This window comes from Rhodopseudomonas sp. AAP120, from assembly GCF_001295845.1.
In the GTDB taxonomy this organism is placed as follows: domain Bacteria; phylum Pseudomonadota; class Alphaproteobacteria; order Rhizobiales; family Xanthobacteraceae; genus Rhodopseudomonas.
Map to the genome: position 1 here is coordinate 1 of NZ_LJIC01000114.1, position 42,780 is coordinate 42,780.

The window sequence follows — 42,780 nt, forward strand, 5'->3', positions numbered from 1 at the left end:
AACGGCTCATAATTCCGAGTTATGTTGCAATGAATTAATTGAACTGTGAATAAACGCGCGTTCAGATTGTATAGATCAAAATTCCTGTCGGCTAGCCCCTTCAAGCCCTACCTTCCTCTCAACCTCTCCAGCATATCCCCCGTCGCAAACCCGTCCGCCGGTGCTCCGATAGAGGCTTGGTAATTCCGTAGCGCCTCGCGCGTCATGCTGCCGAACTGGCCATCTGGCGTGCCGCGGTAGAAGCCGCGTTGGGCCAATAGCTGTTGCAATTCGAGGCGTTCGCTGCGGGACAGGACGCGTTCGTGGCGCGGCCAGGGTTGGACGAAGGGTTGGCCGCCGCGCAGGCGGTCGGCGAAATGGCCGATCGCCAGTGCGTAGGCTTCGGCGGGGTTGTACTTCATGATGGTGCGGAAGTTGTTCAGCATCAGGAAGCCGGGGCCTTCGGAGCCGGCGGGCGCCAGCACATAGGCCTTGTCGCTGCTGCGCGGGAAGCCCTGGCCGTTCGGCCGCCGCACGCCCATCTGCTCCCATTGGGCCAGCGTCAGCATCTGCTTGCGGTCGGCCTTCATGTAGTCGAAGCCCTGCGGCATCACCACCTCGTAGCCCCAGGTCTGGCCGCTCTGCCAGCCGTCCTTCTTGAGGTTGTTGGCGGTCGAGGCGATCAAATCGGCGGGGTTGTCGACGACGTCGCGGCGGCCGTCGCCGTCGGCGTCGACGGCGAAGCGCTTGAATGCGGTCGGCATGAACTGGGTCGGGCCGAACGCGCCGGCCCAGGAGCCCTTGAGTTGCTCGGGGCGCAAATCGCCGCGATGCAGGATCTCCAGCGCGGTGAGGAATTCGTCCTTGAAGTACGCCTGGCGGCGGCCGACGCAGGCCAGCGTCGCGGTCGAGTTCAGCACGTAGCGGTCGCCCATCTGGGTCGAGTAGTTGCTTTCGATGCCCCAGATCGATGCGATGATATAGCGGTCGACGCCGTAGGCGCGCTCGGCGTCGTCGAACTGCGGCTTGTACTGCGCCAGGATCTCGCGGCCGCGGGCGAGCCGGTTGTCGTTCACCAGGATGTCGAGATAGTCCCAGATCGCCTTGGTGAATTCCGGCTGCGAATCCATCAGGTCCATCAGCCGCAGATCGGGCGACAGGTTCGCGGTGAAGCGTTCGAAGCTGTCGCGCGAGATGCCGCGGCGCGCGGCGTCCGGCCAGAACGCAGCGACGCAGTTGTCGAAATTGGCTGCGGCTTCGCGGATCGCCTGCGCGGTCATCAGCGGATGGCCCGAAGCGCCGTCCTCGCCGCTCCAGGCCGGCGCGGCGTTGTTGCCGGGTAGTGCGGCGACCGGCTCCTGCTGGGCCGTGACGGTGGCGCGGCGCGGCGCGGCCGGCGCAGCGCTGGTGGACGGCCGCGAACCGGAGAAGAAGTTGAACATGTCGAGCGGGCTCTGCGCCGAGGCCTCGCCTGACAGCAGCACGCCGCCGAGCAGTGCGATTGCCGCCGTGCGCGTCAGCCTGTTGCCTCGTTGTGTCATGCCGTCGATCCCGTCTGCTCGCAAAAGCCCCCGCGCCAAGGAGGCCCCGATGCGGTTTCGATCAGCTTAACAAAGCGTTTTTTTGTCCGCCGCGATCTTCATCATCCTTGAACGGTGGCGAACCTTGACGGTCGGGCATGTCGTGGAGGAAATGGACGGACCCGCTCGGACACAGGCGCAACTACAATGCTCGGCATTCACGATTTCTGGCTGTTCGTCGCGTCGGGGCTGCTACTCAATGTCACGCCGGGGCCGGACACCGCCTTCATCGTCGGGCGCGGCCTGCAGTTCGGCTGGCGTGGCGGCGCCGCGGCTGCGCTCGGTGTCAGCGCGGGCTGCCTGGTGCATGTCGGTGCGGCGGCGATCGGATTGTCCGCGCTGCTGATGGCTTCGACGGTGGCGTTCGCCGCCGTCAAACTGATCGGCGCCGCCTATCTGATCTGGCTCGGCATCGGCATGCTACTGACGCGGGAGACCGGCTTTGCGGCGGCTGCGGACGATGCGCCGGCGCTGCGGCCCGTGCAGGTGTTTCGCCAGGGCGCGCTGACCAACGCGTTGAATCCGAAAGTGGCGCTGTTCTTCCTCGCCTTCCTGCCGCAATTCGTCGACGCCGACGCGCCCCACAAGGCGCTGGCGTTTCTGGTGCTGGGGCTGATCTTCGTCGCCAACGGCACGCTGTATTGTCTGGCGCTTGCGGCGTTCGCGGCGCGGGCCGCGGATCGGCTGCGTCGCTCCGGCAGAGTGATGCTGTGGATCAACCGCGGCCTCGGGGCGCTGTTCGTGGCGCTCGGTCTGCGCGTCGCGCTGCTGCAGGCACGCTGATCAGCCGAACAGCCGCACCAGCGTTTCGGCCGCAAGGTAACCCCCGAGGCCGATGATCGAGACCAGGAACCAGCGCCGGAACAGGTCGGGATGCATCCGCGTCCGCACCGCCTGACCGGCGAACATCCCGGCGAAGGCGGCGACCAGCGCGATTGCGCCGGGCAGGGCGGTTGCGACCGAGAGCAGTCCGGCGTCGGTGAGGTTGAACGCCAGCGCCAGCGTCGCGGTGGTGAAGAACACCCCGAGCGCCTGCACCAGTTCGTCCTTCTCGAGGCCGATCGCTTGCATGAACGGCATCGACGGGATCACCTGCACGCCGGTCGCCGCCGAGACGATGCCGGTGACGAGGCCGACCGGGCCGCCGAGCCATTTCTCGTACGCCGGCGAGACCTGAAAGCGCGCCCGGCTCAGCCCGAAGATGCCGTAGACCACCAGCAGCACGCCGAGCACCAGCGTGCCGTAGCGCGCATAGGGGCCCGTCATCAGGCCGGAGCCGAGCCGGATGCCGATCACGGTGCCGAGCATCAGGGGCCAGAGCCGGCGCAGGATGTCGCGCAGATAGGGGCCGGCGAAGGTCTGCCAAATGTTGGTGATGATCGCAGGCACGATCACGATGGCGAGCGCCTGCGCCGGCGGCATCGCCACCGCGAGCAGACCGATCGAGACCGTCGGCAGGCCGAGGCCGATCACGCCTTTGACGAAGCCCGCAAAGGCGAACACGGCGGCGATGAGCAGGAGAAACGGATCGGGCATGGGGCAGCTAAAGCCGATCCGATCCGGCCGCACAACGTCCGCAGGCGCAAGGCGCGGCTGCGACGCGCGGCGTCAGCCGTTCAGGATCTTCAGCGCGGCTTCGTGGACGCGCTTGTCGCCGGCGGCGACGATGCGGCCGCCGCTCTGCGCCGGCTTGCCGTCCCAGGTGGTGACGATGCCGCCGGCGCCGGTGACGATCGGGATCAGCGCCGCGATGTCGTAGGGCTTCAGCTCGGTCTCGATCACCAGGTCGAGCTGGCCGGCCGCCAGCATGCAATAGGCGTAGCAGTCGCCGCCGAACCGGGTCAGCCGCGCTTCGGCCTGAACTTTTTCGAAGATCGCGCGGTCGGCCTCGTTCATCAGCAGCGGCGACGTGGTGAACAGCGTGGCTTCCTTCAAAGCAGTGCAGCGCCGCACGCTCAGCCGGCGCTCGCCCGGAGGGCCTTTGTACGACGCCGAACCGTTGTCGCCGGAGAAGCGCTCGCCGATGAACGGCTGGTGCATCATGCCGAACACCGGCGTGCCCTTGTGCAGCAGCGCGATCAGCGTGCCCCACACCGGAAATCCGGCAATGAAGGATTTGGTGCCGTCGATCGGATCGAGCACCCAGACGTAGTCGGCGTCTTCGCGTTCGTTGCCGAACTCCTCGCCGATGATGCCGTGCTGGGGGAAGCTTGCCTTGATCAGGCGGCGCATCACGGCTTCGCCAGCGCGGTCGGCCTCGGTCACCGGATCGAAGTCGCGGCCGGGCTGCTTATTGTCGATCGTCAGCGAGGTGCGGAAGAACGGCAGGATGGTGTCGCCCGACGACGTCGCAAGGCGTCCGATGAAGGCGGCGAAGTCGATCACGGTCACGGGGGATCCTTGTCAGTCCGGGGTTACAACTGCACGACCCTAGGCTTGCCTGAAGCCAAGCCCGTCCGCCTCACTTATTCTACGGAACGGTACGGGGTCCAGTAGGTGAACCATCCACCGAAGCCGGCATTCACATTTTTCGGATGCTTGTTGCGTTAAGTTCGCTTTTTGTCGCAGGCAGCGTCGTGGCAACAGCGGGAACCCACGCAATCATGTCGCAGCCGGACTGAGACAATCGATTTCATCTCATTGATTTACCTCAAATAAGTGTCTGCCCCGGGCGCGTGTCGACGGTATCCTGACATGCGTTTTTTGCATGGAAAAACGCTCGAAAACACTTGCGCTTTGTGCGTCGCGGCCGCATATTGTTGCGGTGCGGTAGCGCCTCGCGCTATCGCTGCCCTCCTTGGGCGTTTCCTCCCTAGACTTGGGCCGCTTGCCTTCGCAAGCGGCCCTTTTTTCTATCATCAGCTGTTTACGGTGCGATGTCGGACGAAAACCGGCACCGGATTCGAGCAGGGGCGTCGGTCTATTCGGCAGCGGCCTGGAAAGGCCCGAGGTCGCTGAGCGGGATCGAGGCGAGCGCATCGGCCAGCACGGTGAAATCCTCCGCGACGGTACGGAACCGCTCACTGCGCTGGCGCAGCCGTTCGTCCATGTAGATCGCGCGGTTGAGTTCGACCTGGACGGTGTGCAGCCCGCTCGACGGGTTGCCGTAATGTTCGGTGATGAAGCCGCCGGCGTAGGGCTTGTTGCGGCCGACCGTATAGCCGCGCGCCGCCATCGTTTCCTCGACCACGCTCGGAATCAGCGCGGCGCAGCTGGTGCCGTAGCGGTCGCCGATCACCACATCGGGACGCCGAGGTTCGTCGCGGGCGATCCCGACCGACGGCATCGAATGGCAATCGACCAGAATCACGGTTCCCCAGCTCTGGTGCGCCTTATTGATCAGCCGCCGCAGCGCGCGGTGATAGGGCTTGTACAGCGTCTCGATACGAGCGAGCGCGTCGTCCACGGCGATCCGCTCGCGATAGATCTCCTGGCCGTCGCCGACCACGCGCGGAATGGTGCCGAGGCCGCCGGCGACCCGCATCGAGCGGGTGTTGGCGAAGCTCGGCAGCCGGCCGACGAACATGCGCGGGTCGAGCTCGTAGGGTTCGCGATTGACGTCGATATAAGAGCGGGGGAAATGCGCACGCACGACGGGAAACCCGCGGTGCGAGAGATGGTCGATCAACTCGTCCATGAACGAGTCTTCGGACCGCTGCAGCGCCTCGAGGTCGATGCGCGACGCGTTGAGAAACCCATCGGGGTACACCGAGCCCGAATGCGGCGAATTGAAAATGATCGGCGCGCGCCAGTTTTCGGGCTCGGCGATCTCGAACGGGGGCGAGAACTCACCGTCGAATTCGGTCATCATCGTCCGCCCGTCAAATGGTCGCCCGCCAAATCCGTCGGCCTCCAAGCTTATGCCGCCGATGTCGTGGAAATCGACATTGTGGGAAATCGGGGTGAGCTGCCAAGCAAAATCATTCCAGATTGCACGCCAACGATCGTCCCGGTCGAAAGTGCCTCGATTTGTTGATTCGCGGCGTGATCCAGCGCAGGATTGTTCGCCTGAGAATGCCCCGGGGACAGAATTTCACCCGAAATTTACCAAACGCCGGTCTAAGTGAATCAACATTTTCCCGACCGGATGCGAAGTCCAGCAATGATGCACAAGATCCTCCTCGCCGAAGACGACAACGACATGCGCCGGTTCCTGGTCAAGGCGTTGGAAAACGCCGGGTTCCAGGTTTCCTCCTTCGACAATGGCATGTCGGCCTACCAGCGGCTGCGCGAGGAGCCGTTCGAAATGCTGCTGACCGACATCGTGATGCCGGAGATGGACGGAATCGAGCTGGCGCGCCGCGCTTCGGAACTCGATCCGGACATCAAGATCATGTTCATCACCGGTTTTGCGGCGGTGGCGCTGAATTCCGATTCGGAAGCCCCGAAGAACGCCAAGGTGCTGTCGAAGCCCGTGCACCTCCGCGAACTGGTCAGCGAAGTGAACAAGATGCTGGCCGCCTGAGATTGCCGTCGAAATCCTGCTTTGGTGTCCTTGCCTGACTGGCCCGGAGCCGATATAGGGACGCCACCCGTGAAGACGATCTGAGGGCGCGTAGCTCAGCGGGAGAGCACCTCGTTGACATCGAGGGGGTCACAGGTTCGATCCCTGTCGCGCCCACCATCCCCAGATCCACGTTCAATCCCGAACCTACATTCCTCTCGGGCAATCCCGCGTTTGTTCGGTGCACTGGCGTTCCGTCGGAACGAAGCGTCCTGCGACGAATTGGCTCAGCATCGCCATTCGACGCATGGGAGCGACCCGATGATCAAGCAGATTGCCATCACCGCCGCCGCGCTGGCGGCTCTATCGACCGCCGCAATTGCGCCGGCCAGCGCCGACGAAGTCGGCATCGGTGTGGGACCGGTGGGTGTGACGGTCGGCAGCGGCCCCGGCCCCTATTACGACCGCGACGACCATTATGTGGTTCGCGAGCGCAGGGTCTATCGCGAGCGCGAGCCCGACGAGACCGTGGTGGTTCGGCGGCAGTATCGCGAAGAGCCGCGCCGTCGTGTGATCATCGAGCACGACGACGATTAATCCACCGATCCATAGGATGAACGGCCTCCTTCGCGGAGGCCGTTTTCGTTAGAGGATCTCGAGGGGGAGCGGCCCTCGAGCCGATCCAGGCGTTCGCTTATTTGCCATGACCGGCGCCGTAGCGCAGGCCGTCGATCAGCAGTGCGACCATGCGGTTGGTATGCTCCGGATCGTTGCCGGGACCAGACGTGCAAAGTTGAGCGACCGCCTTGAGCAGATCGAACGGATCGACGTCGCGCCGCACCTCGCCGGCTGCGACTGCCTTATCCAGCAGCGACTGCAGCGCCGGGCGAAGCCGCTGCTCGAAATAGGCGGGCAGACTGTCGTAGGCCGGGTTGCCGGAATACAGCGCCGCCGCCAGGCCGCGCTTGGTGGCGATGAAATCGACGTAGCGCTGCATCCAGCGCGACAGCGCCTCGACCGGCGGAAACTCTGCGGCCAGCGTGGCGGCAGCGTCGGCACAGGCATCGACACCGTTGCGAAACACCGCGACGATGAGGTCCGAGCGCTGCGGGAAGTGTCGATACAAGGTGCCGACGCCGACGCCGGCCTTTTCGGCGATCTCGCGTACCGGCGCGTCCACCCCGGACGTGGCGAAAACCGCCAGCGCTGCGTCGAGCAGCGTCTTCAGGTTGCGCTGCGCATCCGCGCGAACCCGACGCGTCGTCCCGGCGGCAGCCGGTGCGGCACGTTTTCGCGGCGGCTTTTCGGACACAAGAATACCTCTTGATAAACGGAACGATGTTCCGTATAAGGAGTTGCTGGTTCGTTATCTCACATCGGTGCTCGCCGGGCTACGCAGCATCGCCTCGCCAACCAGCGTCCCGAACTAACAAGCCGCTCAGCGGTTAGCGATTCTTCCGTTCCGCACAACGTGCGCGCGCGGCCACGACCGCTTGCGTCCTGCTTCAGTCCTGATCCCAAAGGAGGTCTTATGACCGCTGATCGACCAGCCGCGTCCGCCGCGGCGATCCGCATCAATGGAGTCGACTGTCCCATCCCCGCCGACCCACGGGTCTCGCTGCTCGACCTGCTGCGCGAGACGCTCAATCTGCACGGCACCAAAAAAGGCTGCAATCAGGGCGCCTGCGGCGCCTGCACGGTTCTGGTCGACGGCGAGCGTATTGTGTCCTGCCTGTCGCTGGCCGTGCAGCATGCCGGGCGCAGCGTGACCACCATCGAAGGCCTGGCCGGCGAGGAGGGCCTGCATCCGTTGCAGCAGGCCTTTATCGAGCACGACGGTTTTCAGTGCGGCTACTGCACGCCCGGCCAGATCTGCTCGGCTGTCGGCATGGCCAACGAACTCAAGCGCGGGGTGCCCAGCCACGTCACCCGTGATCTCGGCGATGACCACGTCGCGCCGACGCACGACGAAATTCGCGAACGCATGAGCGGCAATCTGTGCCGCTGCGGCGCGCACAACGGCATCATCGCGGCGATCCGCGACACCTACGCGGAGGCCGCAGAATGACTCCCTTCGATTACTCCCGGGCGGGCGACGTCGCCGAAGCGGTGCGGCTCGGCGCCGCCGCGCAGGCCAAATTCCTTGGCGGCGGCACCAATCTGGTCGACCTGATGCGCGAGACGATCGAGCGCCCGGGCGCGCTGGTGGATATTACCAACCTGCCGGCGGAGATCACCGAGCGCGAGGGCGGTGGTCTGCTGATCGGCGCCGCGGTGCGCAACACCGCGCTGGCCGAGCACCGCGCCGTGCGCACGCGCTATCCGATGCTGTCGCGTGCCATTCTGGCGGGCGCCTCGGCGCAGATCCGCAACATGGCGACGGTCGGCGGCAATCTGCTGCAGCGGACGCGCTGTACCTACTTCTACGACGACGCCGGATCGCGTTGTAACAAGCGCAGCCCGGGGCAGGGCTGCGACGCGATCGACGGCTTCAACCGCAACCACGCGATCCTCGGCGCGTCGCAAGCCTGCGTGGCGACGCATCCGTCCGATATGTGCGTAGCACTCGTCGCGCTCGACGCGGTGGTGCACCTCGAAGGCAGCGGCGGAAAGCGAACCTTGCCATTTGGCGACTTCCACCGGCTGCCGGGCGATCGTCCCGATCAGGACACGACGCTGCAGCCCGGCGAACTGATCACCGCGATCGAACTGCCGCCGCAGCCGATCGCGGCGCGCTCGACCTATCGCAAGGTGCGCGACCGCTCGAGCTACGCATTCGCGCTGGTGTCGGTCGCGGCCGCGCTCGAACTCGAGGGCGGCAAAGTCAAGGACGTGCGGCTGGCACTCGGCGGCGTCGCACATAAGCCGTGGCGCGCGCTCAAGGCCGAGCAGGCCCTGCGTGGGCGCGAGGCGTCGGCCGAGGCGTTCCGCGCCGCGGCTGAAGCCGAACTCGCCGACGCAGTCCCGCTACGCGACAACGCCTTCAAGATCGAACTGGCCAAACGCACGATCACCGCCGTTCTGGTCGAACTCGCAGGAGATGCCCGATGAGCATCGTCAATGAAGCCAAACAAGCCGTGCGCGGTGCCGTGCAGGATGTGATGGAGAAGGCTGTCGCGCTGGCGCCGGACAGCTGGATGCCGGGCGGCGAGCCCGATCCGTTGATCCGCGCCAAACACGGCTCGATCGGGGCCTCGGTCCCGCGTATCGACGGTCCGCTGAAGGTCCGCGGCGCGGCGCCGTTCGCGGCGGAGTTCGCGCTCGACGGCATGCTGTACGCGGCGCTGATGTTCAGCACCGTCCCGAAGGGCCGGATCGCCACGCTCGACACCGCCGCGGCGGAAGCCGCGCCGGGCGTGGCGCTGGTGATGACTCATCGCAACGCGCCGCGCATGAAGCCGATGCCGCTGTTCATGACGGCCGAGAAGGCAGGTGGCTGCGACAATCTGCCGATCATGCAGGACGATCGTATCCACTGGAACGGCCAGCCGATCGCGGTGGTGCTGGCGGAGACGCAGGAGCAGGCCGATCACGCCGTCTCGCTGATCCGCGCGAGCTACGAGACCGAGGCCGCGGTGACCAGCTTTGCCACGGCGAGGGCCAAAGGCACCGAGCCCGGTCTGTTCATGGGCCAGCCACTCAAGGCGGAGAAGGGGGATGCCGAAGCCGCGCTCGCCAACGCTCCGGTGAGAGTCGATTGCCGCTTCACGACGCCGCGGCACAATCACAACGCGATCGAGCCGCACGCCGCCACGGTGATGTGGCAGGGCGACAGGCTGATCGTGCACGACGCGTCGCAGGCAGTTCATCACACCGCCTGGTCGCTCGGCGATATCTTCGGCATCGCCGAGGAGCAGGTCCACGTCACCTCGCCATTCGTCGGCGGCGGCTTCGGCGGCAAGTGTCTGTGGCAGCATCAGGTGCTCGGCGCTGCGGCGTCCAAGCTCGCCGGCCGGCCGGTGCGCATCGCGCTGTCGCGCGAGGGAGTGTACCGGATGATCGGCGGCCGCACGCTGACGGAGCAGCGCTTCGCCATCGGTGCCGAGCCGGATGGCCGCTTCATCTCGCTGATCCACACCGGCACGGTCGCTACGGCCAAACAGAACGCGTTCCCCGAGCCGTTCATCCTGCCGACCATGAGTAGTTACGGTTCGCCGAACATCAAGCTCGACGTCCAAGTGGTCGATCTCGATATGCTCGCCAACACCTTCATGCGGGCGCCGGGCGAATCCGTCGGCACCTTCGCGATGGAATCGGCCATCGACGAGATGGCGGTGGCGCTCGGCATCGATCCGGTCGAGCTGCGCCTCCTCAATCAGCCGGAAGAAGATCCGCTGAAGGGAACGCCGTTCTCGTCGCGGCACATCGCCGAGGCGTGGCGCGCCGGCGCCGAGCGGTTCGGCTGGTCGAAGCGCAACCCGACCGCTGCCAGCATGCGCGATGGCGAGTGGCTGGTCGGCATGGGCTGCGCCACCGCGACCTATCCGTATCACCGCATGCCGGGCGGTGCGGCGCGCATCACGCTGACTCGCGACGGCGGCGCCAAGGTCGAGATCGCCGCGCACGAGATGGGCATGGGCACTGCGACCGCGCATACCCAAGTGGTCGCCGAACGGCTCGGCCTGTCACGCGATCAGGTGACGTTCGCATACGGGGATTCGATGCTGCCCGGTGTCGTGCTCGCCGGCGGCTCGCAGCAGACCGCGTCGATCGGCGCCTCGGTGATCGCCGCGCATCACGTGCTGATCAAGGAACTGCTGAAACTCGCCGGCAACGACTCGCCGCTGGCCGGTCTCGGCCCAGACGAGGTCGGCACGCTGAACGGCGGACTTGCCAAACTCGACGATCCGTCGCGTCACGAGAGCTACGTGTCGATCCTGACCCGCTCGGGCCGCGACCACGTCGCAGCCGAAGGCAGCGCCTCGGCGCCGCTCGAGACGATGCACTGGTCGATGCATTCGTTCGGCGCGCTGTTCTGCGAAGTCGGCGTCAGCAGCGTCACCGGCGAAACCCGCGTCCGGCGCTTCCTCGGCTCCTACGATTGCGGCCGCATCCTCAATCCGAAGACCGCGGCGAGCCAGTTCCGCGGCGGCATCATCATGGGCCTCGGCCTGGCGCTGATGGAGGAGACGCAGTTCGACGAGCGCAACGGCCGGGTGATGAATCCGAGCCTCGCCGAGTATCACGTCCCCGTGCATCTCGACGTGCCGGAGATCGACGTGATCTGGACCGACATCCCCGATCCGCGCGCCCCGATGGGTGCCCGCGGTATCGGCGAGATCGGCATCACCGGCGTCGGCGCTGCGGTCGCCAACGCGGTGTTCAACGCCACCGGCAAGCGCATCCGCGACCTGCCGATCACGCTCGACAAGCTGATGTGAGTTGCTGCTGGAGTACTTCATCGATTGAAGCGCGATCGCGCGTTCCACATGCACTGTGTCCTCATCCTGAGGAGCCCGGCGCAGCCGGGCGTCTCGAAGGATGGGGCCACGCGGGACTCGTAGCCCATGGTTCGAGACGGCGCTTCGCGCCTCCTCACCATGAGGTTGTGCTTGTGGCGACGCCATCTTGCCGGCTCTCATTTGATGAAGAGCAGAGCTGCTAACCGCTTGCTAACCATGCGCTTCGTGCGGCGGCCTCCTGAACCGGGAGGCCGCCGTCGTTTCGGCGGCCGGATTCATCGCGGCGAAACTTCTCGCACCCATGCTGCGGCCTTTGCTGCTCAGCCATGCTGCACGGGAACTTCATGACCGGATCGATCGGTTCTGCGCTGGAACTGCGCGGCCTCACCAAATGCTTCGATCGCCCCGCGGTCGATGGACTGGATCTCACGGTGCGGCGCGGCGAATTCTACGCGTTGCTCGGTCCCAACGGCGCCGGCAAGACCACGACGCTGCGGATGGTGGCGGGGCTGCTGCAGCCGGACGCCGGATCGATCCGCGTGCTCGGCATCGATGCGCTGGCCGATCCGATCGCCGCCAAGCAGGTCACCGCCTGGGTGTCGGACGAGCCGATGATTTACGACAAGCTGACGCCGCTGGAATATCTCGCTTTCGTCGCCGGGCTGTGGGGCTGCGATCCGGATCGCGCCGAGGCCACGTCGATCCGGTTACTCGAACAACTCGACCTGACGGTGCATCAGCATCAGCGCTGCGAGGGCTTCTCCAAGGGCATGCTCCAGAAGGTGGCGCTGGCCGGCGCGCTGGTCCACGAGCCGCAACTGATTATCCTCGATGAGCCGCTGACCGGGCTCGACGCGGTGTCGGCGCGCCGCGTCAAGGAGATCCTGCAGGCGCGGGTGCAGGCCGGCTGCACTGTGATCATGACCACCCATATCCTCGAAGTCGCCGAGCGGATGGCCGACCGGATCGGCGTGATCGTCGCCGGGCGGCTGGTCGCGGAAGGCACGCTCGGCGAATTGCGCAGCCGGATCGGCAACGGCGATTCCAGCCTCGAAGATATGTTCGTCGCGCTGGTCGGCGGCGAGGCCGTGCCGGCATGACCACGGCGACGCTGGCCAGCTTCGCGCGGCACGATCTGCGGCTTGCCTGGCGCGACTTCCTCGGCATGCTCACGGCCGGCCGCCGCGGGCGGGTCCGTAACGTCGTGCTGGCACTGATCGTTGGCGCAGCCCTGCTGCATCTGCCGGCCTGGGGATTGGTCGGCCGCTACGCGCATCTCACCCTCGCTGCGGACACCACCAGCCTGCTGGTGATCGCCGCGACGCTGGCGCTGAGCTGGCTGTTGATGCTGTCGCAGGCGATCGAATCGGTGACGCGGGTGTTCTACAGCCGCGCCGATCTCGATCTGATCATGTCGTCGCCTGTGCCGCTGGCGCGGGTGTTCTCGGTGCGGATGGCGGCGATCGCGCTGACCATCACGGCGATGGCGCTGCTGTTCGCCGCGCCGGTGATCGACGTGCTGGCGCTCGGCGGCGGCGCGCATTGGCTGACGGCGTTCGGCGTCGTCGCGGCGATCGGCATCTCCGCCTCGGCTGCGGCGATCGCGGTCGCGCTGCTGCTGTTCAAGCTGATGGGGCCGAAGCGAACGCGGCTGGCGGCGCAGATCGTCTCCGTGGTGATCGGCGCCGGCTTCGTTATCGGTCTGCAGATCGCCGCGATCCTGTCGACCGGGACGCTGTCGCGGTTCTCTGTGCTGACCTCGGGCGCCGCCGCGAGCTGGACGCCGGATGCGGTGAGCGTGTTCTGGTGGCCTGCGCGCGCCGTGCTCGGTGATACGCTGGCGCTCGGCGCGCTGCTCAGCGGCAGCCTCATCCTGCTGGGGCTGGTGATGATCTGGGTAACGCCGCGGCTCGGCGCGGTGGTGATCGCCGCAGGAAGCGCCAACGCCGCGACCGTCCGGCCGGGCACCACGCCGCGCTTCCGCCGCCGCTCCCGGCAGCAGGCGCTGCGGCTGAAGGAGTTCATGCTGCTGCGGCGCGACCCGTGGCTGATGTCGCAGTCGCTGATGCAGCTGCTGTATCTGGTGCCGCCGGCATTGCTGCTGTGGCGCAGCTTCTCGGACAGCTCGACCGCGGTCGTGCTGGTGGCGCCGGTAATTGTGATGGCGGCCGGTCAGCTCGCCGGGGGCCTGGCGTGGCTGACGATCTCGGGCGAGGACGCGCCCGATCTGATCGAGACCGCGCCGCTGCCGGCTGCGGCAGTGACGCGGGCGCGCATCGAAGTGGTGCTGATGGGAATCGGAATCGTGGTCGCGCCGCTACTCGTGCCGCTGGCCGTGCTGTCGCCGCTGCTGGCGTTCGTCACCGCTGCCGGCTGCGGTCTGGCGGCAGCCTCGGCCACGGCGATCCAGCTGTGGTTCCGGGTGCAGGCGCGGCGCAGCCAGTTCCGGCGGCGTCAGACCTCGTCGCGGCTGGCGACCTTCGCCGAGGCGTTCTCGTCGATCGGCTGGGCCGCGACGGCCGTGCTGGCGCTCACCGAGCCGACGTTCGCGTTGGGGTCCGCGGTGTTCACACTCGGCATCATTTTCATCACTTGGCGCTTCAGTCCGCGTCGCGCGACGTAGCACTACAGCCGCGGCATTGCCGACGTCCGTGGGTGGCGACGCTGAGGCTCTTACACATCAGCCGCTTGGCCATCACTTGCAGCGGGCTGCGGGCGAGTTGAAGCATGAAATACATTTCCAGCATGGTCGATCTCCGGCGGGCTTTGCGCAGATAGAGCGCCGCGCCGCGCGCGAGTAGGGCTGGCGTCGGAACACCAGCCATGCAAGATCAATGCATCTGCATTAATCTGGGATTCTCTGCCGGTCGGCGCAAGCCGGTGCGGCGATTCGCACCGCTTGCCGGCGGGCGCCGCGCTTGGCGACGCCCGCACTGACGCGCTCAGCCGTGCAGCTTGATCGCGGTTTCGGCGACGGTCTTGCCCTGATAGCGGGCGCCGGCAAGCTCGGTCGCGCTGGGCTGACGCGAGCCGTCGCCGCCGGTGATCGTGGTGGCGCCATAGGGCGCGCCGCCGGTCACCTCGTCGAGCCGCATCTGGTCGCCGAAGCCGTAATTGAGGCCGACCACCACCATGCCGAAATGCAGCAGGTTGGTAATGATCGAGAACAGCGTGGTCTCCTGGCCGCCATGCTGGGTTGCGGTGGAAGTAAAGGCGCCGCCGACCTTGCCGTTCAGCGCGCCCTTGGCCCACAGACCGCCGGCCTGGTCGAGGAAGTTGGCCATCTGCGATGCCATCCGGCCGAACCGGGTGCCGGTGCCGACGATGATCGCGTCGTAATTGGCGAGATCGTCGATGGTGGCGACCGGTGCGGCCTGGTCGAGCTTGTAGTACGAGGCCTTCGCGACATCCGGCGGCACCAGCTCGGGCACGCGCTTGATGTCGACCTGAGCGCCCGCCTCGCGCGCGCCTTCGGCGACCGCGTTCGCCATCGTCTCGATGTGGCCGTAAGCCGAGTAGTAAAGAACCAGAACCTTCGCCATGGGAGTCTCTCCGTTTGGTTGGTGTGGGTGGGGAGTGATTGCGTTGTTAGTGAGCCGTCATGGCCGGGCTTGACCCGGCCATCCATCCCCTTCGCAAAAGCTCTCACGAAGAGGATGGATGCGCGGGTCAAGCCCGCGCATGACGTTGGTGTGTGACGAGAGGCTGCCGCCTTAGGCCGCGTCGACCAGAACCACCTCGGCGTCTTCGAGCGCCGTGATGGTGACCTTGGCCTCATCGCGGATCGCGGCGCCGTCGCGGGCGTCGACCTTGACGCCGTTGACCTCGACGCTGCCGACCGCGGGCACCAGATACAGGTGCCGGGCCTTGCCGGCCTCGTATTCGGCGCTCTCGCCGGCCTTCAGCGTGGTGGCCAGCACCCGCGCATCGGCCCGGATCGGCAGGGCGTCGGTGTCACCCTTGACGCCGGACGCGATGGTGACGAGCTTGCCGGAGCGATCCGACTTCGGGAACGGCTTGGAGCCCCAGGTGGGCTGGCCGCCGGCCTGCGTCGGCTCGATCCAGATCTGGAAGATCCGGGTGGTCTCCGGCTCCAGATTGTATTCGGAATGCCGCACCCCCGAACCCGCGCTCATCACCTGAACGTCGCCGGCCTCGGTGCGGCCCTTGTTGCCGAGCGAGTCCTCGTGGGTGATGGCCCCGTCGCGCACATAGGTGATGATCTCCATGTCGCGATGCGGATGCGGCGGGAAGCCGGTGTTCGGCGCGATCTCGTCGTCGTTCCAGACCCGCAGGGCGCCGTGGCCCATGTTGTTCGGGTCGTAATAGCTGGCGAACGAGAAGTGGTGCTTGGCCTTGAGCCAGCCGTGATCGGCGCCGCCGAGCTTGGTGAAGGGACGAAGTTCAATCATGGGAATTCTCCCTGGTTTGGCGCCGCCTCGGCGCCGGTGAAGTGATTGGTGTCTGGATAAGCCTCGGCTTGCGTTTCAGAAATAGAAATGATTGAAACTCATTGTTTCCAAAAATGACCCAATGGGCCGCCGATGACCAAGCTGCCGGACTTCGAAGCGCTGGCGATCTTCGCCAAGGTGGTGGAGCTGCGCTCGTTCGCGGCGGCGGCGGCCGAGCTGGCGATGTCCAAGGCCACCGTCTCCAAGGCGGTGACGCGGCTGGAGGCGCGGCTCGGCGCGCGGCTGTTCAACCGCACCTCGCGGCGGCTGGCGCTGACCGACGCCGGCCAGCGGCTCGCCGAGCGCGCCGCGCAATTGCTGGCGGACGGCGAGGCGGCCGAGAGCGAGGCGCTGGCGCAATCGGCGGCGCCCCGCGGGCTGGTGCGGCTGGCGGTGCCGATGACCTTTGGGGTCAACGTGGTGGCGCCGCTGCTGCCCGACTTCCTCGCCGCTTATCCGGAAGTCTCGGTCGACCTGCATCTGTCCGACCAGATGGTCGATCTGATTGGCGAGGGCTTCGATGCCGGCGTGCGCATCGCGTCGCTGCCGGATTCCTCACTGGTGGCGCGGCGGCTGTGCGCGATGCCGCGCTACACGGTCGCGGCCACCTCCTATCTGGAGCGTCATGGCCGGCCGACACATCCGATGCAGCTCGCCGATCATCGCTGCCTCGGCTACGCCTATCTGTCGACGCCCAACGCTTGGCACTACACCAATGCGCAGGGCGAGCAGGCGGCGGTGCGGCCGTCGGGGCCGCTGCGGGTCAACAATGGCGAGGCGTTGTTGCCGGCGGTGATCGCGGGGCTCGGCATCGCCGATCTGCCGGAGTTCATCGTCGGCGATGCGATCACCTCCGGCGCCGTCGAGGTCATCCTGGAAGGCTGGCACCAGCGCGAGAGCTCGGTGCATCTGGTGATGCCGCCGGGCGGGCCGCGGCCGGCGCGCGTCGAAGTGCTGGCGGCGTTCCTGGCCGAGCGGCTGGCGAAGCGCCGACCGCCGCGCCGGCTCAGTTCAAATTGACGTTGAACTCGTAAGCCTTGTCGGGGCCGACCAGGGTGAACTTCAGCGCGGCGCCCTCGGCATGGGCGCCGGGCGGCAATCCCTCCAGCGCGAAGGTGAAGCGCTGCACGCCCTCGGGGGCGTTCGGCGCCCGTTTGGGAATCGGCAGCGCCCATTCGGGCGTCGGTCCTTCGACGAACAGGCTGACCTTGCTGGCCGGCGGTGCCACCACGTCGACCCAGACCTCGGTATCACCGCGCATCACCACGTCGCGGATCGTGATCGGATTCGGATCGCCGACATTTGCCGGCACCGGAACGGTATCGAGAGCCGCGGCCAGTGCGCTGTCCTGCGTGCTGGCGACGCTGGTGAAAGTCAGCTCCGGCGCCGCCTCGACCGGCACGCACAGCTTTTCGCACACCGCGTAGCTGATCGCGGCGCGCAGCGTCACCGGCTTGTCGGCGTTCTTCGCCACAATGCGCAGCGGCAGCACGACGCTCGACTTGTAGCCGAGCGAGGTGCCGCCCGCGCCGTCGGGAAACGCCGTCGGTGCCGGCCACAGGATCGTCACGGCTTCCACGTTGTCGGACTTCGAGAAGTCGAACCGCGGCGGTACGCCGGAGTCACCGGGAGAACGCCAGTAAGTTTTCCAGCCGGGCTGCAACTGGAAAGCAATGCCACCAAGCAGCACCGCGCCGCTGCGCGATCCTGCCAGCAGCCGCACCGCAGAGTGGCTTTCGCTGACCCAGGGCGAGGCGTCGTCGGCACGAACCGCGCTCACCGAAAACAGCGCAAACAATGCGGCGATCAGCGCCGGCCGGACAGGAACGATTGTGATCATGTGACGTATTTACGCACGCGGACGGCAGAGAACCACTGAATTGCCTGTGATTCGGAAGGCACTCTGCGGCGACTGGTTGATTGACAGGATTGGCACCCAATATCAGGATAATGGTGCAACGCGAGGATCCCCTGATGGCGACCAAGTCCAAAAGGCCCAAATCCGGCGAAGCCAGGCCGACGGAGCAGGGGAGCTATCTCGACGGCCAGTTGCTGATCGCAATGCCGGTGATGGAAGACGAGCGCTTCGCGCGCTCGGTGATCTACATCTGCGCGCATTCATCGGAAGGCGCCATGGGCATTATCGTCAATCGTCCGGCGGGCAGCATCGATTTTCCCGAACTGCTGGTGCAGCTCGACATCGTCGAGAAGGCCGAACAGATCAAGCTTCCCGATCATGCCGAGTCGATGAAGGTGCTGCGCGGCGGGCCGGTCGAGACCGGCCGCGGCTTCGTGCTGCACTCCAGCGACTTCTTCATCAAGGACGCCACTCTGCCGATCGATGACGGCATTTCTCTGACCGCCACCGTCGACATCCTGAAGGCGATCGCCAGCGGCTCCGGCCCGAAGCGCGCGATCCTCGCGCTCGGCTACGCCGGCTGGGCGCCGGGCCAGCTCGAGACCGAGATCCAGGACAATGGCTGCCTGCATTGCGATGCCGATGCCGATCTGGTGTTCGGCAACGACATCGAAGAGAAATACGACCGCGCCCTGCACAAGCTCGGCATCGAGCCGGGGATGCTGTCGGCCGAAGCGGGCCACGCGTAGTTAGCGGCGACGACCGCCCCACGCCCCTGCCGTCATCGCCCGCGAAAGCGGGCGACCCGGTATTCCAGAGCGTTCGTTATTCCGAGCGGCTCATCGATGAATCGAAGCAATCCGGCCTTCCCACATGCACTGAGTCCTCATCCTGAGGAGCACGGCGAAGCCGGGCGTCTCGAAGGATGGGGCCACGCAGTGCCCGCGGCCCATGGTTCGAGACGGCGCTGCGCGCCTCCTCACCATGAGGATGTACTTGCGTCACCGGCTGCGACAGATGGATTGCCGGGTCAAGCCCGGCAATGACGGCCTACTCGTTGCGTAGCGCCGTGCCTCAGCTCGCCGCTTCCAGCCGTTCTTCCGTCAGCAGCCGCATCGCGGCTTCGGCGTCCATCGGTTCGCCGAAGGCGAAGCCCTGGGCGTATTCGCAGCCGAGCTGATACAGCTCCACCGCATCCGAATCCGTCTCGGCGCCTTCGGCGACGACATCCATGCCGAGATCGTGCGCCAGCGCGATGATCGACTTCAGGATCACCGGACGGGTGCCGCGGCTGGTGGTGCGGACGAACGACTGATCGATCTTGATGGTGTCGAACGGGAAGCGCTGGAGATAGCTCAGCGACGAGTGGCCGGTGCCGAAATCGTCGAGCGACAGGCCGCAGCCGAGCTCGCGGATCCGCTGCAGCATCTGCGCGGCGTGCTCGGGATTCTCCATCACCAGGGACTCGGTGAGTTCGAGCTTCAGCGTGCCGCGCGCCACCGAGGAGCGTGACAGCACAGTGCGGACGTCGTGGATCAGATCGTGGCGCAGCAGCTGCCGCGATGAGACGTTGACGCTGGCGAAGATCGGCTCGCGCGAGCGCATCGCGCGCTGCCAGATCGCCAGCTGCTTGGCGGTCTCGTCCATCACGAAGGTGCCGAGCTCGACGATCAGGCCGATCTCCTCGGCGATCGAGATGAACTCGATCGGCGACATCCGGCCGAGCTTGGGATGATCCCAGCGCGCCAGCGCTTCGAAGCCGGCGACCGAGCGATCCTCGAGCCGCACGATCGGCTGATACAGGATGGTGATTTCCTTGCGCTCAATGGCGCGGCGCAGTTCGGATTCCAGCGTCAGGCGGTCCGACTTGCGTGCCCGCATCGCCGGCTTGTAGACGTCGATGCGATCGCCGCCGATCCGCTTGGAGTGATACATCGCCAGCTCGGCGTCCTTGATGATCTCGTCGGACAGTTGGGTTTGCGGGTCGCTCAGCGCGAGGCCGATCGACGCGGTGAGGAAGATCTCGCGGTCGTTGAAGGCGATCGGCGCCTTGATGGTCTTGCGGATGGTCTCGGCGAAGGCGGTGATCTTGGCGGGGTCCTGTTCGGACAGCAGGATCAGGCCGAATTGATCGCCGGCGATCCGGGCCAGCGTGTCCTGCGGCTTGAGGATGCGCGTGAGCCGGCGCGCCAGCGTCAGCAGGATCGAGTCGCCGACCGCGATGCCGACCGAGTCGTTGACCTGCTTGAAGCGATCGAGGTCGATCACCATCAGGGTCGGGCGCAGGTTCGGCATCGTCTTGGCGAAATTCGCCACCGCGCCGAGCCGGTCCATGAACAGCTTGCGGTTAGGCAGGCCGGTCAGGTTGTCGTGCACCGAGTCGTGCAGCATCCGCTCTTCGGCGTTCTTGCTCTCGGTGACGTCGGTCAGCGTACCGACCACGCGGGTGACTTCGCCGTCGGCGCCGACCACCGGGCGGGCCTTCAGTGCGAACCACATGAAGTGGCCGTCGGGCGTGCGCAGCCGGAAGTGCTGGGTCAGCCGGCCGCGGCGCTGATCGAGCACCGAGTCGAGCGCCGCGCGAAAACGGTCCTGGTCGAGCGGGTGCAGCACTTCGAGCCAGCTCGCCGCCGAGCCTTCCAGCGCGCCGCGCTTCAGTCCGAGCAGCGCCTCGGTCTCGGGACTGGTGAACACCTTGTCGGCAGAGACGTCCCAGTCCCAGATCAGATCGCCGGAGCCGATCAGCGCCAGCGCGCGGCGCTCGACGTCCGACACCACGCCGCCGGTCGCGCCGGAGCCCGCGAAGGCGTGCTGCATCACGGTGAAGCCGATCAGCATCACGATCAGCACCAGGCCGCCGAGCAGCGCCGGGCCGACGATGTCGTTGGTCACCGAGCCGGCCACCGCCATGCCGGACGCCACCACCCAGATCACCAGCAGGAACCAGGTCGGGATCAGCAGCACCGCGCGGTCGAAACCGTGGGTCGACAGATACACGATCAGCGCGAAGCCCGCGAAGGCGATCAGCACCAGCGACATCCGGGCGATGCCGGAGGCGACCGCGGGATCGAACAGCGCCAGCGCCACCAGCGAGCCGAGGAAGGCGAGCCAGCCGAGCGTGATGTGCGAGTAGCGCACGTGCCAGCGGCTGAGATTGAGATAGGCGAACAGGAAGACGAGCAGCGTCGCCGCCAGGATGGCTTCGCCGGAGGCGCGCCACACCCGCTCGGCGCCGGCCGACATGTCGAACACCTTGCTCCAGAAGCCGAAGTCGATGCCGATATAGACCAGCACCGCCCAGGCCAGCGCCGCGGCGGCGGGGAACATGATGCTGCCCTTGACCACGAACAGGATCGTCAGCACCAGCGCCAGCAGGCCCGAGATGCCGATCACGATGCCCTGGTACAGGGTGAAGGAGTTGACCTTGTCCTTGTAGGCTTCCGGCTCCCACAGATAGAGCTGCGGCAGCTTGTCGGTGCGTAGTTCGGCCACGAAGGTGATCACCGAACCGGGGTCGAGCGTGACGCGGAAGATATCGGCGGTGGTCGAGTCCTGGCGTTCGGGGCGGTCGCCGGTCGACGGCGTGATGGTGGCGATACGCGACAGGCCGAGATCCGGCCAGAACAGGCCGGACGACACCATGCGATAATGCGGCGCCACGATCAGGCGGTCGAGCTGATCGTCGGTGTTGTTGGCGAGCGCGAACACCACCCAGTTCTGGCCGCCTTCGCGCGCGCGCACTTCGATGCGGCGGACGATGCCGTCGGTGCCGGGCGCGGTCGAGACCTGGATGCGGTCGGTGTCGCTACGCTGATGTTCGAGCACGCCGGTGAGGTCGATCGCCGGCGCGTCGCTGCGGACGCTGACGGCGTCGAGTGCATATGCCTGCGGGGCCGCCGCAATCAGCATCAAGCCCAGCGCCAGAAGCGCAAGGCACCTGATCAGACGCAAGTCAGTTCTCCGCGTTCGCACCGATCTGGAAGCGCGGCCCCCGCGCGTCTCCGAGACGGATAAATGACATGAAAGACGGAGAAAACATAGACGCAACAACCCGTGACCGATTCAGACCGTCAACACAATTTTGCCAATATGTTGGCTGGTCTCCATCCGCCGGTGGGCATCGGCGGCGTGCTGCAACGCAAAGGTGCCGTCGATCAGCGGCTTGATCTTGCCCTGCGCCAGCAGCGGCATCACCTTGGCCTCGATCGCCGCGACCATCGCGGCCTTGTCGGCGTTGCTGCGCGGGCGCAGCGTCGAGCCGGTGTGGTGCAGCCGCTTGATCATCAGCTTGGTGAAGTTGACGGTGGTCTTGGCGCCGCCGAGAAACGCGATCTGCACGATGCGGCCGTCCATCGCGGCGGCGTCGTAGTTGCGCTCGATGTAATCGCCGCCGACCATGTCGAGGATCACCTCGACGCCCTTGCCGCCGGTGGCTTCTTTCACCGCGGCGACGAAGTCCTCGGTCTTGTAGTTGATGGCGCGCGTCGCGCCGAGCTTGAGGCAGGCCTCGGCCTTGTCCTGCGAACCGACGGTGGTGATCACCTTGGAGCCGAGCGCGACCGCGAGCTGGATCGCCATGGTGCCGATGCCGGACGAGCCGCCGTGCACCAGCAGGGTTTCGCCGGGGGCAAGCGCGCCGCGCTCGAACACGTTGTGCCACACCGTCATCAGCGTTTCGGCGGTGGCGCCGGCCTCGATCATCGAGAAGCTCGCCGGGACGGTCATGGCCTGCGCGTCCTGGGCGATGCAGTATTCGGCGTAGCCGCCGCCGGCCACCAGCGACATCACCTTGTCGCCGAGCTTATGCCGGGTCACGCCGTCGCCGAGCGCCACCACCTCGCCGGAGATTTCCAGGCCGGGCAGGTCGCTGGCGCCGGGCGGCGGCGGATAGCTGCCGGAGCGCTGTGCCACATCGGGACGGTTGACGCCGGCGGCTGCCACCTTGACCAGGATTTCCCCGGGGCCGGGCTTCGGCACGTCACGGGTTTCCGGCAGCAATACCTCCGGTCCGCCCGGTTTGCTGATTCCGATCACGGTCATTTGCGAAGGGACCGGTTCCATGATTTGTCCTCGGCTAACGGGATGGACGGGTGTCGTGCGATGAGACAGCCTGCTTAGACAGCGCCGGCCCGGCTGGCAACCGGACCGGATCACGAACGGCGGAGGGTGCGATGGCGATCGAGGACGACGACAAGCCGAGAGTCAAAGTCAGCCACGAGATCGGGCAGGACCTGTCGCTGCTCTCGGTCGAGGAGCTCGGCCACCGCATCGCTCTGCTCAAGGAAGAGATCGGCCGGCTGGAGACCGCGATGACCATGAAGCGGGCGACCCGCGAGGCCGCCGACCGCTTCTTCAAGGTCTGACGCGAGCCCGTCCCACGAGCGCCGCGCGAGCCTGGTGAGCGCCTCGCGCCCGGCGCGTTATGGCAAACGCTTCGTTAAGCGGGTCGCTCATTTACGAGCGATTAAGCTTTCCCGCGTATTACTTGATTGTCCATCTTTGGACCGAGTGGCTCCTGTCCACTCTGTTTTGACGCCTCCCTGTTATCAACTTCAAAGCCGCCGGAAACGGCGGCTCTTTTTTGCGCTTTCTTCACCCCGTCACAGTTTGGTCATGGCGCGCGGTGATCCTTCTCACCCAGGCCGCGTTAACCGTTGCACGCGCGCGCGCTGGACTCGCGGCGTCGCGCGCGCAATGATTTGTTCATCATAAGTCGGCGGCAGAAGCCGGCACCTAATCGTTAGCGTGAGGCGTTAACCATGTCGGAAGTTTCGCAAAGCGAAGCCCCGCTCGTCGTGCTGAGCGAACGGCTGACCAATTCGGCCGCCTTCAGCGCGCTGTTTCGCGAGGGAATGGATCTGGTCGAGGAGACCGCGGCCTACCTGGACGGCGATGGCCGGGCCGAGGCCAAGACCCTCGAGCGCTCCGTCAGCCTGACCTATGCGACGGAGAGCATGCGCCTGACCACGCGGCTGATGCAGCTGGCGTCCTGGCTGCTGCTGCACCGGGCCGTCAAGGAAGGCGAGATGACGCTGATCCAGGCCAATCGCGAGAAGTCCAAGGTCAAGCTGTCGGCGGCCGATCCCGGCGCGCCCGACACGCTGGAGCGGCTGCCCGAGCAGCTTCAGGCGCTGATCGGCCGCTCGATGAGCCTGCAGGCGCGGATTCGCCGCCTCGACGCCTCGATGCACCTGCCGCCGCCGTCCGAGCGTCCCTCCATCGGCAACCCGCTGGTGCCGCAGCTCAATATGCTGAAGGCGGCGTTCGAGGGCTGAGCCCCTCGAACGACCCCATCCGGGGTCGCTGACTTCGGATACGGGCGCACGAAGCCCATGGTCCAGACACGAAAACCGCGGTCCAGAAACGAAAAACGCCCCGCGAAACCGCGGGGCGTTTGCAATTCGAGGCCCCGAGGGCCGCCGAAGCATCAATCTTTCTTGAGGAAGCCCGAGAACTTCTTCTGGAAGCGCGAGACGCGGCCGCCGCGATCCAGCACCTGCTGGGTGCCGCCGGTCCAGGCCGGATGCGACTTGGGGTCGATGTCGAGGTTCAGCTTGTCGCCTTCCTTGCCCCAGGTCGAACGCGTCTGATATTCGGTACCATCGGTCATCACGACCGTAATGTTATGATAATCCGGGTGAATTTCGGTCTTCATGGGCTATCCTTGCGCGCGCCGGCGCCTCAGTCTCGATGATTTCGGGGCGAATTGGCGCGCTCTATATCGCAGCGGCGCCTCCAAGACAAGGTATCGGCACCGACTTCATCCGGATACCGCATTGTACCGGATTTGCCAGTCGCCACCGTTGCTGCCTATGTGGGGGAGATGGCTGGAAGGCCTCTAGACTAACGCGGCAGTTCCGATGACGACAGCAAGCAAACGGCAACCATCCGAACCTCAGGCCTCTCCGATCGGCCTGTCGCTGGACGCGATCGCGGCGACCGAAAATGTCGGGCCGCGCACCGGCACGTTCCGGGCGGACGCGGATGTCAGCCACGTCGAGCAGGTCGAGGCGGTGGCGAAGCGCAGCCGGCTGCGGCCGTTGCTCGAACTGATGCCCTATGTGGGCCGCTACCGGACCCGGGCGACGCTGGCGCTGATTGCGCTGATCGTCGCCGCGGTGACGACGCTGGTGGTGCCGCTCGCCGTGCGCCGGCTGATCGATTTCGGCTTCAGCAGCGAAGGCATCGAGCTGATCAACAGCTACTTCTCGGTGATGCTCGGCGTCGTCGCGGTGCTCGCGGTCGCCAGCGCGGCGCGTTACTATCTGGTGATGACCATCGGCGAGCGGATCGTCGCCGACGTTCGCCGCGACGTCTTCCGGCATCTCACCGCGCTGTCGCCGGCGTTTTTCGATTCCGCCCGCAGCGGCGAACTGATTTCGCGCCTCACTGCCGATACCACACAGATCAAATCCGCGGTCGGCGCTTCGGTGTCGATCGCGCTGCGCAACATCCTGCTGTTCGTCGGCGCCATCTCGATGATGGTGATTTCCAGTCCGCGGCTGTCCGGCTTTGTGGTCGCGGCGATTCCGCTGATCGTGATCCCTCTGGTGGCGTTCGGCCGCTGGGTGCGGCGGCTGTCGCGCAACGCGCAGGACACGCTGGCGGATGCGACCGCCTTCGCGTCCGAGCTGGTCGGCTCGATGCGCACCGTGCAGGCCTATACCAACGAGAAGCTCGCCAACGCCCGGTTCGGCGTCGAGGTCGAGCAGTCCTACGAGGCGGCGCGGAGCTCGACACAGGCGCGCGCGATCCTCACCGCCATCATCATCTTCATCGTATTTGCCAGCGTGGTGGCGATCCTGTGGGTCGGCTCGCACGACGTCGCCAATGGCACGATGACGCCGGGCCGGCTCGGCCAGTTCATTCTGTATGCGGCGTTCGCGGCCTCCAGCCTCGGCCAGCTCAGCGAAGTCTGGGGCGAGGTTTCGGCGGCGTCCGGCGCGGCCGAGCGGCTGTTCGAGATTCTGCGTGTCAAGCCGGAAATCGCCGCGCCGGCCAAGCCGCGCGCGCTGCCGCTGCCGGTCCGCGGCGACGTCGCGTTCGACAATGTCAGCTTCGCCTATCCGACCCGGCCGGACTATCTGGCGCTGAACGGCCTGTCGCTATCGATCAAGGCCGGCGAGAAGGTCGCGATCGTCGGCCCCTCGGGCGCCGGCAAGAGCACGCTGTTCCACCTGCTGCTGCGGTTCTACGATCCGGTCGCCGGCAAGATCTCGCTGGACGGCGTGCCGATCACCGAGGCCGATCCGCAGGCGGTGCGCGAGCGCATGGCGCTGGTGCCGCAGGACTCGGTGGTGTTCGCCGCCTCGGCCCGCGACAACATCCGCTTCGGCCGCGACGAGGCCTGCGACGCCGATGTCGAGCGCGCCGCGCAGCAAGCCCATGCCACCGAATTCATCCACCGCCTGCCGGAGGGCTTCGACACCAAGCTCGGCGAACGCGGCGTGATGTTGTCCGGCGGCCAGCGCCAGCGCATCGCCATCGCCCGCGCCATCCTGCGCGACGCGCCGCTGCTGCTGCTCGACGAGGCGACCTCGTCGCTCGACGCCGAAAGCGAGACGCTGGTGCAGACCGCGCTACAGGGCCTGATGCGCGACCGCACCACACTGGTGATCGCCCATCGCCTCGCCACCGTGCTGTCCTGCGACCGCATCCTGGTCATGGAGCACGGCCGCATCGTCGAACAAGGCACCCACGCCCAACTCGTCGCCCGCGGCGGGCTGTATGCACGGCTGGCGAAGCTGCAGTTCGAGGCGGCTTAGCGTTTCTCTTCCGAACGTGTCGGCTCGTCTGGGTCTCGTGCCCCGTGACGTATCGTGTGGATGATGATCTCGTCCGCCGCGATCTCGTAGAAGATGGCATAGGGATACGGGCTGGTGAGCAATCGCCGGATCGTGGGATCGTCAGTTCGGACGCCAATCTGCGGGTGGTTCGGTAACAGCGCGATCATTGTCCGGATGCGTGCTTGCACCCGGCGAGCCCCTTGCGGAGACTGCTCTGCCAAGTAATCCAGAATCGATGCGAGATCGGCAAGGGCGGGCGCTGTAAAGCGGAGCCTCACAGCCCGTGCTTGGCCCACACGGCGCGGACCTGCTCGTCTGTCGCAAACTCGCCGCGAGCAGCTGCTGCCTTTGACCGTTCGATCGCCGAGCGCTCGTCGTTCGACAATGAGGCCACAACGTCGTCACGGCGCGCGAGCTGCATCACCAGCCGGGCGATGTCGTCCTGCTCGTCCGCAGGCAGACTGCGGGCCAGTTCCAGAGCCTGATCGAGCAAAGCTGTCATCGGCTGAATGTAGCGATGTTTGCTCTCTGGCGGAAGATCACGGCCGCCACAGCATGTTCAGCACCGGGCGGCCGGAGCTGTTGGTTTCTTCGCCGGTGACGGCGAAGCCGTGGCGGCGGTAGAACTTGATGGCCCGGTAATTGTCGGCATTGACCTTCAGGGTCACCTCGCGCGGCGAGCGCAGCTTGACCTCGTCGACCAGCGCCTCGGCGACGCCCCAGCCCCAGTGTTCCGGCTCGACCACGAGCTGATCGAGATAGCCGGCCTTGTCGATCGTCACGAAGCCGATCAGGCCGCCGCTGTTTTCGGCAACGATGATCTCGGCGCTGGGGACGAGTTCGCTACGCCAGCGCTCGCGCCACCAGTCGACGCGCTTGTCGAAGTCGATCGCCGGATAGGCTAGTCGCCAGGTGCGCAGCCACAGGCCGATGGCGGCGTCTTCGTCGTCGGTGCGATAGGGGCGGAGGGTGAAGGCTGTCATGGCGGCTGGTCTACTCCTCACCGCCGTCATTCCGGGGCGGGCGCGGCGAAGCTGCGCACGAACCCGGAATCTGAAATCAGCACGGAGTTCGAGATTCCGGGTTCGCGCTTTGCGCGCCCCGGAATGACGACCGTGAGGTACGTGGGCGACGTCAACTTCACCGCTCCGTCAGCTTCAGCTCGATACGGCGGTTACGCTTGAAGGCGTCCTCGGTGTTTGCCGTGTCGAGCGGCTGGAATTCGGCAAAGCCGGCGGCGAGCAGGCGCTGCGCCGGCACGCCGAGCGTGATCAGATACTGCACCACCGCGATGGCGCGGGCGCTGGACAATTCCCAGTTCGACTTGAAGGCGCCGGTGATCGGCCGCTTGTCGGTGTGGCCGTCGACGCGGATCACCCAAGGGATCTCGTCGGGGATCTTCTTGCCGATCTCCAGCAGCGCCTGCGCCACCTTGTCGAGCTCGGCACGGCCTTCCGGCAGCAATACTGCCTGGCCGGTGTCGAAGAACACTTCGGACTGAAACACGAAGCGATCGCCGACGATGCGGATGTCGGGGCGGTCGCCGAGGATGGTGCGCAGCCGGCCGAAGAACTCCGAGCGATAGCGCGACAGCTCCTGCACCCGCTGCGCCAGTGCGACGTTCAGCCGCTGGCCGAGATCGGCAATGCGGCCCTGGGATTCCTTGTCGCGTTTCTCCGAGGCGTCGAGGGCCTCTTCGAGCGCGGCGAGCTGGCGGCGCAGCGCGGCGATCTGCTGGTTCAGCACCTCGACCTGCGCCAGCGCGCGGGCCGAAATCTGCTTCTCCGAGTCGAGCGCCTTGCCGAGCTCGCCGGCGCGGCCGGCCGCGTCGTTGCCGGCGCCGGCGAGGCCGTCATACAGACTCTTGACGCGGTCGCGCTCGCCCTCCGCCGCGGTCAGCCCGGCGCGGACCTGCGAGAGCTGCTCCTCGAGGTTCAGCTTGCCGAGCTTCTCCAGCGACAGCAGATCGTTGAGCTGGGCGATGCGGGCGTTGAGTTCCTGCAGCGCCTTGTCCTTGCCGGTGACCTCCTGGGACAGGAAGAACTGCACCACCAGGAACACCGACAGCAGGAACACGATGCCGAGGATCAGCGTCGACAGCGCGTCGACGAAGCCCGGCCAGTAGTTGAACCCGGCCTCCTGCCGCCGCCCGCGCCCGAGCGCCATTAATGAGCTCCTGCGGATCGAAGCGCGCGCGTACGCATGGTGAAATCTGGGAGGAAGTACTCGCCCGCCCCGCATGCGGCGAGCTCCCTCGCCCCGCTCTTGCGGGGAGAGGGTTGGGGTGAGGGGCGACGCGGGCACCGAGTCTCGGCCTTGCGGAGGCGCCCCCTCACCCGGATCGCTGACGCGATCCGGCCTCTCCCCGCGCGCGGGGAGAGGTTGCGCAGTGCTCGCGATTTACGCAGGCAGAAAGCCATCAGCTCTTCTCCCGCTGGCGCACCAGGGCGGTCAGCAGTTCCTTGATCTCGCGGTTCTGTTCGCCCTGGGCGTCGGCCCATTCGCGGATCATCTGCTGCTCGTTGCGCATATGGGCCACGAGGTTCTGAATCGCGTCGGCGAGATTGGCCATCGCCGCGGTGGTGGCGCGGTTGGCGCCGCCGTCTTCCATCGTCAGCCGCAGCCGTTCGATCGACGCCTGCAGTTCGGCGCTGCCGGCCATGGTGCCCTCGGGCGCGGCGCCGCGCACCGTCGAGGCCAGCCAGTCTTCGAGGTCGGTGTAGAAGCGGTTCTGCGCCTGGCTCGATTGCAGGTCGAGGAAGCCGAGGATCAGCGAGCCGGCGAGGCCGAACAGCGACGACGAGAACGAGATGCCCATGCCGCCGAGCGGCGCCGCGAGGCCTTCCTTCAGCGTGTCGAACAGCGAGCCGGCGTCGCCCGTCACCTTGAGCCCGCCGATCACCCCGCCGATCGAACCGACGGTTTCGATCAGGCCCCAGAACGTGCCGAGCAGGCCGAGGAACACCAACAGGCCGGTCATGTAGCGCGAGATATCGCGGGCCTCGTCGAGCCGTGTCGCGATCGAATCGAGCAGATGCCGCATGATCTGCGGCGAGATCGACATCCGGCCGCTGCGCTCGCCGCCCAGCATCGCCGCCATCGGCGCCAACAGCGTCGGCCGGCGGTCGAGCGCGAGGCCCGGATCGGCGAGGCGGAAGTTGTTGACCCAGGCGACCTCGGGATACAGCCGGATCACCTGTCGGAACGCCAGCACGATGCCGATCGCCAACACCGCCACGATCAGCGCGTTGAGCCCCGGATTGGCCAGGAACGCCGCCATCACCTGCTTGTACAGCACCACCGCGATCAGCGCGCACAGCACCAGGAAGACCAGCATCCGCACCAGGAAGATCCGCGGCGACGACAGCTTGGTGAGTTCGATCTCCATCGCCGAGCGGGAAGAGGGGCCAGATGCCATCGCGCGTTCGATCTCCGGTTTGCCGGAAGCGGCTGTTTCCACCAATATGGCACAGTGCGACGCGGAAGGAAGTCTCAGCAGAGGTTTTCCGCTACTGCTCGATCATGCAAGGCGCCGGGTCCGGCTGGTGAAACCGGACGTTCCGCGCGACCGTATGTCGACTGCGTGGCGCGGGGATGAATGGACAGCTGATGACGGTGTTGTATCTCGAAGCTCTGGTGGCGATCGCGTTGGCTCTCGGCGTGCTGATGGCGGGCGCCTGGGGCGTGCAGCAGAAGACCGGCAATTCCGGCTGGGTCGACACCATCTGGACGTTCTCGCTCGGCCTCACCGGGGCGGCCGCGGCGCTGTGGCCGGTCGGCGGCGCGGCGCCGAATGCCCGGCAATGGCTGGTCGCGGCGCTGGTGGTCGCCTGGTCGGTGCGGCTCGGCTCGCATATCGCGGCGCGCACCCGGCACATCACCGACGATCCGCGCTACGCCGCCTTCGCCAAGGACTGGGGCGCGGATGCGCCGACGAAGATGTTCGTGTTCCTGCAGCAGCAGGCCTACGGCTCGGTGCCGCTGGTGTTCGCGATCTTCGTCGCCGCCCGCGCGCCGGCCGGGGAGTTGCGGCTGCAGGACTGGCTCGGGCTCCTGATTCTCGCGGTCGGCATCGCCGGCGAGGGGCTGGCCGATTCGCAGCTCAAGGCGTTCCGCGACGATCCGGCCAACAAGGGCAAGGTCTGCGACGCCGGGCTGTGGCGCTGGTCGCGGCATCCGAACTACTTCTTCCAGTGGTTCGGCTGGCTGAGCTATCCGGTGATCGCCATCGCGTTCGCCGATCCGCTGTCCTATCCGTGGGGCTTTGCGGCGCTGCTGGCGCCATTGTTCATGTACTGGATCCTGGTCCACGTCACCGGCATTCCGCCGCTCGAAGAACAGATGCTCAAATCACGCGGCGAGCGCTATAAGGCGTATCAGGCGCGGACCAGCAAGTTCTTCCCGCTGCCGCCCGGAGGCTGAACCGGTCCATGAGCTTCGTATCTTCGATCATCGGCGTCGCCGAGCGCGTGCCGTTGCCGGACGCGGTGATCCGCGCCGGCATCAACCGGCTGTGCGCCCGTACCGCGGCAAAGCTGGCGCTGGGCAACGAGGCGGCCGACGCTGCTTTCGCCCGCGAAATGGCGTCGCGCGCGGTGGCCGAACACACCGACGCGGCGAACGCGCAGCACTATGAAGTGCCGGCCGCATTCTTCGGCAAGGTGCTGGGCCCGAACCGCAAGTACTCGTCCTGCTTCTACCGCGAGGCCGATACCACGCTGGCACAGGCCGAACAGGAAGCGCTGCGGATCACCATGGAGCACGCCGACCTGCGCGATGGCCAGTCGATCCTCGAACTCGGCTGCGGTTGGGGCTCGCTGTCGGTGGCGATGGCGCGGCATCTGCCCAGTTCGCGTATCGTCGCGGTGTCGAACTCGGCGTCGCAGCGGCACTACATCGAGACCGAGGCTGCGGCGCGCGGGTTGTTGAACTTGCGCGTCGTCACCTGCGACATGAACGCGTTTGAGCCGCATGAAAAGTTCGATCGCGTCGTCTCGGTCGAGATGTTCGAGCATATGATGAACTGGCGCAAGCTGCTCGGCTGGATTCGCGGCTGGCTCAATCCGGGCGGGCTGTTCTTCATGCACATCTTCACGCATCGCAGCGGCGCCTATCTGTTCGATCGCGCCGACCGCGCCGACTGGATCGCGCAGCATTTCTTCACCGGCGGCGTGATGCCGAGCCACAAGCTGATCCGGCAATACGCGGACCTGTTCACCATCGACGAGCAATGGCGCTGGAGCGGCCGGCACTATCAGCGGACCGCCGAGGACTGGCTGGCGAATTTCGACCGGCACGAGAGCGAGATCGAAACCATCCTGCGGCCGGTCTATGGTGACGACACCGCGCTGTGGATGCGGCGCTGGCGCTGGTTCTTCCTCGCCACGTCCGGCCTGTTCGGCTACGCCGACGGCGACGAATGGGGCGTCAGTCACTACCGGCTGAAGCCGGTCTAGGCGTGCGCCGCCATCCTGCGATGTTGTGACGCGACACGGCGCGGCGCGTGCTCACGAGCTGTTGAAGCGCAGCGGGGCGTTGCGAAACCGCGGAAAATCGATTAACAATCAACTAACTACATCATCTGTTAGATGCCGGACCGGGCCGTTGCGACGGCTCGGAATTGATCCGGCGCAATGCAGCCAAAGGTACTCGCGTCTAGGTTTCCGGCTCAACAACGGCAGGAGATTGTAGCGTGTATCTGGATTCGCTTGGTTCGCTTGTGTTGTTCCTGGCCTGTGCCGTCGCCCCCGCGTTGATCGCGTATCTGGTTCTCGACGACATTCGCCAGCGGGTATTCCGGCGTGCGCAATTGCAGCAACCGGAGCCCATCGCGCGGGCGGCGTCGGTGCCGATGCCGGCACGTCGGTCCGGTTGGTTCGCCTGGGCGAATAGCTGAGCTTCAATGAAGCGCGGTGCACCCGCCGCGACTGATCCGGGTGCAATTCATCAACCACGACAGTGAGGGTGAAGCCTTGACCATTGTTGCATTGATCGCCGCGATCTACGTGCTGGTCGGCCTGATCGGCCTCGTCGCGCTGGTGTATGGCGGACGCGAGATGGTGTCCGAGACGGCGCGCTGGAAGCGGTTCGACGAGGCGCATTACTGGGATGCCGCTGCCGAAGACTGGCGGCCTCACGAGCATCTCGCCGCGGGACAGACGCGCTGAAACAGCGCTTCCAGGACACCGTCCTGGTTCTGTTCGATCTGCCCTGTTCAAGATCTGCCGGCATCCACCGATCAGGTGGGTGCCGGTTTTTTATTCGGTGCGGTCAGGGGCGAACTCCAGGATGTCGCCGGGCTGGCAGTCGAGCGCCGCGCAGATCCGCTCCAGCGTATCGAAGCGGATGCCTTTGACCTTGCCGGATTTCAGCAGTGAGACGTTCTGCTCGGTGATACCGATGCGCTCGGCAAGTTCCTTGGAGCGCATCTTGCGCTTCGCCAGCATGACGTCGAGATTGACTACGATCGCCATCGACTACACGAAGCTCGCATTCTCGTCGGCCAGCCGCGTCGCCTCGCGCATCACCGCCGCAACCGCGATCAGCACCCCGCCGACGATCACCGAAACGTAGTCGTTGCTGGAGAAGGTCAGCACCAGCAGCCGCTGACCCGGGGGATTGCCGAGCGACAGCGCGAGTGCCAGAGCGGTGGCGGTGATCGGGCCGAGCGCGCCCTGCGCCAGGACCGCGATGCCGAAGCGCTGCAAATAGGTACCGGCCGTGGCGGTGAAGACTTGGCCGCGCGCGAATTCGCCGAACAGCGCCCGCACATTGATCAGCCCCCACAGCATCACCGCCACCGGCACGGCGATGATCACCGCCGCCAGCGCCTGATTGCCGGCGTCCAGCGGCAGCCGCGTGCCGATGTCGCCGAGCTTGGTCAGCAGCAGATTGCGGGTCCAGCTCGGCACCAGGAAGGCCGCCCCGATCAGCGCGACGATCAGCACGATGCCAACGGTCGTCACCCATTGCATCGCCCGTGACAGCCGCACCAGCTTGGCGGCCGCCGGACCAGCCAGTCCGGTCGAGGCGCCGGATCGTCGTGCTTGCATTGGAACGCTCCATCATCTATTTCGAGATGAAATTATCGTAAAACGATAATTTATCATCGTCAAGATAGGATGAGCGTCATGCGCTTCCCGGTTTCGCTTAAACTCGCCGCCGCCGCCCTGGTGCTCGGCGCCCTGACCGCGTGCAGCTCCGTGCCGGTGACCTCGATGGTCAAGCTGGCGCGGACCGATTTGTCGGCAACCGATCCGGCGGCTCTGCGCATCGCGGTGCGGTTGCCGCAGGGCCTGCGGCCGCGCCGCGTGACGCTGCGGGTCACCATCGCGGTCGGCGCCGACAAGCGCGAGCAGGCCTTCGTGCTGGCCGATCTCGACGACGCCGGCGAATTGCTGTCGCTGGCGGGCGAAGTGACGAACGACACTATGATCTACGCGTTCCGGATCGCGCCCGCAGACGTGCCGCGGCTGCTCGCCGTGCGCGACGAGATGGCGGCCCACAAGGCGAAGGGCGAGCGCGGCTCGCTCACCATCGACGTCGGCGCCGAAGCCTGCCGCCTCGGCGCACTGCCGGCCAAGACGCTGATCACCACGTATCTCAAAACCGAGCACGCCGGCGACTTCTTCCCGCTGACGCGCGACGTCGATCTGCGCAAGGACGTGCCGAAAGAGGCTGCGCCAGAGCGGATCCCGCTGTGCGGATGAAGCACCGGCGGCCTAACCTCTCCCCGCGCGCGGGGAGAAGGAGCAGGCCGTGCTGCTGAGCTTCTTCGATGCAGCCGCTCACTCTCCGTCATTGCGAGCGCAGCGAAGCAATCCAACGCCGAGCACGGGGCTGGATTGCTTCGTCGCTTCGCTCCTCGCAATGACGACGGAGCAGTCGCGGGAGGAAGTGCTACTCGCGGGGCTTAGTTTTTCGGACACGTAGGCGGCGTGTCGTCGGACCATTCGGGCGCGGCGAGGTCGAGGTCGTCGAGGCCGAGCAGGCCGATGGCGCGCAGTGCGATGTGGTCGATCATCTCGCTGATCGAGCGTGGCCGCTGATAGAACGCCGGCGAGATCGGCGCGACGATGCCGCCGATTTCGGTGACCTGCGCCATGTTGCGGAGATGGCCGAGATGCAGCGGCGTCTCGCGCAGCATCAGCACCAGCCGGCGGCGCTCCTTGAGTTGCACGTCGGCGGCGCGGACCAGCAGATTGTCGAGATTGCCGGTGGCGATCGCCGACAGCGTGCGGATCGAGCACGGCGCCACGATCATGCCGGTGGTGCGGAACGACCCCGAGGCGATACTGGCGCCGACGTCATTGAAGTCGTGATGGCGATCGACGATCTCGAGCGTGTGTTCGAGCGCCTTGGCGCCGACCTCGTAGGCGATGGTGCGCTCCGCCGCCGCCGACACCACGAGATGGATTTCGCAGTCGGTGGTCGCGAGCAGTTCGACGATCCGCAGGCCGACCGCGGCGCCGGACGCGCCGCTGATGCCGACGATGATGCGGCGCGGCGCGCTCATCGCAGCAGCCGGCGCGGCGCGGCGCTGGGTGTCGGCGCCGGGCTGAGGCCGAGGCTGGTCCACATCGCGTCGACCCGCGCGATCACGTCCTTGTCCATCTCCAGCACCTTGCCCCATTCGCGGTCAGTCTCGGTGCCGATCTTGTTGGTGGCGTCGATCCCCAGTTTGCCGCCGAGGCCGGATTTGGGCGAGGCGAAGTCGAGGTAGTCGATCGGCGTGTCGCTGATCGACACCATGTCGCGCGAGGTGTCGCTGCGCGTCGACACCGCCCACATCACGTCGGCCCATTCGCGGACGTCGACGTCGTCGTCGACGATGATCAGCAGCTTGGTGTAGCTGAACTGCGGCAGCATCGACCACAGCCCCATCATCAGCCGCCGCGCCTGGCCGGGGTAACGCTTCTTGATCGACGCCACCGCGATCCGGTACGAGCACGCTTCGGGCGGCAGCCACAGATCGACGATCTCCGGAAACTGCCGCCGCGCCACCGGCAGGAACACATCGTTGAACGCCTCGCCGAGCCGCGATGGTTCGTCCGGCGGCCGGCCGGTGTAGGTCGACAGATAGATCGGATTGCGCCGCATGGTGATCGCGGTGATCCGCATCACCGGAAATTCCTCAACCGCGTTGTAGTAGCCGGTGTGGTCGCCATACGGTCCCTCCGGCGCCGTCTCTGTCGGCGAGACAAAACCTTCCAGCACGATCTCGGCATCGGCCGGCACGCTCAGCGGGATCGACACGCACGAGGTCAGGCTCGGCCGCTCGCCGCTCAAGAGGCCGGCGAATTTGATCTCCGACACCGTCTCCGGCAGCGGCAGCACCGCGGAGAGGATCATCGACGGATCGGCGCCGATCGCGATCGCCACCGGCATCTCGCGGCCCTCGGCCTTCCATTGATGATGATGCTTGGCGCCGCCGCGATGCGCCAGCCAGCGCATGATCAGGCGATCCTTGCCGAGCACCTGCATCCGGTAGACGCCGACATTGTCGGTGCCGCCAGCGCCCGGGGCCGGCTTGGTGAACACCAGTCCCCAGGTGATCAGCGGCGCCGGTTCGCCCGGCCATGGAATCTGCACCGGCAGACGGCCGAGATCGACCGCGTCGCCGGTCAGCACCACGTCTTGCACCGATGCGGACTTGGCCGTCTTGGGCCGCATCGCGAGTGCCGCGCGCGCCATTGGCAGTTTGCTCAGCGCGTCGGTGAGGCTCTGCGGCGGCGCCGGCTCGCGCATTTCAGCGAGCGCCTCGCCGAGCCGCGACAGATTCTCCGGCAGGATGCCGAGCCCCCACGCCACGCGTTCGACGGTGCCGAACAGATTGACCAGGATCGGCATCTGCGACGGCGTGCCATCGGCCTTGATCGGATGTTCGATCAGCAGCGCCGGGCCGCCGGCGTGCAGCACGCGGCGATGAATTTCGGTGAGATCGTGGACCACCGACACCGGCTTGCGGATGCGGTGCAATTGCCCGCGGGATTCCAGATAGGCGGTGAAAGCGCGGAGGTCCGGGAAGGGCGGTTTGACGCGGCTGAGCATGGTGTCTCCGTGCGGACACCTTCTGGTCAGCACCTGTGATCGGAGCTGTCTTTGATCAGGCGCAAAGAAGTACCGGCGGGACCGTTTAAACGAAGTGTTCCTCATAAGGTGGCTCATGTCGGTATCCAATTCGCCCGTCTCCAGGATGCCCGCGCCGCTTGCCCTCGCAACGCGGGTCCTGCCGCTGTTGCCCCTGCAGGTGTTGCTCGGCATTTGCCTGCGGGAGATCCGCAGTCGGCATCCCCGCATCTTCGATCGTCTCGGCACCCACACCGGCAAGCGCTACGGCCTGGCACCGACCGATCTGCCGCTCGCCTTCGTGCTCGAGCCGCGGCGGATGAATCCGCGCGTCACCGTGGTGCGCACGCTGCCGTCGAACATCGACGCGCGCATAGCCGGCCCGCTGTCGGCGCTGATCGGCATGACCGACGGCAGCTACGACGGCGACGCGCTGTTCTTCTCGCGCGACATCGAGATCGACGGCGACATGGAAGCCGTAGTGGCGCTGCGCAACGCGATCGACGACTCGCGCGTCGATTTCCTCAAGGAGTCGGTGGCGTGGTTCGGCCCGCTGGCGGCGCCGATCGAACGAATTCTGCGCAGCCTCGTCGGCGCGCAGCCGAGCTATCGCGAAGAGATGGGCGTGGGAGGCGGGGGTTAGCCATGGAATTGATCTGTCCGGCCGGCACGCCCGCCGCGCTGCACGACGCCGTCGCGGCAGGCGCCGACGCGATCTATTGCGGCTTCAACGACGAGACCAATGCGCGCAACTTCCCAGGGCTGAATTTCAGCCGCCAGGAGATGCGCGAGTCGATCGCGCACGCGCATCGCTACGGCGTCACCGTGCTGGTGGCGATCAACACCTTCGCGCGCGCCGGCAATGTCGAGCTGTGGCAGCGCGCCGTCGACGACGCGGTAGAGGCCGAGGCCGACGCGCTGATCCTCGCCGATGTCGGCGTGATGGACTACTGCGCGCGGACGCATCCGCAGCAGCGCCTGCACGTCTCGGTGCAGGCCGCCGCCGCCAATGCCGATTCGATCAAGTTCTACATCGACTCTTTCAACGCCAAGCGCGTGGTGCTGCCGCGCGTGCTCAGCGTGCAGGAGATCGCGGCGATCACCAAAGAGGTGAACTGCGAGACCGAAGTGTTCATCTTCGGCGGGTTGTGCGTGATGGAGGAGGGGCGCTGCTCGCTGTCGTCCTACGCCACCGGCAAGTCGCCCAATATGGACGGCGTCTGCTCGCCGGCGGCGTCGATCCAGTATCGCGAGCACAACGGCGCGCTGGTGTCGCGGCTCGGCGAGTTCACCATCAATAAATTCGCCAAGGGCGAGGCAGCGGCCTATCCGACACTGTGCAAGGGCCGCTACCAGACCGACGAGGGCTGCGGTTATCTGTTCGAGGATCCGGCCTCGCTCGACGCCACCACGATGCTGCCGGACCTGCGCGCGGCGGGCGTCGCGGCGCTCAAGATCGAAGGCCGCCAGCGCGGCCGCGCCTATATCGAACGCGTGGTCAAGACCTTCAAGGACGTGCTCGGCGCGCTCGACGAAGGCCGGCCGCTGCCGGTCGATGCGCTGCGCGGCCTCAGCGAAGGCCAGTCGAACACCACCGGCGCCTACAAGAAGACCTGGCGCTGACTTTCGAACGCTGATCGCGTCCGGCCCACCGCGCCGGCGATCGACCTGACGATGCACAACGAGGCGACCCTCATGCAACTCACGCTCGGACCGGTGCTGTACAACTGGAAGCCCGAGGAGTGGCGCGACTTCTACTTCCGTATCGCCGATGAAGCGCCGGTCGACAATGTGGTGGTCGGCGAGGTGGTGTGCTCGAAGCGCTCGCCGTTCCTCGATCCGCATATTCCCGCCGTCGTCGAACGCCTCGCGGCGGCCGGCAAGAACGTGCTGATGGGCTCGCTGACGCTGATGTCGCTGCCACGCGAGCGCAAGGCGATGGCCGAACTCGCGGGCGACGACAGCTTCCCGATGGAAGTCAACGATCTCACCTGCCTCGGCATGCTCGGCGGCAGGCCGCACGCGATCGGCCCGTTCGTCAACATCTACAACGAAGCGACCGCCGGTTACTTCGCCACGCGCGGTGCGACTCGGATCTGCCTGCCGCCGGAATTGCCGCTGTCGGCGATCCGCGCCATCGCGCGCTCGCAGCCGGAGGTGACGTTCGAAGTGTTCGCGTTCGGCCGCGTGCCGCTGGCGATCTCGGCGCGCTGCTATCACGCCCGGCTCAACAAGCTGTCCAAGGACAATTGCAAATTCGTCTGCGAGCAGGACCCCGACGGGCTTGCGGTCACCACGCTCGACGACGAGCCGTTTCTGGCGATGAACGGCGTGCAGACGCTGTCCTACACCTGCGCCAGCCTGCTCGGCGACATCGACAAGCTGAAGGATGCCGGCGCCCGCAGCCTGCGGCTGTCACCGCAGCAATGCGACATGGTGGCGGTGGCCAAGCTGTTCCGAGACGTCATCGACGGCAAGGTCAGCGCAGCCGACGGCGCGCAGAAGCTGGAGCAGCTCTACCCGCTGCGCAAATCCAACGGCTTTTTGTTCTCCAAGCCGGGCGCGGCGTTCATCACCGACTCGGGCGACGTGCGACGGATCGTGCCGGCGGCGTAGCAACACGTCCTGGGCGAGACGCCGTCCACAGCATCGCCCCGCCCACCGCCGTCATCCTCCGCGAAAGCGGAGGATCCAGTACGCCCGTGCGCTGATCGTTTAAGCGATGCCCTGCAATACTGGGGCGCCGCCTTCGCGGGCGATGACGGCTTGGGGTGCTGAGCCACGCCGTATCCATCGCTGGCTGCCGTCATGCGCGGGCTTGACCCGTGCATCCATCGCGCGCGAGCGCGCGTTGATGGATTCGCACGATGGGGACCGACAGCCGTCGCAACCACGTAGTTCTACGAGGCCAATCCTTCACCGATCCTCAATCGTTCGTATTGCATTTGATAAGCATCATTCCAAGCACAAGCCGGATCCGATGCGCCTTACCCTCAAATTCTCGCTGATCGCCATTGTGTCGCTGCTGCTGCTGATCGTGGCGGTCCAGGGCGTCATCGCCATCGTCAAGATCCAGACCGTCAATGCCAAGACGGAAGACATCGCCGGCAATTGGCTGCCGTCGGTCAAGGGCCTCGGTCAGATCAAATACGCCGTCACCCGGGTGCGGCTGAGCGCTTTCCGCGTTGGTATGGCGGAGCCGCAGATGCGCGCCCGGTTCCAGACCACGATGGACGAGCGGGTCGCGCAGCTCGATGCCTTGGTGAAGCAGTATGTGCCGCTGATCAGCAGCGCCGAAGAAAAGAATATCTGGGCGGACTTCAGCGCCAAGTGGGCGGCGTATCTGCAAGAGCAGAAGAAGGTCGTCGACGGCGGTGCCGCGAATTTCCTCAACGATGACGACGCGCGGTCCCGTCCCTTGTTCGAGGCGGCACTCAAAGCGCTCGACACCGACGTCGATCTGAACAACAAGGGCGCCGCCGCGGCGACGGCTGCCGCCCAGGCCGGCTTCAACGAGGCCTGGTACCTGATGGTCGTCGTCAGCAGCGTCGCGGTTGCGATCGGCGTTGCGGCGATCCTGTTCGTGATCTTCTGGGTCGCCCGCGGCCTGACGGGCCTCGACGGCGCGCTCGGCCGGATGGCGGGCGGTCAGCTAGACATCGTGATCCCGGGCGCCGGCCGCGGCGACGAAATCGGCGACATGGCCCGCAACGTCACGCGAATCCGCGAAAACGCCGAGCAGAAGGCGCGCGAGGAAGCCGAGGCGAAGGCGCGCCAGGAGCATTTCGCAGCCGAGCAGCGCAAAAAGGAGCTGCTGGCGCTGGCGGACAATTTTGAAGGCGCCGTCGGCGAGATCATCGAGACCGTATCGTCTGCCGCCACCGAACTGGAAGCCTCGGCCGGCACGCTGACCACCACCGCCGATCGCTCGCTGCAGATCGCTACCGAAGTCACAGCGGCGTCCGACGAAGCCTCGGCCAACGTGCAGTCGGTGGCCTCGGCCACCGAGGAGATGGCGTCGTCGATCACCGAGATCAGCCGTCAGGTCCAGGCTTCGGCGCAGATCGCCGGCGCCGCGGTGGCTCAGGCGGAGAAGACCAACTCGCAGATCGGGCAGCTGGCAGCGGCCGCGAACCGGATCGGCGCCGTGATCGAACTGATCAACAACATCGCCGGCCAGACCAACCTGCTGGCCCTCAACGCCACGATCGAAGCGGCCCGCGCCGGCGAGGCCGGCCGCGGCTTCGCGGTGGTGGCTTCCGAGGTGAAGGCCCTGGCCGAGCAGACCGCAAAGGCGACCGGCGAGATCAGCCAGCAGATCAGCGGCATGCAGGCAGCGACCGGCGAGTCGGTCAACGCCATCAAGGAAATCAGCCTGACGATCAGCCAGATGTCGGAGATCGCCTCGACCATCGCTTCGGCGGTCGAGGAGCAGGGCGCCGCGACGCAGGAGATCTCCCGCAACGTCCAGCAGGCCGCGATGGGCACCCAGCGGGTGTCGTCGAACGTCTCCGACGTGCAGCGCGGCGCCGGCGAAACCGGCTCGGCGTCGAGCCAGGTGCTGTCGGCGGCGAAGTCGCTGTCGCGCGACAGCAATCTCTTGAAGCAGCAGGTCGGCAAGTTCCTGAACACGATCCGGGCGGCCTGAGCCGTCCGGTTGCGCTCGCAGGCGGCTTCAGCGGCCGCCGGGGGTCAGGTCAGCGGCTTCAGGATCCGCACCAGCGTGCCGTGGATCACTTCGTTGCCGGCGACGATATCGCCGGTCTTGAGCGGATCGCCGCCATTGATGTCGCCGACGGTGCCGCCAGCTTCGCGGATCATCACGATGCCGGCCGCGATGTCCCACGGCGACAAATTGCGCTCCCAGAAGCCGTCGAATCGGCCGGCCGCGACGGCGGCGAGATCGAGCGAGGCGGTGCCGAACCGGCGCAGGCCGGCGACCTTAGGCTGCAGCGCCAGCATCTCGCGCTGGTTCTGGGCGAAGTCGCCGCGGCCGAGATGCGGCAGGCCACAGCCGATCACGCAGTCGTGGAGCTGGTTGCGATTGGCGACGCGCAGGCGGGTGTCGTTGAGGAACGCGCCCTTGCCGCGCTCGGCGACGTACAGCTCTTCGTTGGCCGGATTGTAGATCACGCCGGCGATCGGCGTGTCGTCGCGCACCAGGCCGATCGAAATGGCGAAGTGCGGGATGCCGTGCAGGAAGTTGGTGGTGCCGTCGAGCGGATCGACGATCCAGGTGTGGCTCTTGTCGCTGCCTTCGCGGGTGCCGCCTTCCTCGCCGATGAAGCCATAGCCGGGCCGGGCCTTGGCGAGGTCGTCGTACAGCATTTCCTCGGCGCGCTTGTCGGCGAGCGACACGAAGTTCGCCGGCCCCTTCAGCGACACCTGCAGGTTCTCGACCTCGCCGAAATCGCGCTTGAGGCTGCGGCCGGCGCGGCGCGCCGCCTTGACCATGACGTTGATGAGAGCGGAAGGGATCATGGCGGTCTCGAAACGACCTGCGGCAGGTCTGACAGAGGGATTTGCGGGGGATGACGGGCCGAAGGGGTGCCCTGCGCGGGCCGCGCCGTCAAGCCTCGATGACAGGCCGGCTCAGGCGCGGCGGCGCCCGATCATTTGGCGCCGAGCCATTTGCGGGCGGCGTCCTGCGCCTTGGCGCGGTCTTCGGCGCTGAGCTGGGCCTGGGCTTCGTCGAGCATCAGGTCGCCCTTGCCGGAGGTCTTGGCCACTAGGTGCCATTTGATGGCCTCGACCGGATCGCGCGTCGCGCCCTGGCCGCTCAGCAGCACGTGGGCGAGGCGGTTCTGGGCGATCGGATTGTTGGCCTGCGCGGCCTTGCGCAGCAGCGCCACCGCGGCGACCTCGTTCTTCGGTGTCCCGGTGCCGTTATAGAGCGCGATGGCGTATTCGACCTCTGCGGCGACGTTGCCGGCGACCGAGGCGGCCTGCAGCAGCCGCACCGACTGCTCGACGTTCTTCTCGACCCCGGTGCCCTCCTTGTAGAAGGTCGCGAGCGCGTATTGCGCCTCGGGATTGCCGGCGTCGGCCGCCACTCGCAGCAGCTCGGCGGCGCGCTTGACGTCCTGCGGGAAGGTCTGGCCGTCGAGATACAGCAGCGCCAGATTATACGCCGCCTTGGGCTCGCCGAGCTTGGCCGACGAGGCCAGCCATTTGGCGGCTTCCTCGCGATTGGCAGGCCCGCCGCCGCGGCC

The 42,780-nt window shown here is 66.4% G+C and carries 44 protein-coding genes and 1 tRNA gene; 23 read left to right on the forward strand and 22 right to left on the reverse strand.

The window, feature by feature from the left end; genetic code table 11:
• Positions 1–107: 107 nt before the first annotated feature.
• Entirely contained in the window at positions 108–1,520 is a 1,413-nt protein-coding gene (locus IP86_RS17845) for a lytic murein transglycosylase (protein ID WP_054163779.1), read from the reverse strand.
• 186 nt (positions 1,521–1,706) lie between these two features.
• Here IP86_RS17845 and IP86_RS17850 point away from each other — a divergent pair, with 186 nt between their 5' ends.
• On the forward strand, positions 1,707–2,342 hold the full coding sequence (locus tag IP86_RS17850; protein ID WP_054163780.1) for a LysE family translocator: 636 nt from the start codon (positions 1,707–1,709) through the stop codon (positions 2,340–2,342).
• Here IP86_RS17850 and IP86_RS17855 read toward each other — a convergent pair whose 3' ends face one another.
• The 3 genes from IP86_RS17855 to IP86_RS17865 all read right to left on the reverse strand — a co-directional run bounded on the left by IP86_RS17855 (position 2,343) and on the right by IP86_RS17865 (position 5,367).
• Positions 2,343–3,095 carry a sulfite exporter TauE/SafE family protein gene (locus tag IP86_RS17855; protein WP_054163781.1) on the reverse strand — a complete coding sequence of 251 codons (753 nt, stop codon included), beginning with the start codon at positions 3,093–3,095 and terminating at the stop codon, positions 2,343–2,345. It lies immediately after the preceding gene.
• A 72-nt stretch (positions 3,096–3,167) separates the two neighbouring features.
• Positions 3,168–3,950: a histidinol-phosphatase gene (hisN, locus tag IP86_RS17860; protein ID WP_054163782.1), complete on the reverse strand. Its 783-nt coding sequence runs from the start codon at positions 3,948–3,950 to the stop codon at positions 3,168–3,170.
• A 529-nt stretch (positions 3,951–4,479) separates the two neighbouring features.
• The gene (locus IP86_RS17865) at positions 4,480–5,367 is read right to left on the reverse strand and encodes an N-formylglutamate amidohydrolase (RefSeq protein ID WP_054163812.1); all 888 of its coding nucleotides are present in this window, start codon (positions 5,365–5,367) and stop codon (positions 4,480–4,482) included.
• Positions 5,368–5,664: 297 nt separating this feature from the next.
• On the opposite strand from IP86_RS17865, the gene cpdR reads away from it, so the two are divergent.
• The 3 genes from cpdR (at position 5,665) to IP86_RS17880 (ending at position 6,600) form a co-directional block, all read left to right on the forward strand.
• Positions 5,665–6,024: a cell cycle two-component system response regulator CpdR gene (gene cpdR, locus IP86_RS17870; RefSeq protein ID WP_011443381.1), complete on the forward strand. Its 360-nt coding sequence runs from the start codon at positions 5,665–5,667 to the stop codon at positions 6,022–6,024.
• 84 nt (positions 6,025–6,108) lie between these two features.
• Positions 6,109–6,183 (forward strand) — tRNA-Val (locus IP86_RS17875).
• A gap of 141 nt (positions 6,184–6,324) precedes the next feature.
• The gene (locus IP86_RS17880; protein WP_082364071.1) at positions 6,325–6,600 is read left to right on the forward strand and encodes a hypothetical protein; all 276 of its coding nucleotides are present in this window, start codon (positions 6,325–6,327) and stop codon (positions 6,598–6,600) included.
• A gap of 97 nt (positions 6,601–6,697) precedes the next feature.
• On the opposite strand, the gene IP86_RS17885 is transcribed toward IP86_RS17880, so the two are convergent.
• Positions 6,698–7,315 carry a TetR/AcrR family transcriptional regulator gene (locus IP86_RS17885; protein ID WP_054163784.1) on the reverse strand — a complete coding sequence of 206 codons (618 nt, stop codon included), beginning with the start codon at positions 7,313–7,315 and terminating at the stop codon, positions 6,698–6,700.
• Between the two features lie 219 nt (positions 7,316–7,534).
• Between IP86_RS17885 and IP86_RS17890 the strand changes: the two genes are divergently transcribed.
• The 5 genes from IP86_RS17890 (at position 7,535) to IP86_RS17910 (ending at position 14,028) form a co-directional block, all read left to right on the forward strand.
• Positions 7,535–8,071, forward strand: coding sequence for a 2Fe-2S iron-sulfur cluster-binding protein (locus IP86_RS17890; RefSeq protein ID WP_054163785.1), 537 nt, complete (start codon positions 7,535–7,537; stop codon positions 8,069–8,071).
• A complete protein-coding gene (locus tag IP86_RS17895; protein ID WP_054163786.1) occupies positions 8,068–9,054 on the forward strand; it encodes an FAD binding domain-containing protein in 987 nt (328 codons plus the stop codon). Before IP86_RS17890 ends, IP86_RS17895 begins: the two co-directional genes overlap by 4 nt.
• 50 nt (positions 9,055–9,104) lie before the next feature.
• Positions 9,105–11,384 carry a xanthine dehydrogenase family protein molybdopterin-binding subunit gene (locus tag IP86_RS17900; protein WP_197279866.1) on the forward strand — a complete coding sequence of 760 codons (2,280 nt, stop codon included), beginning with the start codon at positions 9,105–9,107 and terminating at the stop codon, positions 11,382–11,384.
• A gap of 365 nt (positions 11,385–11,749) precedes the next feature.
• On the forward strand, positions 11,750–12,505 hold the full coding sequence (locus IP86_RS17905; protein WP_054163813.1) for an ABC transporter ATP-binding protein: 756 nt from the start codon (positions 11,750–11,752) through the stop codon (positions 12,503–12,505).
• Positions 12,502–14,028, forward strand: coding sequence for a hypothetical protein (locus tag IP86_RS17910; RefSeq protein WP_054163788.1), 1,527 nt, complete (start codon positions 12,502–12,504; stop codon positions 14,026–14,028). Before IP86_RS17905 ends, IP86_RS17910 begins: the two co-directional genes overlap by 4 nt.
• 319 nt (positions 14,029–14,347) lie before the next feature.
• Here the strand turns inward: IP86_RS17910 and wrbA are convergent, their stop codons facing one another.
• A complete protein-coding gene (gene wrbA / locus IP86_RS17915; RefSeq protein ID WP_054163789.1) occupies positions 14,348–14,947 on the reverse strand; it encodes an NAD(P)H:quinone oxidoreductase in 600 nt (199 codons plus the stop codon).
• Between the two features lie 171 nt (positions 14,948–15,118).
• Positions 15,119–15,817, reverse strand: coding sequence for a pirin family protein (locus IP86_RS17920; protein ID WP_054163790.1), 699 nt, complete (start codon positions 15,815–15,817; stop codon positions 15,119–15,121).
• Between the two features lie 132 nt (positions 15,818–15,949).
• Here IP86_RS17920 and IP86_RS17925 point away from each other — a divergent pair, with 132 nt between their 5' ends.
• On the forward strand, positions 15,950–16,876 hold the full coding sequence (locus tag IP86_RS17925; RefSeq protein ID WP_054163791.1) for a LysR family transcriptional regulator: 927 nt from the start codon (positions 15,950–15,952) through the stop codon (positions 16,874–16,876).
• Here IP86_RS17925 and IP86_RS17930 read toward each other — a convergent pair.
• A complete protein-coding gene (locus IP86_RS17930; protein ID WP_054163792.1) occupies positions 16,863–17,696 on the reverse strand; it encodes a protein-disulfide reductase DsbD domain-containing protein in 834 nt (277 codons plus the stop codon). The genes IP86_RS17925 and IP86_RS17930 overlap by 14 nt on opposite strands.
• 134 nt (positions 17,697–17,830) lie before the next feature.
• Between IP86_RS17930 and IP86_RS17935 the strand changes: the two genes are divergently transcribed.
• Positions 17,831–18,463, forward strand: coding sequence for a YqgE/AlgH family protein (locus IP86_RS17935; protein ID WP_054163814.1), 633 nt, complete (start codon positions 17,831–17,833; stop codon positions 18,461–18,463).
• A gap of 325 nt (positions 18,464–18,788) precedes the next feature.
• On the opposite strand, the gene IP86_RS17940 is transcribed toward IP86_RS17935, so the two are convergent.
• Both IP86_RS17940 and IP86_RS17945 read right to left on the reverse strand, forming a co-directional pair.
• Positions 18,789–21,665, reverse strand: a complete 2,877-nt coding sequence (locus IP86_RS17940) for an EAL domain-containing protein (RefSeq protein ID WP_054163793.1) — start codon at positions 21,663–21,665, stop codon at positions 18,789–18,791.
• Positions 21,666–21,776: 111 nt separating this feature from the next.
• A complete protein-coding gene (locus IP86_RS17945) occupies positions 21,777–22,775 on the reverse strand; it encodes an NAD(P)H-quinone oxidoreductase (RefSeq protein ID WP_054163794.1) in 999 nt (332 codons plus the stop codon).
• A gap of 110 nt (positions 22,776–22,885) precedes the next feature.
• Here IP86_RS17945 and IP86_RS17950 point away from each other — a divergent pair, with 110 nt between their 5' ends.
• On the forward strand, positions 22,886–23,077 hold the full coding sequence (locus IP86_RS17950) for a DUF1192 domain-containing protein (RefSeq protein WP_054163795.1): 192 nt from the start codon (positions 22,886–22,888) through the stop codon (positions 23,075–23,077).
• A 396-nt stretch (positions 23,078–23,473) separates the two neighbouring features.
• A complete protein-coding gene (rcdA, locus tag IP86_RS17955; RefSeq protein WP_054163796.1) occupies positions 23,474–23,989 on the forward strand; it encodes a protease adaptor protein RcdA in 516 nt (171 codons plus the stop codon).
• 152 nt (positions 23,990–24,141) lie between these two features.
• On the opposite strand, the gene rpmE is transcribed toward rcdA, so the two are convergent.
• Positions 24,142–24,369 (reverse strand): 50S ribosomal protein L31, encoded by a 228-nt coding sequence (gene rpmE, locus IP86_RS17960; RefSeq protein WP_054163797.1) that lies wholly within the window; start codon positions 24,367–24,369, stop codon positions 24,142–24,144.
• A gap of 205 nt (positions 24,370–24,574) precedes the next feature.
• On the opposite strand from rpmE, the gene IP86_RS17965 reads away from it, so the two are divergent.
• On the forward strand, positions 24,575–26,479 hold the full coding sequence (locus tag IP86_RS17965; protein ID WP_054163798.1) for an ABC transporter transmembrane domain-containing protein: 1,905 nt from the start codon (positions 24,575–24,577) through the stop codon (positions 26,477–26,479).
• On the opposite strand, the gene IP86_RS17970 is transcribed toward IP86_RS17965, so the two are convergent.
• From IP86_RS17970 to IP86_RS17990, 5 genes are all read right to left on the reverse strand, one after another.
• Positions 26,476–26,796, reverse strand: a complete 321-nt coding sequence (locus IP86_RS17970) for a type II toxin-antitoxin system RelE/ParE family toxin (protein WP_349509537.1) — start codon at positions 26,794–26,796, stop codon at positions 26,476–26,478. The two genes, IP86_RS17965 and IP86_RS17970, sit on opposite strands and share 4 nt — an antisense overlap.
• Positions 26,775–27,002 (reverse strand): hypothetical protein, encoded by a 228-nt coding sequence (locus tag IP86_RS17975; protein WP_054163799.1) that lies wholly within the window; start codon positions 27,000–27,002, stop codon positions 26,775–26,777. The genes IP86_RS17970 and IP86_RS17975 overlap by 22 nt, the downstream gene beginning before the upstream one ends.
• Positions 27,003–27,039: 37 nt before the next feature.
• Positions 27,040–27,483, reverse strand: coding sequence for a GNAT family N-acetyltransferase (locus tag IP86_RS17980; protein ID WP_054163800.1), 444 nt, complete (start codon positions 27,481–27,483; stop codon positions 27,040–27,042).
• Between the two features lie 157 nt (positions 27,484–27,640).
• Positions 27,641–28,666, reverse strand: a complete 1,026-nt coding sequence (locus IP86_RS17985; RefSeq protein ID WP_054163801.1) for a peptidoglycan -binding protein — start codon at positions 28,664–28,666, stop codon at positions 27,641–27,643.
• Positions 28,667–28,919: 253 nt separating this feature from the next.
• Positions 28,920–29,918, reverse strand: coding sequence for a hypothetical protein (locus IP86_RS17990; protein WP_054163816.1), 999 nt, complete (start codon positions 29,916–29,918; stop codon positions 28,920–28,922).
• Between the two features lie 191 nt (positions 29,919–30,109).
• Here IP86_RS17990 and IP86_RS17995 point away from each other — a divergent pair, with 191 nt between their 5' ends.
• The 4 genes from IP86_RS17995 (at position 30,110) to IP86_RS18010 (ending at position 32,667) form a co-directional block, all read left to right on the forward strand.
• Complete coding sequence (locus IP86_RS17995) at positions 30,110–30,922, forward strand: DUF1295 domain-containing protein (protein ID WP_054163817.1); 813 nt, start codon at positions 30,110–30,112, stop codon at positions 30,920–30,922.
• Positions 30,923–30,930: 8 nt separating this feature from the next.
• Positions 30,931–31,956: an SAM-dependent methyltransferase gene (locus tag IP86_RS18000; RefSeq protein ID WP_054163802.1), complete on the forward strand. Its 1,026-nt coding sequence runs from the start codon at positions 30,931–30,933 to the stop codon at positions 31,954–31,956.
• Positions 31,957–32,192: 236 nt separating this feature from the next.
• On the forward strand, positions 32,193–32,396 hold the full coding sequence (locus tag IP86_RS18005) for a hypothetical protein (protein ID WP_054163803.1): 204 nt from the start codon (positions 32,193–32,195) through the stop codon (positions 32,394–32,396).
• 16 nt (positions 32,397–32,412) lie between these two features.
• Positions 32,413–32,667 carry a hypothetical protein gene (locus IP86_RS18010; protein WP_245290658.1) on the forward strand — a complete coding sequence of 85 codons (255 nt, stop codon included), beginning with the start codon at positions 32,413–32,415 and terminating at the stop codon, positions 32,665–32,667.
• A gap of 90 nt (positions 32,668–32,757) precedes the next feature.
• On the opposite strand, the gene IP86_RS18015 is transcribed toward IP86_RS18010, so the two are convergent.
• Both IP86_RS18015 and IP86_RS18020 read right to left on the reverse strand, forming a co-directional pair.
• Positions 32,758–32,973: a helix-turn-helix domain-containing protein gene (locus IP86_RS18015; protein ID WP_054163804.1), complete on the reverse strand. Its 216-nt coding sequence runs from the start codon at positions 32,971–32,973 to the stop codon at positions 32,758–32,760.
• 3 nt (positions 32,974–32,976) lie between these two features.
• Positions 32,977–33,552, reverse strand: coding sequence for a DUF2975 domain-containing protein (locus tag IP86_RS18020; protein ID WP_054163805.1), 576 nt, complete (start codon positions 33,550–33,552; stop codon positions 32,977–32,979).
• Between the two features lie 78 nt (positions 33,553–33,630).
• Between IP86_RS18020 and IP86_RS18025 the strand changes: the two genes are divergently transcribed.
• The gene (locus tag IP86_RS18025; protein ID WP_082364073.1) at positions 33,631–34,209 is read left to right on the forward strand and encodes a hypothetical protein; all 579 of its coding nucleotides are present in this window, start codon (positions 33,631–33,633) and stop codon (positions 34,207–34,209) included.
• Between the two features lie 203 nt (positions 34,210–34,412).
• Here the strand turns inward: IP86_RS18025 and IP86_RS18030 are convergent, their stop codons facing one another.
• Positions 34,413–35,015 carry a UbiX family flavin prenyltransferase gene (locus tag IP86_RS18030; protein ID WP_054163819.1) on the reverse strand — a complete coding sequence of 201 codons (603 nt, stop codon included), beginning with the start codon at positions 35,013–35,015 and terminating at the stop codon, positions 34,413–34,415.
• The gene (locus tag IP86_RS18035) at positions 35,012–36,550 is read right to left on the reverse strand and encodes a UbiD family decarboxylase (RefSeq protein WP_054163807.1); all 1,539 of its coding nucleotides are present in this window, start codon (positions 36,548–36,550) and stop codon (positions 35,012–35,014) included. Before IP86_RS18035 ends, IP86_RS18030 begins: the two co-directional genes overlap by 4 nt.
• Positions 36,551–36,665: 115 nt before the next feature.
• Between IP86_RS18035 and ubiT the strand changes: the two genes are divergently transcribed.
• The 4 genes from ubiT (at position 36,666) to IP86_RS18055 (ending at position 41,216) form a co-directional block, all read left to right on the forward strand.
• Complete coding sequence (gene ubiT, locus IP86_RS18040; protein WP_054163808.1) at positions 36,666–37,211, forward strand: ubiquinone anaerobic biosynthesis accessory factor UbiT; 546 nt, start codon at positions 36,666–36,668, stop codon at positions 37,209–37,211.
• A gap of 2 nt (positions 37,212–37,213) precedes the next feature.
• The gene (gene ubiU / locus IP86_RS18045) at positions 37,214–38,191 is read left to right on the forward strand and encodes a ubiquinone anaerobic biosynthesis protein UbiU (protein WP_054163809.1); all 978 of its coding nucleotides are present in this window, start codon (positions 37,214–37,216) and stop codon (positions 38,189–38,191) included.
• 72 nt (positions 38,192–38,263) lie between these two features.
• Complete coding sequence (locus IP86_RS18050; protein ID WP_054163820.1) at positions 38,264–39,184, forward strand: U32 family peptidase; 921 nt, start codon at positions 38,264–38,266, stop codon at positions 39,182–39,184.
• 364 nt (positions 39,185–39,548) lie between these two features.
• Positions 39,549–41,216 (forward strand): methyl-accepting chemotaxis protein, encoded by a 1,668-nt coding sequence (locus tag IP86_RS18055; protein ID WP_054163810.1) that lies wholly within the window; start codon positions 39,549–39,551, stop codon positions 41,214–41,216.
• A gap of 44 nt (positions 41,217–41,260) precedes the next feature.
• Here the strand turns inward: IP86_RS18055 and IP86_RS18060 are convergent, their stop codons facing one another.
• Complete coding sequence (locus IP86_RS18060) at positions 41,261–42,049, reverse strand: inositol monophosphatase family protein (protein WP_054163811.1); 789 nt, start codon at positions 42,047–42,049, stop codon at positions 41,261–41,263.
• Between the two features lie 131 nt (positions 42,050–42,180).
• A partial coding sequence (locus IP86_RS18065; protein WP_197279864.1) for a tetratricopeptide repeat protein occupies positions 42,181–42,780 on the reverse strand: 600 nt, incomplete at its 5' end.

Coding starts and splice junctions, on each gene's coding strand:
- IP86_RS17895 (WP_054163786.1), top strand. CDS start 8,068: ATGACTCCCTTCGATTACTCCCGGGCGGGCGACGTCGCCGAAGCGGTG.
- wrbA (WP_054163789.1), bottom strand. CDS start 14,947: ATGGCGAAGGTTCTGGTTCTTTACTACTCGGCTTACGGCCACATCGAG.
- IP86_RS18035 (WP_054163807.1), bottom strand. CDS start 36,550: ATGCTCAGCCGCGTCAAACCGCCCTTCCCGGACCTCCGCGCTTTCACC.
- IP86_RS17965 (WP_054163798.1), top strand. CDS start 24,575: ATGACGACAGCAAGCAAACGGCAACCATCCGAACCTCAGGCCTCTCCG.
- IP86_RS18055 (WP_054163810.1), top strand. CDS start 39,549: ATGCGCCTTACCCTCAAATTCTCGCTGATCGCCATTGTGTCGCTGCTG.
- IP86_RS17945 (WP_054163794.1), bottom strand. CDS start 22,775: ATGGAACCGGTCCCTTCGCAAATGACCGTGATCGGAATCAGCAAACCG.
- IP86_RS17845 (WP_054163779.1), bottom strand. CDS start 1,520: ATGACACAACGAGGCAACAGGCTGACGCGCACGGCGGCAATCGCACTG.
- IP86_RS17935 (WP_054163814.1), top strand. CDS start 17,831: ATGGCGACCAAGTCCAAAAGGCCCAAATCCGGCGAAGCCAGGCCGACG.
- IP86_RS17855 (WP_054163781.1), bottom strand. CDS start 3,095: ATGCCCGATCCGTTTCTCCTGCTCATCGCCGCCGTGTTCGCCTTTGCG.
- IP86_RS18000 (WP_054163802.1), top strand. CDS start 30,931: ATGAGCTTCGTATCTTCGATCATCGGCGTCGCCGAGCGCGTGCCGTTG.
- IP86_RS18025 (WP_082364073.1), top strand. CDS start 33,631: ATGCGCTTCCCGGTTTCGCTTAAACTCGCCGCCGCCGCCCTGGTGCTC.
- IP86_RS17880 (WP_082364071.1), top strand. CDS start 6,325: ATGATCAAGCAGATTGCCATCACCGCCGCCGCGCTGGCGGCTCTATCG.
- IP86_RS17865 (WP_054163812.1), bottom strand. CDS start 5,367: ATGACCGAATTCGACGGTGAGTTCTCGCCCCCGTTCGAGATCGCCGAG.
- IP86_RS18020 (WP_054163805.1), bottom strand. CDS start 33,552: ATGCAAGCACGACGATCCGGCGCCTCGACCGGACTGGCTGGTCCGGCG.
- IP86_RS18015 (WP_054163804.1), bottom strand. CDS start 32,973: ATGGCGATCGTAGTCAATCTCGACGTCATGCTGGCGAAGCGCAAGATG.
- IP86_RS17920 (WP_054163790.1), bottom strand. CDS start 15,817: ATGATTGAACTTCGTCCCTTCACCAAGCTCGGCGGCGCCGATCACGGC.
- IP86_RS17905 (WP_054163813.1), top strand. CDS start 11,750: ATGACCGGATCGATCGGTTCTGCGCTGGAACTGCGCGGCCTCACCAAA.
- IP86_RS17950 (WP_054163795.1), top strand. CDS start 22,886: ATGGCGATCGAGGACGACGACAAGCCGAGAGTCAAAGTCAGCCACGAG.
- cpdR (WP_011443381.1), top strand. CDS start 5,665: ATGCACAAGATCCTCCTCGCCGAAGACGACAACGACATGCGCCGGTTC.
- IP86_RS17995 (WP_054163817.1), top strand. CDS start 30,110: ATGACGGTGTTGTATCTCGAAGCTCTGGTGGCGATCGCGTTGGCTCTC.
- ubiT (WP_054163808.1), top strand. CDS start 36,666: ATGTCGGTATCCAATTCGCCCGTCTCCAGGATGCCCGCGCCGCTTGCC.
- IP86_RS17975 (WP_054163799.1), bottom strand. CDS start 27,002: ATGACAGCTTTGCTCGATCAGGCTCTGGAACTGGCCCGCAGTCTGCCT.
- IP86_RS17990 (WP_054163816.1), bottom strand. CDS start 29,918: ATGGCATCTGGCCCCTCTTCCCGCTCGGCGATGGAGATCGAACTCACC.
- IP86_RS17900 (WP_197279866.1), top strand. CDS start 9,105: ATGGAGAAGGCTGTCGCGCTGGCGCCGGACAGCTGGATGCCGGGCGGC.
- IP86_RS18060 (WP_054163811.1), bottom strand. CDS start 42,049: ATGATCCCTTCCGCTCTCATCAACGTCATGGTCAAGGCGGCGCGCCGC.
- rpmE (WP_054163797.1), bottom strand. CDS start 24,369: ATGAAGACCGAAATTCACCCGGATTATCATAACATTACGGTCGTGATG.
- ubiU (WP_054163809.1), top strand. CDS start 37,214: ATGGAATTGATCTGTCCGGCCGGCACGCCCGCCGCGCTGCACGACGCC.
- IP86_RS18030 (WP_054163819.1), bottom strand. CDS start 35,015: ATGAGCGCGCCGCGCCGCATCATCGTCGGCATCAGCGGCGCGTCCGGC.
- IP86_RS17925 (WP_054163791.1), top strand. CDS start 15,950: ATGACCAAGCTGCCGGACTTCGAAGCGCTGGCGATCTTCGCCAAGGTG.
- IP86_RS17910 (WP_054163788.1), top strand. CDS start 12,502: ATGACCACGGCGACGCTGGCCAGCTTCGCGCGGCACGATCTGCGGCTT.
- IP86_RS17850 (WP_054163780.1), top strand. CDS start 1,707: ATGCTCGGCATTCACGATTTCTGGCTGTTCGTCGCGTCGGGGCTGCTA.
- IP86_RS17980 (WP_054163800.1), bottom strand. CDS start 27,483: ATGACAGCCTTCACCCTCCGCCCCTATCGCACCGACGACGAAGACGCC.
- IP86_RS17930 (WP_054163792.1), bottom strand. CDS start 17,696: ATGATCACAATCGTTCCTGTCCGGCCGGCGCTGATCGCCGCATTGTTT.
- IP86_RS18050 (WP_054163820.1), top strand. CDS start 38,264: ATGCAACTCACGCTCGGACCGGTGCTGTACAACTGGAAGCCCGAGGAG.
- IP86_RS17985 (WP_054163801.1), bottom strand. CDS start 28,666: ATGGCGCTCGGGCGCGGGCGGCGGCAGGAGGCCGGGTTCAACTACTGG.
- rcdA (WP_054163796.1), top strand. CDS start 23,474: ATGTCGGAAGTTTCGCAAAGCGAAGCCCCGCTCGTCGTGCTGAGCGAA.
- IP86_RS17890 (WP_054163785.1), top strand. CDS start 7,535: ATGACCGCTGATCGACCAGCCGCGTCCGCCGCGGCGATCCGCATCAAT.